The organism is Dictyobacter alpinus (genome assembly GCF_003967575.1).
Classification (GTDB): Bacteria; Chloroflexota; Ktedonobacteria; order Ktedonobacterales; family Ktedonobacteraceae; genus Dictyobacter; species Dictyobacter alpinus.
In genome coordinates this window covers 346029-403699 of sequence record NZ_BIFT01000002.1, presented here as the reverse complement: position 1 = coordinate 403699, position 57671 = coordinate 346029, and the positions used below count along the sequence as shown (strand labels likewise).

The 57671-nt window shown below is 49.5% G+C and carries 58 protein-coding genes and 2 pseudogenes (2 of these 60 cut by a window edge); 36 read left to right on the top strand and 24 right to left on the bottom strand.

Going from position 1 to position 57671, the window contains the following annotated elements; all coding sequences use genetic code 11:
* On the top strand, positions 1–166 hold the 3' end of the coding sequence (locus EL633_RS23865) for a uridine kinase family protein (protein ID WP_126629798.1). 260 nt of this gene lie to the left of the window's left edge; 166 of the gene's 426 nt are visible here — the last part of the coding sequence; its start codon lies off the left edge, out of view; it ends in the stop codon at positions 164–166.
* A gap of 20 nt (positions 167–186) precedes the next feature.
* Here EL633_RS23865 and EL633_RS23860 read toward each other — a convergent pair whose 3' ends face one another.
* The gene (locus tag EL633_RS23860; RefSeq protein WP_161982389.1) at positions 187–1254 is read right to left on the bottom strand and encodes a LacI family DNA-binding transcriptional regulator; all 1068 of its coding nucleotides are present in this window, start codon (positions 1252–1254) and stop codon (positions 187–189) included.
* Between the two features lie 385 nt (positions 1255–1639).
* Between EL633_RS23860 and EL633_RS23855 the strand changes: the two genes are divergently transcribed.
* From EL633_RS23855 to EL633_RS23795, 13 genes are all read left to right on the top strand, one after another.
* A complete protein-coding gene (locus tag EL633_RS23855; RefSeq protein WP_126629796.1) occupies positions 1640–2656 on the top strand; it encodes an ABC transporter permease in 1017 nt (338 codons plus the stop codon).
* On the top strand, positions 2656–3522 hold the full coding sequence (locus EL633_RS23850; protein WP_161982388.1) for a carbohydrate ABC transporter permease: 867 nt from the start codon (positions 2656–2658) through the stop codon (positions 3520–3522). Before EL633_RS23855 ends, EL633_RS23850 begins: the two co-directional genes overlap by 1 nt.
* 14 nt (positions 3523–3536) lie before the next feature.
* Positions 3537–5222 (top strand): extracellular solute-binding protein, encoded by a 1686-nt coding sequence (locus EL633_RS23845; protein WP_126629795.1) that lies wholly within the window; start codon positions 3537–3539, stop codon positions 5220–5222.
* Between the two features lie 127 nt (positions 5223–5349).
* Positions 5350–6426 (top strand): amidohydrolase family protein, encoded by a 1077-nt coding sequence (locus EL633_RS23840; RefSeq protein ID WP_126629794.1) that lies wholly within the window; start codon positions 5350–5352, stop codon positions 6424–6426.
* Positions 6419–6805 carry a Rieske (2Fe-2S) protein gene (locus EL633_RS23835; protein WP_161982387.1) on the top strand — a complete coding sequence of 129 codons (387 nt, stop codon included), beginning with the start codon at positions 6419–6421 and terminating at the stop codon, positions 6803–6805. Before EL633_RS23840 ends, EL633_RS23835 begins: the two co-directional genes overlap by 8 nt.
* Before the next feature lie 158 nt (positions 6806–6963).
* The gene (locus EL633_RS23830; RefSeq protein WP_161982386.1) at positions 6964–7776 is read left to right on the top strand and encodes an IclR family transcriptional regulator; all 813 of its coding nucleotides are present in this window, start codon (positions 6964–6966) and stop codon (positions 7774–7776) included.
* 263 nt (positions 7777–8039) lie between these two features.
* Entirely contained in the window at positions 8040–9443 is a 1404-nt protein-coding gene (locus EL633_RS23825) for an ABC transporter substrate-binding protein (RefSeq protein ID WP_126629791.1), read from the top strand.
* 84 nt (positions 9444–9527) lie between these two features.
* On the top strand, positions 9528–10502 hold the full coding sequence (locus EL633_RS23820; RefSeq protein ID WP_126629790.1) for a carbohydrate ABC transporter permease: 975 nt from the start codon (positions 9528–9530) through the stop codon (positions 10500–10502).
* 23 nt (positions 10503–10525) lie between these two features.
* Positions 10526–11359, top strand: coding sequence for a carbohydrate ABC transporter permease (locus EL633_RS23815; protein ID WP_126629789.1), 834 nt, complete (start codon positions 10526–10528; stop codon positions 11357–11359).
* Positions 11360–11379: 20 nt separating this feature from the next.
* The gene (locus EL633_RS23810) at positions 11380–12246 is read left to right on the top strand and encodes a sugar phosphate isomerase/epimerase family protein (RefSeq protein ID WP_161982385.1); all 867 of its coding nucleotides are present in this window, start codon (positions 11380–11382) and stop codon (positions 12244–12246) included.
* Positions 12247–12262: 16 nt separating this feature from the next.
* Entirely contained in the window at positions 12263–13099 is an 837-nt protein-coding gene (locus tag EL633_RS23805) for a sugar phosphate isomerase/epimerase family protein (protein WP_126629787.1), read from the top strand.
* 95 nt (positions 13100–13194) lie between these two features.
* Positions 13195–14250, top strand: coding sequence for a Gfo/Idh/MocA family protein (locus tag EL633_RS23800; RefSeq protein WP_161982384.1), 1056 nt, complete (start codon positions 13195–13197; stop codon positions 14248–14250).
* Between the two features lie 480 nt (positions 14251–14730).
* Entirely contained in the window at positions 14731–16146 is a 1416-nt protein-coding gene (locus EL633_RS23795; RefSeq protein ID WP_126629785.1) for a right-handed parallel beta-helix repeat-containing protein, read from the top strand.
* Between the two features lie 518 nt (positions 16147–16664).
* On the opposite strand, the gene EL633_RS23790 is transcribed toward EL633_RS23795, so the two are convergent.
* Positions 16665–17675, bottom strand: a complete 1011-nt coding sequence (locus EL633_RS23790; protein ID WP_126629784.1) for an LLM class flavin-dependent oxidoreductase — start codon at positions 17673–17675, stop codon at positions 16665–16667.
* A 210-nt stretch (positions 17676–17885) separates the two neighbouring features.
* On the opposite strand from EL633_RS23790, the gene EL633_RS23785 reads away from it, so the two are divergent.
* On the top strand, positions 17886–18752 hold the full coding sequence (locus EL633_RS23785; RefSeq protein WP_126629783.1) for a helix-turn-helix transcriptional regulator: 867 nt from the start codon (positions 17886–17888) through the stop codon (positions 18750–18752).
* Between the two features lie 297 nt (positions 18753–19049).
* Positions 19050–19859: a GNAT family N-acetyltransferase gene (locus EL633_RS23780; RefSeq protein ID WP_126629782.1), complete on the top strand. Its 810-nt coding sequence runs from the start codon at positions 19050–19052 to the stop codon at positions 19857–19859.
* Positions 19860–20246: 387 nt separating this feature from the next.
* Here the strand turns inward: EL633_RS23780 and EL633_RS23775 are convergent, their stop codons facing one another.
* Positions 20247–20465 carry a helix-turn-helix domain-containing protein gene (locus EL633_RS23775; RefSeq protein ID WP_126629781.1) on the bottom strand — a complete coding sequence of 73 codons (219 nt, stop codon included), beginning with the start codon at positions 20463–20465 and terminating at the stop codon, positions 20247–20249.
* A 205-nt stretch (positions 20466–20670) separates the two neighbouring features.
* On the opposite strand from EL633_RS23775, the gene EL633_RS23770 reads away from it, so the two are divergent.
* From EL633_RS23770 to EL633_RS38385, 5 genes and pseudogenes are all read left to right on the top strand, one after another.
* The gene (locus EL633_RS23770; protein WP_126629780.1) at positions 20671–20919 is read left to right on the top strand and encodes a hypothetical protein; all 249 of its coding nucleotides are present in this window, start codon (positions 20671–20673) and stop codon (positions 20917–20919) included.
* A 101-nt stretch (positions 20920–21020) separates the two neighbouring features.
* Positions 21021–22331 carry an NF041680 family putative transposase gene (locus EL633_RS23765; RefSeq protein WP_126627163.1) on the top strand — a complete coding sequence of 437 codons (1311 nt, stop codon included), beginning with the start codon at positions 21021–21023 and terminating at the stop codon, positions 22329–22331.
* Positions 22318–22956: a hypothetical protein gene (locus EL633_RS23760; protein WP_161982383.1), complete on the top strand. Its 639-nt coding sequence runs from the start codon at positions 22318–22320 to the stop codon at positions 22954–22956. Before EL633_RS23765 ends, EL633_RS23760 begins: the two co-directional genes overlap by 14 nt.
* Complete coding sequence (locus EL633_RS37895) at positions 22940–23065, top strand: hypothetical protein (RefSeq protein WP_281275926.1); 126 nt, start codon at positions 22940–22942, stop codon at positions 23063–23065. Before EL633_RS23760 ends, EL633_RS37895 begins: the two co-directional genes overlap by 17 nt.
* Before the next feature lie 288 nt (positions 23066–23353).
* Positions 23354–23575: pseudogene (locus tag EL633_RS38385) on the top strand (IS1634 family transposase); the annotation flags it as partial.
* Positions 23576–23595: 20 nt separating this feature from the next.
* On the opposite strand, the gene EL633_RS37890 reads toward EL633_RS38385, so the two are convergent.
* Entirely contained in the window at positions 23596–23724 is a 129-nt protein-coding gene (locus EL633_RS37890; RefSeq protein WP_281275925.1) for a hypothetical protein, read from the bottom strand.
* A gap of 588 nt (positions 23725–24312) precedes the next feature.
* Here EL633_RS37890 and EL633_RS23750 point away from each other — a divergent pair.
* A complete protein-coding gene (locus EL633_RS23750) occupies positions 24313–24681 on the top strand; it encodes a hypothetical protein (protein WP_126629778.1) in 369 nt (122 codons plus the stop codon).
* 463 nt (positions 24682–25144) lie between these two features.
* On the opposite strand, the gene EL633_RS23740 is transcribed toward EL633_RS23750, so the two are convergent.
* The 5 genes from EL633_RS23740 to EL633_RS23725 all read right to left on the bottom strand — a co-directional run bounded on the left by EL633_RS23740 (position 25145) and on the right by EL633_RS23725 (position 28736).
* The gene (locus EL633_RS23740) at positions 25145–25918 is read right to left on the bottom strand and encodes an HAD family hydrolase (protein WP_161982381.1); all 774 of its coding nucleotides are present in this window, start codon (positions 25916–25918) and stop codon (positions 25145–25147) included.
* Positions 25919–26151: 233 nt separating this feature from the next.
* Positions 26152–26313, bottom strand: a complete 162-nt coding sequence (locus EL633_RS36390) for an MFS transporter (RefSeq protein WP_136624412.1) — start codon at positions 26311–26313, stop codon at positions 26152–26154.
* A gap of 211 nt (positions 26314–26524) precedes the next feature.
* Entirely contained in the window at positions 26525–27193 is a 669-nt protein-coding gene (locus EL633_RS23735) for an alpha/beta fold hydrolase (RefSeq protein ID WP_126629776.1), read from the bottom strand.
* Positions 27194–27544: 351 nt separating this feature from the next.
* The gene (locus tag EL633_RS23730; RefSeq protein ID WP_218027566.1) at positions 27545–28162 is read right to left on the bottom strand and encodes a protein-tyrosine phosphatase family protein; all 618 of its coding nucleotides are present in this window, start codon (positions 28160–28162) and stop codon (positions 27545–27547) included.
* On the bottom strand, positions 28134–28736 hold the full coding sequence (locus EL633_RS23725; protein WP_126629775.1) for a nucleotidyltransferase domain-containing protein: 603 nt from the start codon (positions 28734–28736) through the stop codon (positions 28134–28136). Before EL633_RS23725 ends, EL633_RS23730 begins: the two co-directional genes overlap by 29 nt.
* 513 nt (positions 28737–29249) lie before the next feature.
* On the opposite strand from EL633_RS23725, the gene EL633_RS23720 reads away from it, so the two are divergent.
* Together EL633_RS23720 and EL633_RS23715 are read left to right on the top strand one after the other, a co-directional pair.
* On the top strand, positions 29250–30092 hold the full coding sequence (locus EL633_RS23720) for a helix-turn-helix transcriptional regulator (RefSeq protein WP_161982380.1): 843 nt from the start codon (positions 29250–29252) through the stop codon (positions 30090–30092).
* Between the two features lie 160 nt (positions 30093–30252).
* Positions 30253–31236 (top strand): TAXI family TRAP transporter solute-binding subunit, encoded by a 984-nt coding sequence (locus EL633_RS23715; protein WP_161982379.1) that lies wholly within the window; start codon positions 30253–30255, stop codon positions 31234–31236.
* Between the two features lie 291 nt (positions 31237–31527).
* Here the strand turns inward: EL633_RS23715 and EL633_RS23710 are convergent, their stop codons facing one another.
* Positions 31528–32715: an acyl-CoA dehydrogenase family protein gene (locus EL633_RS23710; protein ID WP_126629772.1), complete on the bottom strand. Its 1188-nt coding sequence runs from the start codon at positions 32713–32715 to the stop codon at positions 31528–31530.
* 659 nt (positions 32716–33374) lie between these two features.
* Here EL633_RS23710 and EL633_RS23705 point away from each other — a divergent pair.
* Entirely contained in the window at positions 33375–34250 is an 876-nt protein-coding gene (locus tag EL633_RS23705) for a 5'-3' exonuclease (RefSeq protein WP_126629771.1), read from the top strand.
* Between the two features lie 121 nt (positions 34251–34371).
* On the opposite strand, the gene EL633_RS23700 is transcribed toward EL633_RS23705, so the two are convergent.
* The 4 genes from EL633_RS23700 to EL633_RS23685 all read right to left on the bottom strand — a co-directional run bounded on the left by EL633_RS23700 (position 34372) and on the right by EL633_RS23685 (position 36695).
* A complete protein-coding gene (locus tag EL633_RS23700; RefSeq protein WP_126629770.1) occupies positions 34372–34668 on the bottom strand; it encodes a hypothetical protein in 297 nt (98 codons plus the stop codon).
* 190 nt (positions 34669–34858) lie between these two features.
* On the bottom strand, positions 34859–35509 hold the full coding sequence (locus EL633_RS23695; protein WP_126629769.1) for a DUF998 domain-containing protein: 651 nt from the start codon (positions 35507–35509) through the stop codon (positions 34859–34861).
* Positions 35506–35964 (bottom strand): nitroreductase/quinone reductase family protein, encoded by a 459-nt coding sequence (locus EL633_RS23690; protein WP_126629768.1) that lies wholly within the window; start codon positions 35962–35964, stop codon positions 35506–35508. The genes EL633_RS23695 and EL633_RS23690 overlap by 4 nt, the downstream gene beginning before the upstream one ends.
* 104 nt (positions 35965–36068) lie before the next feature.
* The gene (locus tag EL633_RS23685) at positions 36069–36695 is read right to left on the bottom strand and encodes a TetR/AcrR family transcriptional regulator (protein ID WP_126629767.1); all 627 of its coding nucleotides are present in this window, start codon (positions 36693–36695) and stop codon (positions 36069–36071) included.
* A 348-nt stretch (positions 36696–37043) separates the two neighbouring features.
* On the opposite strand from EL633_RS23685, the gene EL633_RS36720 reads away from it, so the two are divergent.
* The gene (locus tag EL633_RS36720; RefSeq protein ID WP_161982378.1) at positions 37044–37187 is read left to right on the top strand and encodes a hypothetical protein; all 144 of its coding nucleotides are present in this window, start codon (positions 37044–37046) and stop codon (positions 37185–37187) included.
* Positions 37188–37748: 561 nt separating this feature from the next.
* Here EL633_RS36720 and EL633_RS23680 read toward each other — a convergent pair.
* Both EL633_RS23680 and EL633_RS38380 read right to left on the bottom strand, forming a co-directional pair.
* Positions 37749–38048, bottom strand: coding sequence for a hypothetical protein (locus EL633_RS23680; protein ID WP_126629766.1), 300 nt, complete (start codon positions 38046–38048; stop codon positions 37749–37751).
* A gap of 78 nt (positions 38049–38126) precedes the next feature.
* Positions 38127–38269, bottom strand: a pseudogene (locus tag EL633_RS38380) (IS3 family transposase); the annotation flags it as partial.
* 130 nt (positions 38270–38399) lie between these two features.
* Here EL633_RS38380 and EL633_RS23675 point away from each other — a divergent pair.
* From EL633_RS23675 to EL633_RS38270, 4 genes are all read left to right on the top strand, one after another.
* Positions 38400–38699, top strand: a complete 300-nt coding sequence (locus tag EL633_RS23675) for a hypothetical protein (protein ID WP_126629765.1) — start codon at positions 38400–38402, stop codon at positions 38697–38699.
* Positions 38700–39349: 650 nt separating this feature from the next.
* Positions 39350–40225, top strand: a complete 876-nt coding sequence (locus EL633_RS23670) for a DUF4097 family beta strand repeat-containing protein (protein WP_126629764.1) — start codon at positions 39350–39352, stop codon at positions 40223–40225.
* Positions 40226–40230: 5 nt separating this feature from the next.
* Positions 40231–40962, top strand: coding sequence for a hypothetical protein (locus EL633_RS23665; RefSeq protein ID WP_126629763.1), 732 nt, complete (start codon positions 40231–40233; stop codon positions 40960–40962).
* A gap of 338 nt (positions 40963–41300) precedes the next feature.
* Positions 41301–41486, top strand: coding sequence for a twin-arginine translocation signal domain-containing protein (locus EL633_RS38270; RefSeq protein ID WP_126631866.1), 186 nt, complete (start codon positions 41301–41303; stop codon positions 41484–41486).
* On the opposite strand, the gene EL633_RS37635 is transcribed toward EL633_RS38270, so the two are convergent.
* Both EL633_RS37635 and EL633_RS23650 read right to left on the bottom strand, forming a co-directional pair.
* The gene (locus EL633_RS37635) at positions 41417–41725 is read right to left on the bottom strand and encodes a hypothetical protein (protein ID WP_503826490.1); all 309 of its coding nucleotides are present in this window, start codon (positions 41723–41725) and stop codon (positions 41417–41419) included. The two genes, EL633_RS38270 and EL633_RS37635, sit on opposite strands and share 70 nt — an antisense overlap.
* Positions 41662–42327, bottom strand: a complete 666-nt coding sequence (locus EL633_RS23650; protein ID WP_126629761.1) for a hypothetical protein — start codon at positions 42325–42327, stop codon at positions 41662–41664. The genes EL633_RS37635 and EL633_RS23650 overlap by 64 nt, the downstream gene beginning before the upstream one ends.
* A gap of 447 nt (positions 42328–42774) precedes the next feature.
* On the opposite strand from EL633_RS23650, the gene EL633_RS23645 reads away from it, so the two are divergent.
* Both EL633_RS23645 and EL633_RS23640 read left to right on the top strand, forming a co-directional pair.
* Entirely contained in the window at positions 42775–42987 is a 213-nt protein-coding gene (locus tag EL633_RS23645) for an Os1348 family NHLP clan protein (RefSeq protein WP_126629585.1), read from the top strand.
* Between the two features lie 54 nt (positions 42988–43041).
* Complete coding sequence (locus EL633_RS23640; RefSeq protein ID WP_126629760.1) at positions 43042–43764, top strand: helix-turn-helix transcriptional regulator; 723 nt, start codon at positions 43042–43044, stop codon at positions 43762–43764.
* Between the two features lie 133 nt (positions 43765–43897).
* On the opposite strand, the gene EL633_RS23635 is transcribed toward EL633_RS23640, so the two are convergent.
* From EL633_RS23635 to EL633_RS23615, 5 genes are all read right to left on the bottom strand, one after another.
* Positions 43898–44263: a DUF3224 domain-containing protein gene (locus EL633_RS23635; RefSeq protein WP_126629759.1), complete on the bottom strand. Its 366-nt coding sequence runs from the start codon at positions 44261–44263 to the stop codon at positions 43898–43900.
* A gap of 39 nt (positions 44264–44302) precedes the next feature.
* Positions 44303–45379 carry an enolase C-terminal domain-like protein gene (locus EL633_RS23630; RefSeq protein WP_126629758.1) on the bottom strand — a complete coding sequence of 359 codons (1077 nt, stop codon included), beginning with the start codon at positions 45377–45379 and terminating at the stop codon, positions 44303–44305.
* A gap of 224 nt (positions 45380–45603) precedes the next feature.
* Positions 45604–46773, bottom strand: a complete 1170-nt coding sequence (locus EL633_RS23625) for a mandelate racemase/muconate lactonizing enzyme family protein (RefSeq protein WP_161982375.1) — start codon at positions 46771–46773, stop codon at positions 45604–45606.
* Between the two features lie 17 nt (positions 46774–46790).
* On the bottom strand, positions 46791–47555 hold the full coding sequence (locus EL633_RS23620) for an SDR family NAD(P)-dependent oxidoreductase (RefSeq protein ID WP_126629756.1): 765 nt from the start codon (positions 47553–47555) through the stop codon (positions 46791–46793).
* A 109-nt stretch (positions 47556–47664) separates the two neighbouring features.
* A complete protein-coding gene (locus EL633_RS23615; RefSeq protein ID WP_126629755.1) occupies positions 47665–48462 on the bottom strand; it encodes a FadR/GntR family transcriptional regulator in 798 nt (265 codons plus the stop codon).
* 399 nt (positions 48463–48861) lie between these two features.
* Here EL633_RS23615 and EL633_RS23610 point away from each other — a divergent pair, with 399 nt between their 5' ends.
* The 4 genes from EL633_RS23610 (at position 48862) to EL633_RS23595 (ending at position 55558) form a co-directional block, all read left to right on the top strand.
* Entirely contained in the window at positions 48862–49773 is a 912-nt protein-coding gene (locus tag EL633_RS23610) for a carbohydrate ABC transporter permease (protein WP_126629754.1), read from the top strand.
* A 149-nt stretch (positions 49774–49922) separates the two neighbouring features.
* The gene (locus EL633_RS23605; protein ID WP_126629753.1) at positions 49923–51518 is read left to right on the top strand and encodes an ABC transporter substrate-binding protein; all 1596 of its coding nucleotides are present in this window, start codon (positions 49923–49925) and stop codon (positions 51516–51518) included.
* 13 nt (positions 51519–51531) lie between these two features.
* Positions 51532–53535, top strand: a complete 2004-nt coding sequence (locus EL633_RS23600) for an outer membrane protein assembly factor BamB family protein (RefSeq protein WP_161982374.1) — start codon at positions 51532–51534, stop codon at positions 53533–53535.
* A gap of 40 nt (positions 53536–53575) precedes the next feature.
* Entirely contained in the window at positions 53576–55558 is a 1983-nt protein-coding gene (locus EL633_RS23595) for an alpha-amylase family protein (protein ID WP_126629751.1), read from the top strand.
* Between the two features lie 552 nt (positions 55559–56110).
* Here the strand turns inward: EL633_RS23595 and EL633_RS23590 are convergent.
* Positions 56111–57671: the 3' portion of an AAA family ATPase gene (locus EL633_RS23590; protein ID WP_126629750.1), read on the bottom strand. 989 nt of this gene lie beyond the right edge of the window; 1561 of the gene's 2550 nt are visible here — the last part of the coding sequence; the start codon falls outside the window, past its right edge; the stop codon is at positions 56111–56113.

Genomic DNA, 57671 nt, shown 5'->3' with positions numbered 1-57671 from the left:
GGATGAGTATATTGAGCGTGAACACCCAGAACAAAAGGTCGACCTGGTCATCAATGGCACACGTCCTTACGATCTGTCAGCGGTTTTTTATTGCTTCTGGGAACGAGCCAGCATTCAACCAGCGGGAAACCGTGGAATGGGCAACTCCCACCTGGCTAGCCATTGACAGGTATAGTCAAAAACACTTTACTCCACACTCAAAGATGAGATCCCTGGTGTGCCAACCGATTGCCGAGAAATAAAGCGGGCGTAGAGTCGGACGTGAATGGGTGAGAGCTGAGGTGATGCGGCTCGTTCAATCAAGCGGCGAGCCGCCATCCTTCCTACTTCACCACGCTCAATGTGGACGGAAGTCAATGGTGGGACGGCAAAGGCAGCCATGGGATTATCGCCATAGCCGACAACTGATATATCCTCGGGTATACGTATGTTTGCTTCTTGTAGCGCACGCATCGCTCCAATCGCGCAATAGTCATTTGTGCAAAAGATGGCGGTAAATTGTGGACGCTGGGACTCAAGGTATTCTTTCATCCATTGATATGCTTCTTCTAGACTGATGTTCATATGGACAACCAGGCGTGGATCATACACAATACCAGCCGTTTCTAAGGCGGTACGATAGGCTTGATGTCTGCGATGCAGCGTACTGCGTTGAGGTGCCCCTGTGAGGTGTAAAATAGAACGATGTCCATGGGCAATCAAATGATTCATGGCTTCCAGGACTCCGGACCAATTGTCGTGCACAAACAGGTCGATAGGAAGTCCCTCATGCTCTGCATTTATTAAAACTATGCGGAAATTCAGCTTTGCCACGTCCTCAAGGAAAGTACGATTGTCCTGAGAAACAAAGATCAATCCATCTTCTCGATGACGCTTGACCTGCTCCATCGCCAGCATTTCCCCTTCTTTGCCAGGGGGGGTCACAGTATAACTGAGTTGAACCCCGTTGCGGCGACATTCCTCTTCGATTCCCGCAACAACATCTGAATGAAAGGAATCACTGGTCATATGAGTGCTGATAAAGAGATGGATACGCGTAAGCTGATTGTCTCCCCGATAACGAGGAAGTTCAAACTCACACCCCATACCTCTTGCGGCCGCCAGTACATGTTCACGCACGCTTTGACTGATTCCTTCGTTATTATTCAGAACACGTGAAACCGTACTCACAGAAACTTGCGCGGCATCAGCAATATCACGCATAGTGATACGCTGTCCGGAACGTGTACGTGGTAAGTTATAGGTTTCTCTCATAAAATCTCCCAATGTTCGCAACTCTTTGCAAGAGTATACCAATAAAAACGCGAAATTGCAAGAGGATTTCGCAACATATTCGCAATAAAAGCGTTGAATTTTACGTATGTGCATGGTAATATTTGCAAAAGCAGGGATAAATAGCCATATTTTCTATATATACCTGCATAAATATTGCAAATATTGCAGCAGAGAACCTTACTGAACTGCATCCTGACATGGTAATGCCATGACGGCATTCACCACGAATACAACGATTGTTATTAGAGATGCTTGCGTTCAAACGACATACTGCTACCTGTCTGGTTACCCAGACTAAATTGTAGAAAATGTCTATTAAGCAGCATCACAGGCAACGGTGACTTTTGACATGGAGGAAGTACGTATGGCCGAGAAAATTGCAGTGACGTTGGTACCGGGTAGGCAAAGGAACACTTCTATTTCAGCTCCTAAGGGGGCAGCAAGCAAACCTCCAGCCTCTCCACGCCGCGTAAAAAACGCCCCTTATTTCTGGAGAACTCTCTGGCGGGAGCGCTGGGTGTATCTATTGTTCCTTCCTGGCTTTCTCTACTTTTTGGCATTCAATTATATTCCTCTGCTGGGAAATGTCATTGCGTTCCAGGAATTTTCACCGTACCTTGGTATTTTTCGAAGTCCCTGGATTGGATTTGCCAATTTTCAACGTCTCTTCACCGATCCAATGATCGGTAGTGTTATCCAGAATACGCTTCTGATCAGTTTTTTACAGATTGTTTTTGCTTTTCCAATTGGCATTGTTTTATCGCTCATGCTCAATGCCCTGGTAAGTGAGCGCTTCAAGCGTTTTGTGCAAAGTGTTGTGTATCTCCCTCACTTTATTGGTTGGGTAATTATCATTAGCGTCTGGCAACAGATCTTCGGGGGAGATGGCTTTCTCAATCATTTCATCACTGGCCTGGGTGGACAACCAGTAAACCTGATGTCTAACTCACTATTGTTCAGGCCCATGCTTGTGCTGCAAGTGATATGGAAAGAGACTGGTTGGAGTACCGTTCTTTTTATGGCCGCCCTGACATCAATTGATCCAACCCTGTATGAGGCTTCGGCTGTGGATGGAGCCAGTCGCTGGCATCGTTTGTGGCATGTTACGTTACCAGGAATTCGAGGCGTTATTATCCTGCTCTTTATTTTGCGCATTGGGAGCATCCTGAGCACAGGTTTTGAGCAGATCTTTCTGCAGCGTGGCGCGGTCGGACTCAACATGTCTGAGGTTATCGACACATTTGTTTATGATCGTGGTCTGGTCAATGGTGATTGGAGTTTTGCAGCCACCGTTGGGCTGATCAAGCTTATTGTCGGGGCACTGTTGATCTTTACCGCCAATAGTGTTGCGAAAAAAATGGGAGAGGAAGGTCTCTATTAATGCCTACGTGGGAAAAACCAAACATTGCAGTGCAAGTCCTTCTGACGATGGTGATGATCGTCCTGGTCCTGATGATGCTCTTCCCGTTTGTCTACATCCTGGCTGTGAGCTTTTCGAGCGATCAAGATGTTGCGAGAAATAGCCTGATTATCTTTCCAGCGCACCCAACACTCGACGCTTTTCGCTGGGTTCTGAGCAGTGGCAATATAGTTCAGGGCCTGGGTATCAGCACATTTGTCACGATTGTGGGAACAGCTGTCAGCCTCTTTATCACTGTTACCACAGCCTATGCATTGAGCCGCCGTCAGACACCTGGTCATACATGTATGTTGTGGATCGTTCTGCTCACCTTGCTTATCAGCCCGAGTATTATCACCAAATATCTGGTAGTACGCCAGCTCGGCATGTTAGATAGCTTATGGGCGTTGACTATTCCAAGCGCTGTCAGTGCCTTTAATGTTGTGGTGATGCGTCAATTCTTCTTGGGTATTCCTCAGGAGCTGATTGATTGCGCAAAACTGGATGGGGCCAATGATCTGCGTATTCTAGCAAGTATTGTGCTACCACTCTCGAAAGCTGTGCTGGCCGCGATTGGCCTTTTTTATGCGGTTGAGCACTGGAATAGCTTTTTTGAGGCCACTATTTATCTCAATAACCCTGATCTCAATCCTGTCTCAGTCGTGTTACGACTCCTCGTCCTACAAGGCCAGCGCCCACCAGAAGCGGATCTCGGCCTGGTCATGCCTCCTGAGGTCACCATCCAAATGGCGGTCGTAGTACTGGCGACGCTGCCAATTCTACTGGTTTATCCATTCCTACAAAAGTATTTCACTAAGGGTGTCTTAACAGGTTCCATCAAAGGATAAAGGAGAAAAAAAACATGGATCATGCTGAAAACGCACAGACAACTCCATCTCCCTCATACAGTCGTCGTACATTTCTGCACACGGCTGCGTTAGCCACAGGAGGAATGCTCCTCGTGGGATGTGCAACCGATCCGTCCACAACAGCGCGCACGAAGATTACCTCACAACCAACAGTCCCACCAGCCCAGGCGACCGCAGCTGTTACCAACGCCATTGGCAAGACCTATTTCCCTTCGGGTGATCCCAATATCCCTGATGCATATACCGCACCATTACCAGAATATCAGTCAGTCTCCTATGTACCGGGTAGCGGGAAATCAATCAATGCGTTCACCTTAACCTATTTTACGCTCCCTCTGACCCATGATAAAAACAAATACTGGCTGGAACTGGAAAAACGGTTGAATGTAAAGTGGAACGTCACCTTTGCGACCAGCCCGGATGTCTATCGTGAGAAGGTAAGTACGCTGCTGGCCAGTGGAAACTTGCCAGAACTTTTCTGGTTGAATCCCGACCTCTCACCAGCCCTCCCTCAGGCCATTCAACAGGGAGCCTTTACGGACCTGACTTCCATGTTACGTGGCGATGCCCTCAAAGAATTTCCTAATCTAGCCCGTATCTCTCCAGCTATCTGGAACAACGCTCGTTTTAACGGCAAACTCTATGGTGTTCCTCGGCCACGTATCTTAACTGGAAATGTCCTGGCCTATCGCAGAGATTGGGCGCAAAAGCTCGGGCTGGATGATCCAAAGAATGGGAAAGATTTTCTGGCATTAATGCGGGCCTTCAGTAAAAACAAACCAGGAGGAAGCGAGTCATGGGCGATGGGGATCGCGCCTAATGGCGTTGCAAGCCATATCGGCTTCATGAACATGCATCGTGTGCCTAATCAATGGCGACGAGAGCCTGATGGACATCTGACATACTTCATCGAGACAGATGAATACAAGCAAGCAATTGACATGATGCGTCAGGCGTTTGCAGCAGGCTACTTCTATCCTGATGTGACCGCGCAAGCAGGGCTGAAACTCCAACAAAACTTTACAGGTGGAAAGACTGGCATGTATGTCGCTGGACTGAATGGCATCCCCCTCTTGCGACGCCTGACAAAAAAAATGAATCCTTCCATTGATGTGGGAACGCTCATTCCCTTTGGGGCTGATGGTGGAAAAGGTTCACATAATCTAGGAACCGGCTTCTTTGGCTATACTGGCATTCCTTCATCTGTGAGTGATCAAGGACGGGTGACAGAACTCCTACGTATCCTTGATTATCTCGCCGCACCAACTTTTAGTATGGAGTCAAACTACCTGCTCTATGGTATCGATGGTTGGGATAGTAGTGTGAAAAAGGGCATCCGTACGCTTACGGATAATGGTACCAAAGAGATTCAGGATCTGGTCACTATCGCTGGTGGGCCTTTTACCTACTATTATCCTACCGAACCAGAGCTTGGCATTCAGATGCAGGAAGATACAAAAAAATTATTGGCGATTGGTGTGTCCAATCCTGCAGTAAACGCATATTCACCAACATCGGTAAAACAAGGTGGAGTATTGGGAGAAATGCTCGATGATCGTATTCTGCGTATCTTGAGGGGAACAGATCCTCTGAGCTCAATCGACACGATGGTCCAGGATTGGCGGAAACAAGGAGGAGATCAGATCAGAAAAGAATTAGAGCCACAGGTAAAAAAATAACCACACTATAAAAAATCGCTCTACTCATCAAACTGATATGGGTGATGGGTAGAGTGCACAACAACTGTTATTTAGATCACTCTTCAGAAAGCATTTTCTATCAAAAGTGTAGAGGTAACCCATCCACATGAGCAAAAAGATAGATTTACTGATTGACGCCGACATCCATCCGGTGCTAAACACCAAACGTATCCAACATTTTCTGCCTGAACCCTGGCGAACCCGTCTGGCGGATGGCAATCGTGGCCCAGGTGGCCTGGGATATTGGAATCCTAATGGGGTGATGCGCAAGGATGCGGTGATTGCAGATGGAACACGAATTGAAAGTAGTGCCGAGCATCTCGCCCAGCATTTTCTCGATGCGTATCAGATTGACTATGGCGTTCTGAATCCAAGTAATTCTTTATCGATCGGGACATCTCCGGAGTTAGACTATGCGGCGGCCCTTCTTGCTGCGACCAATGACGTTATCGTGCATGATTGGTTACCCGTTGATACACGCCTGCGTGCATCGCTCCTCGTTTCTCCTGGGGATCCGCTGCTTGCGGCAAAAGAAATACATCGCCTGGGGGATCATCCCGGCCTGGTACAGATCTTGATGCCCAGTGCTTCGCGCATTGCGTATGGGAATCGTTTTTTCTATCCTATCTATGAAGCGGCCGTAGCACACCAGCTTCCCATTGCTATTCATCCAGGTGCTGAGGGATCCGGAATGTCTGCCCCTCCAACGGCGGTCGGCTATCCATCCAACTATTTTGAATGGCATACCGGGCTTGTTGGTGGCTATATTGCTCATCTGATCAGCTTGATTGCAGAAGGCGTCTTTGTACGCTTTCCGTCGCTCAAATTTGTGCTTATCGAGGGAGGAGTCTCATGGTTACCGGCCATTCTCTGGCGGCTAGACAAAAACTGGAAGGCATTACGGATGACGATGCCCTGGCTTGATCGACTTCCCAGTGACATTATTCGCGAACATGTCTTGCTCACCACTCAACCCCTTGAAGAACCAGAACATCCGGGACATCTCACAGCAATCTTTGAGATGTTTGCTGTCTCGCAGATGCTCATGTTCTCCAGCGATTTCCCCCACTGGGATAGTGATATGCCAGATTTTGCCGGACGTGTCTTTCCAGCTGCTGTTCGCCCCAGAATCATGGGGCAGACTGCAAGTGAGCTCTATGGGTTGGGAGCACTGCATGACTGAAAAGATATCCGATAGACCGCATGTCTATGCAGTCGCACACATCGATGAGATAGCGCCAGGTGAGCGCAAACTGGTTGAAGTTGAAGGAAAATCTATTGGCATTTTTAATGTTCATGGAATGTATCGGGCGGTACTCAATATCTGTCCCCATGCCTATGCACCAATCTGTCAGGGACGCGTCGGTGGCACGACATTGCCATCACCACCGGGTGAGTTCACATGGGGTCGTGAAGGAGAAATATTGTTCTGTCCCTGGCACGGCTGGGAATTTGACCTGTTAAGCGGCTCATCTCCTGTCGACAAGCGACACTTACGCCTGTATCCCCTCCATATAGAAGAAAAAACTCTCTATATTGACATGAAAGCAAAAAAGGACTGAAGCACGAGAAGACGTGTATCAGGAAGAGCGCTGGTGTGATGAATGCTTCGTACATTCATCACACCAGCGCTTTCTTTGTATATCCCCTTGACAAAGCCATTTCAATTCATTATACTTCTGAATATGAAATGGTATTTCACAATATGAAAGGCAGTCAGGTGGAAGAGACACAAGCACGAGGCCATATTAAATCGGTTGATAAAGCCATCGATATCTTACAGGTCCTGGCACCCGAGTCAGCCGGGATGCAACTCAATGAAATTGCCAGGAGTTTGCAGATCAATAGCAGCACAGCTCATCATCTCCTGGATACATTGAAACAGCGTGGTTTTGTGGATCAGCATGAGCAGACGGGCGCATACAAACTTGGCTATCAATTCATTGGTCTCGCAATGATGTTCTTATCACAAACAGACCTCTTTTCAGCGAGCTCAGATATTGTGCGTGAGTTGAGAGATCTCTCGGGCGAAACAACCTATTTAAATGTTTTAAACAACCGCCAGATTGTCCCACTGATAGAATTAACCGGCACCAGGCCTGTTCAAGCACGACGTAGCCCTTCTGGTGGCTCTGAACTCTATGCGACATCATCGGGAAAACTCCAGCTCGCCTATCTTCCAGCCAGGCAATTCGCAGACATATTGGCAAGTGAACCGCTGAAACAATTTACGCCAAATACGATTGCCGATAGAGATGCCTTACAGAAAGAAATGGAGATCATTCGCCAACAAGGATATGCCCTTGATCGGGAAGAACACATTCCAGGAGTTTTATGTATTGATGCACCCGTCTTCAACCATCAAAAAGAATGTATTGCTACTGTGAGTGTTTCTTATCCTGCTACATCCCTGACAGAAAGAAACGAAGAATTGCGTCACCTTGTCATTCAAGCGGCAAGACAAATATCTCAGAAGTTGGGATACCGTACTCATAGTATCGATACTCACACAAGAGCAAGTACCCATCCATAGGTAAGCAGAAAAAATACCGAGTTCATGAACACAATAATGGTTTACTACCTGTATTCTCATGCGAAGTGGCCACATGACGTCATGTCTTCTTCATCGACAGACGACAGGATGTCATTATGTGTTCATCTTATCCAAACATGGTTCAAGTACAATTGCGAAAAGGGGGAGCGTGTTCTCGAGTACTTTTCAGTATGTTTATGGGCGCAAATGATAATCATTGCTGATTTTGGTATTGTGTCATTTCTTGAAGGAGAGATAAACTAATGATACCCACCTCATCCGCCAGGCCTACAAAAAATCCACCGCGTGAACAGACGTTATCCTCTCTATCTCGTAGAGAAGTATTAAAAATCGGAGGTGCAGCCACATTGGCTTCGGTAGTGGCACCAACCCTTGTATCCTGTGGAACGTTTATCAAGAGCGATGCAGCAAAAACAACCACACTCACCATTACAAATCGCTGGTCCGATCCTGTTGCCAGGAAAACAATGACGACGCTCTTTACAAAGTTCGAGCAAGAAAACGCTGGTGTCAAAATCAAAAATGATGTTCGACCCAATAGTGGCGATACCTATCAACCTGCAGTACGAACCGCCTTTGCTTCCAGCTCCCCTCCTGATATTGCGACCAATATCGCAGGTCCTGAAGTATACAATCTTGCTAATGCTGGCGTCTTACGTGATCTCACCTCATTTTATAAAGATCAGATTGAGGTACGTGGCCTGGCCGGGACTACCACAGGCATGGAGTTACATAACAAGATCTGGGGAATTTCCGGCGGTGTCAATGTCGGAAATATTCTCTGGTTTAATCCTGATTATCTCAAAAAGTACGGCCTGGACGGCACACAGGTGCATAGCTGGGATGATTGGATGCAGCAACTTCAAACACTCAAAGCCAAAGGCGGTACGCCTATCTACTATGGGGCCAAGGATCTCTGGCCTGGTGGTCACTATTTGAATGATCTTGTTCAACGCACACTTGGCAACAATGCTACGTCAACACTGTATAATCGTACAGTCCTGGCCAAACAACCTGCAAACCCCAAATGGACCGATGCTGCCGTCACCGAGGCATTTCAAAAATTCATTGATCTTAAGCCTTATTTTCAGCCTGGTTATCTTGGCGAGGCATCGGCAACAGCTGATGCTCAGTTCTTAAGTGGACAGTCAGGTTGGCATGAGATGGGAGGCTGGCTCATGAATACTATTCTCAGTCAAACACCAGATTTTCAGCCAGGATTGATTCTATTTCCCTCACTACCAGGCTATCCAGGCAAACAAAGCGATGTTACGATTGCCAATACCAGTTTACTGGTAGGGAAAAATGCTCCATGGGATCTTGTACAAAAGTTTCTCCTTTTCTTTACGCGGCCAGATACGGTCCTCTTTATGGTTGAGAACATGAATCAACCCATGCCCTACAAGTATGAGACTGACAAGGTGAAGGTTGATGCAAAGATTAAAACCATCTTTGATACTATGAACTCCATGCTTACCCATGCTGGTAATAATGGCGCGGTCCTCTACAATGATGAGGCGGTCAAGGTTGATCTGTATACAAAATATATCTGGCAAGGCAGCACTGCTCTGCTCACAGGTTCGTTATCCCCAACAAAACTGTTACAGCAATTAGAAAACGACACAATGGCAACTGGTGGTGCTTAATATGTTCTTCTTCAATAGCACAGCAGCGTATCCAGGCAGGAGAACAGAGGTTCTCTTGCCTGTCACATCACAGGAGGGAGAAACATGGTGAAATCATCTTTATCGCTCGATTCATGTGCCGAATTGTCAAAAGGCACAGGAAAAGAACAGAAGAGACCTCAGAGAAAGCGTCGTGCCAGTCGAAGTGCAGAGATATTGACAGCATATGGATTATTGCTACCAGCAGCCTTTTTCTACCTTGGTTTCCAGTTTCTTCCTATTCTTGGGGCTTTTTTGATAAGCCTGTTCCAATGGAATGGTATCAATGCCAGTGACGCCTCTTTTATAGGTACGCAGAATTTCAGGCAGATCATTCAAGATCCTATCTTCTGGTCATCACTGCGAAACAATCTCTTCGTCGGCATTGCCGTCGTTGTTTTTCAGTGCGGAGGAGCTTTCTTACTGGCTGCAATCATCCATGCAGGGATTTCAGGGGCACAGATATTCAGGATTGTCTTTTTCGCCCCGGTTGTAATCTCTTCAGTCGCGCTTGGTATGTTAGCGATATTCCTATTTAGTCCTTCTATTGGCTTGATCAATGCTTTTCTACGTGGCATCAATCTGCCAGGCCTTGCCCAGCCATGGCTAGGAAGCTCTGTATTTGCCTTACCAGCTGTCGTTGTGACATTTATCTGGCAAAACATCGGCTTTAGCATGTTGCTGTTTTTATCGGCATTAAAACAGGTACCTGGAGAGATTTGTGAGGCAGCGCTCGTTGATGGGGCTTCGCAACGCACGATTTTATGGAACATTGTGTTGCCAATAATCCGTCCAGTCGCTGCAGTGATTGTACTTCTTGGTGTCATTTCAGCATTTCGACTTTTCGACACTGTCTACATCCTCACCTCAGGAGGTCCTTATCATGCTTCAGATGTCCTTGTGACCTACCTGTATGAAAGCGCTTTCGCTGGTAACCAGGTTGGTTATGGCAATGCCATCGGAGTCATTCTCTTTGTGATCATCTTTGTCTTTGCCATCTTACAGCTTCATTTTACCCATGCGGAAGAGTCCAGCTTTTAACGCACGAAAGGAGGGAGGGATTGATGAAGTTTTCGCTGTATACACCCTTTGCTCGTTATCTCTCATATATCATCCTCATCGTTGTAGCGGCTTTTATGCTCGCTCCATTAATTTGGATGACGTATAGTGTTTTCAAGCCGACAGGAGATATTTTTCGCCAGCCGTTTGCGTTGCCAGTTTCCTTTGATCTATCAAATATTGTTGATGCATGGCAGTTCGCACAATTTGGCTCATCGTACATCAACAGTGTGATTGTCACAACAATTTCAGTACTGGGGATCCTCGTTTTTGAAGGAGCTGCCGCCTATGCCTTCGCTCGCCTGAATTTTCCCGGCAAGCGGATCCTCTTTATCGTGTTTCTCGTGGGGCAAATGGTTCCAGCTCAAATGGTTGTGCTTCCTTCTTTTATCCAAATGTCCTTCTTAAATCTCAACGATACGTTACTGTCGCTCATCTTTCAGTACTGGAGTTGGGCACCCTTTGCCGTCCTGTTTTTACGAGCAAGCTTTCTGGCTGTGCCCAAAGATATTGAAGATGCGGCACGCATCGATGGCGCTGGACGAATGACTATTCTCTGGCAGGTAGTATTACCAATGACCAGATCAGCATTCGCTACTATCGCAGTAGTCTATTCACTCTGGATCTGGAATGATTTCCTCTTCCCTCTGGTGTACTTGCGTTCCGCCGATAACTATACGGTTCCTCTTGGACTGGCTATGTTCCAGGGCACCTACACTACCTATTGGGGAGAACTACTTGGTGCTATCTGTATTGCCATCTGGCCTCCACTTATTGTGTATCTTTTGCTAAGTCGTCCCATTCAGTCAAGTATGGCCACGGGCAGTATGAAATTTTAATATCTAGAAAGGCTTCTATTTTGAAACTGGCGATATCAGGTCAACTTCTTTCTCATACGCACGATCTATCATCTATTATTGACATTTTTCGTTCTTTAGAGGTCGATGCTATTGATCTCTGGCCCGAAAATATTCCCGGTGGCGCGACTTCGGAGGAACGCGCACGCTATGAGGGGAAAGATATAGAACAAGTACGGGACTTACTACAAGCTCGGCAAATACGTGTTGCCTGCGTGACGATTGGTGGCATGGCGATCAAAAAGGCGAGCGAAGAAGGACTAGCTTATGCCACGAAAGCACTTATCGCTACCGTTGATGCTGCTGCTGTGCTTGGATCCAGTCTTGTCAATTGTTACCTCGAAGGGTTCTCACCAGACTTTTTTGTTGAGTTTATGCGACCCGTGGTTGATTATGCCGCTAGCAAAAATATTATGGTTGCACTAGAGAATGAGGCACATGATGCCTCAGGTACTGCTGAAGGCTTGAAAGCCATACTGAAACACATCAATTCTCCATATTTTGGGACCTCTTATGATCCTTGCAACTACTATCAGGCGAATGAAGAACCTTTCCCAAGGGCCTATGAAATCTTGAAAGAGCATATTCGCTATGTGCATCTCAAAGGTGGGTGCCGCTATGATCCCCAATATCGTCCAGGTGATCATTGTGGTGGAACACTACGCGACACAATAAATGCCCATATCGGCTATACCACCATTACAGATGGCGTGGCCAACGCTGATGGTATTTTGCGTCGTCTGGTAAAGGATGGGTATACAGGTTATATCACCGTGGAACCACATGTCCCGGTCGAGCAGGCCCTGGCATACTATCGCGCGGATATGGCTTATCTCCATTCACGTTTACAAGAGCTAAAACAGCTGTAGAGAGAAAGAGGAAACGATGTCACTTGTACCTGGTATATTAGGAGACTCTTACCGTCGTCAGTTACGTAAGGTTACGCCTCACCCAGCGATTGACACGCTGTTAGATAAAGTGGTACCAATCTCACAAGAGTTTCATATTCAGCCACTAGCGCTTGATTTTAGCGTGGGCCAGCTGGCAAGCAAGGAGCCCGCATATCTAGATGCGTTGAAGGCTCGCTTTGAGCAGCTCCATATTTTGCCAACGGTCATCGTAGGAACATTGGTTCTGCACGCAGATCGTGAGTTGTCCGAGCCACCTCTTTTAGAGGCCATATATAACCTCAAAGTAGCTCAACGCCTTGGTTCTCCTTTAGCTCTTTACTATTTTACTTATGGCGGACGCGTAACACGCGAAGGTCGTATACGTCTGGCGGTCGAGCAGGTGAGCAGATTGGCTAAAGCTGCTCAAGAATATGGGCTGATTGTCACCACTGAAAATTATGATTTCTTTACAAGCGATGATTTTCTTGAAATCTTTACGAAAATCAGACACAAAAATGTCGGCTTGCATAGTGATACTGGCAACTGGCTACTCCTTGGTGAGGATCCTCTTGAGGCGACACAAAAAATGGCAGCCTATACGTATCATGCCCATGTGCGAGATTATATTCTGCGTGATGGTGTGTATGTGAGTGTTCCCATTGGTCAGGGATTAGTTCCCTTCAAGCCCGTGCTTGAGGAACTACGAATCATTTCAACGAAACGAGAACGGCTGGTGCTAGCGGTAGAGATGGATTTGGATGAAGGAGATGAGGATAGTGCTGTACACAGTTGCGTTGAGTATATGGTAGATTGGCTTGCTCAACAGCATTGATACATCCAATCTGTCAGGTCAATGCTTTCTCTGAAACGATGGAAAAGCAGGCTTCCATGAACAAAGGGATCGTGGAAGCGAGAAAGGATCTCTATATGGTTGCGACAAATCATGTCATACGCTGGGGAGTCATAGGCTGTGGGCAGATTGCCTATGACAAAGTCATGCCTGCATTAGCACAGGCAGCAAACGCACAACTGGTCGCGCTCTCTGATCCCGATCACAGTCGCCTTGAGCAAGCCTCCAAAACGTATCCTGATGCCAGGTGCTATACACACATGGAAGATTTGCTCAGGGATGCAGATGTTCAGGCTGTCTATATCGCCACACCCAACTTTCTCCACGCCTCCCAGACCATTGCCGCGGCTGCGGCCGGGAAACATATTCTGACGGAGAAGCCAATGGCCCTGACTGCTGAAGAGGGACAGCAGATGGTAGATGCTGCCGAACGGGCAGGAGTCAAACTCATGGTGGCCTATATGACCTTGTTTAATCCTTCGTATCAGATGGCAAAGTTGCTGATCGGGACAGGAGCCCTGGGGACAATTACCGCGGTCCGTGGGCGTCATTCCTATGTGATCCAACCAGAAAGTGTCTCTCCTGCGGCTGCCTGGCGTCTTGATCCACAGCATGGCGGCGGACCACTCATGGATGTCGCGGTCTATTCCATTTTCACGTTGCGTGATCTGGCTAGCTTATCGATACAACACCTTTCTGCAACTGGGACGGTACGCCAACTTCATGGCAAGACAGAATATGATACGGTGCTCTGGACATTCCTCTCAAAAGAAGGTATTCCTGGAGTCATCGAGGCGTCATTTACGTTTAGCTCGTCATATATTGAATTAGAAGGAACGCAGGGACGTCTAACACTCACCGACCATATTAGTCAGAAAACCCAGGGGCATCTTCTGGTAGATCTCTGGCTCCCTGGCCAGCAAGAGATCGCGGAACATATGGTCCATAATGTGGTGCCAGCAGGACTACCACACTATTATAACTATTTACGGGAAGTAGAACACTTTAGCACGTGCATCCTTACCAATACAGACCCCATTGCAACGGGAAACACTGCTCTTCATGAGATGAAAGTCGTAGACGCAGTGCGTACGTCCCTCCGCACGGGACAGGCAGTCCAGATTTCAGCATAAACCAATCTATCTTGTCCTGAGAACCATTTCCTGTGAGAGGTGCAAGCGCTACTGGCGTACCCATGAGCAGCACGCACCCCTCTCCATTCAATCCGAGGCTACAGACGCTACAAAGAAGCACACAACAACGCTCTAAACTTTTTGGTACTTTCCTTGACAGGCACATCCTCTTCTCTTATACTTTTAAATATGAAATGGTGTTTCACAATATGAAAAGCGCACGCGGGAAATAGGAATATTCAACCAAACACCGTCTTTATCATTTGAATATTCAAGGAATCCTTCCCAGGACTTCACGTCATCATAAATTATACATGACGGCATGTCCTTATGGGATACTGCCAATAGGATCGGCAGTTGTTGTGATCCCGGGGAAACATCATAGAGACCAGCCTGTGTGGAACAGAAACGTTGTTTCAAACACCATATTGTCACTCGTTTTGTCATTGTCGACATCCCATCATGGATGAAGGAGAAAACATGAAAAACCGTAAGGACGTCTACACACGTCGAGCTGTGCTAGCAACGCTGGCGAGCGGGAGTCTGGGCTTAACGGCCTATGCACTTCTATCCCATACCGAGAGCACACTGGCCCTTTCAGCAAATAGTCCTCATAAGCAATACTATATCAAGGCCGGCGCCTCTCCAAAAAACGACGGACTCTCTCCCAATCGCCCTTTTCCAACTATTCAGCAAGCCGCTGATCTCACCAATCCTGGTGACACCGTCTATATCATGAATGGGACCTATGGTGAAACTTCAAGCGAGGGTGCAGCCGTCATCACCCGTTCTGGTGCTCCCAACGCGTATATTACCTACAGGGCATTCCCAGGTCATCATCCCAAAATCCATGTCTCACCAGCCGCATGGAATAGTCTACTGGTAGAAAGTGCCTCCTATATCACGATCGCTGGCCTTACCATCGAAGGCAATAGCGCCAGCTATACCTATGACGAGGCCCTTGCCAACCAGAATACAAAAAATCCAAAGTATAATGCCAATGGTATCGGTGTACGCCCTACGAATGCGACGGCCCCCATTCCTCACCACATTCGCATTATTGGAAATGTTGTGCATCATTGTCCTGGTGGCGGTATCTATACCGATAGAGCCGACTACATAACAATGAAACGCAATATTGCCTATTCCAATGCCTGGTATAGTGTCTATGCCAATAGTGGCATTTCAGCATTCCACTTCCAGAACACCGATCAGAAAACTGGCTACAAAAACTTTGTGCTGCAAAACATCTCCTTCGATAATCAGTCCTATATTCCCTGGACAGTAACGCACAAAATCTCTGATGGCAATGGTATCATTATCGATGATACCAAAAATAAGCAGATTCAAGGCGTCCCTTATGTTGGGCGCACCTTCGTTGCCAATAATCTCGCATTTGAAAATGGCGGTTCGGGCATCCATGCTTTTAGTAGTGAAAATGTCGATATCATTAATAACACTGTCTGGAATAATGCTCGCAGCCCGGAACTTACGTGGGCATCTTTGTTCGCCAGCTCGAGTAACAATGTGAATATCTTCAACAATATCGCCGTCATTCGACCTGGCAAACCAACCAACGACACATCCAACAACACCAATGTTATCTACGATTACAATATTTATTATCATGGGAACGTTCCAGCCCAGATGGGTGCACACGATCTCATTGCGGATCCGCTCTTTATTCATCCCAGTTCTCGTCTAAACGAAGCAGACTTCTCTTTACGACCTCAATCACCGGCCCGCGATAGTGGTACATCCCATCTAGCCCCTAATGTCGATATCACAGGCTCACGACGACCAGTAGGAAAAGGCTTTGATCGTGGAGCATATGAGGGATTATGCTCAGTACACGGTTGGGACAGCATTCAGCAGTGGAGAGAACAAGCCTTATAACAGCCTATTGATCCTGGCCACATCTCAGGAATAGATGACCATTTCACTGAAGATGGATTCATCTTCAGTGAAATAGACAGAAAACAGGTACGCAAAGCATTTTAAGTGATGACGCTCTAGTGCTTTGCGTATTTCCAATTTTTTCATCTCAAGAACACGTCGCTCGTTCCTCTCGATAGAGACCTGGCCATTCTCGCTCAAAGAAAGGTGAGTACAACAATTCTGGCAAACTAAGGGCTTGATGTTCGCACAGCGATGCATCACAACGCAGATTGAACACAGCATCCTAGTGAATTGGCTGAAATCAGGTCCTTACACATTCAGCCAAATTACCATGAATATATAGGAAGCAGGGACTCTGCTAATGTAGTCTGGAGACACTTATGGCACCGCATGATTACAAAATTTTGCAGACAGTTGGCTTGTGTCATGGGCAAAATTCTCCCAACCGTTAGATATGATACATGTATTTTTGTTCGCTCTCTTCTTCATTGCTTTTCTCTGCCTGCTGATGGTGGTCATGCTTGGAGAGAGCCGATGAGATGGAGTAACTGCTCTCGTTCATTGGCCTCGTCACGAATGGGAACCAGATGCAGCATCAGTTCATCCAGTCCGCTCATCAAAAGTTCTTCCAGACGATGGCGCACGGTTGACTCTGCCCCACTCACCACCAACGTTTGTGCCAATGCATCTACTTCCCTTTCCTCTCCATCTATCGCCTTAGGAAAGCCTGCTTTCGCGAACATGCGAGCGTAAGGACCGAAGCGTGTCGCTAGTTGCACCCCTTGACGTGCTTTTGCCTGAACTTTTGCCTCATCAGTGCTCAGCGCAACTCGTACATGTGCAATGACTGGAGGCGTAGGGCGGTTCTTCGTCTTAGCTCCGGCACGCAGCGCGGGGAGTGCCGATTCCAACAAATAGGGAATTGGGCACATCCAGGAAATCGCGCCATCAGCGATCTCGCCTGCCAGTTTGAAGGCTTTGGGGCCAACTGCCGAGGTAAGCAGAGGGACCGAAGCTGTCCGTGGAGTTGTTGGCCCATAGGCATTCCGAGAGCTATGTTCCACATTGAAAAATGCTCCGTGATAGGAAATGGCTCCATCCCCTAAAACGCCGCGCAGAATCTCTAGGTATTCTTTGAGATACGGCAGAGGCGCAGTTTGCGATAAACCATACCAGTCCTCGATAAGCATCGGGTTGCCAGGACCAATCCCTAGCCGCAAACGCCCAGGGGCAACATCATGCACGGTAAGTGCCTGCTGCGCCATCACCAGGGGGTGGCGCGGATAGGTAGGAATAATCGCCGTTCCAAGTCTGATCCGCTCAGTGTGCGTGGCGACTACCGCGAAGAGCGTCAAAAGGTCGGCGTTTCCCGCACCCTGCGCCCAGACTTGTTGAACACCTGCCTGCTCCGCCCTCCGTATCTTGGTGAGGGCATCTCTGCTATCGGTCGCATCGACAAATATCCCAATGCGATCATGGAGAGGGCGTGGAGTATCAGCGATGGGAGGATGATCTGCTTGTTGCATCTTGGATTCTCTTCTTTCCTGTGAGCAAACTTTTTCTCGCTCTCATTTGACTGCATATCTCTGTGGCATCTGGACTCTCCCGTCTGCCAGGGCTATTATTGCGCAATATTGCCGTCGAAACCAGGAGTGTGTTGTATCATAGGTGTAGGAAGTAACAGTTTTCGGTATCATGTGTTGTAACTGGTGAGAGCAATGAGGGACATAGGCAGTATGACAGAGCATGTGAAACGCCGAGCGGGGCTGGCAGATTTTTTGCGAACCCGTCGCGCTCGTCTGCACCCAGAGCAGTTTGGACTCTCGACGAAACCTTCGCGGCACACCCCTGGGCTTAGACGAGAAGAACTTGCACAACTAGTAGGAGTGGGCATTTCCTGGTACACCTGGCTTGAACAAGGTCGCAATATTCAGGTCTCCAGTCAAGTTCTCGAACGCCTTGCGGACATCTTGCAATTGAATGAGGAAGAACGTTGCCATCTGTTTACCCTGGCACGAGGTCCAATGCTGTTGTTGGAGACACAGGAACAGGAGATCCAGAACTCGGCATACCAGGCAATTCTTGATGCCATGGGCATCTGCCCGGCATACCTGCTCGATCGACGTTTGAATGTGATCGCGTGGAATGAAAGTGCTTGCCGGGTCATTGGCAACTTTCCTCGCCGTTCAGAGCGAGAACGCAACGTGGCCTGGTTTACTTTTGTGCTCTCCTCTTCACGAAAACGCTTCGTCCATTGGGAACGTGCGGCACGCAGTTGCATCGCGCGCTTCCGTGTGATGAGTGACCAGTGCCCCGATGATCGATGGTTAGCAGAGCTGATTGCCGATTTGCAACAGGCCAGTCCAGAGTTTCGCGCCTGGTGGCCCCAGCACAACATACGCTTGACATGTAACGGCTCTGGCGAAATCCATCACCCGCTCGTCGGCTCACTTGCGTTACAACAAACCATCCTCGCGGTTCCCGAGCGACCTGATTGGCAGATGGTGGTCCATACACCCCTCATGAAAGCCGATACAGCGGCCAAACTAGAAGCGGTAATGAGAGGGGAAGCCCATCTCTACTGGCAAGATGAGACAACATAGTTACGCCCTCTTTGGTGTGTGCTTGCCCCTCGTGTACACGTTTCAGACTCGTCGTGGCAAGACTCTCATGAGGAAGGAGCGCAAGGCTGCGAGGCGCAAGGGAGGTGTTGTCTGCTTCCCTTCTGCTTTGATGTAGCGGAGGGGGCCGCAGTTAGTTGCAGCGTTGAGCCAGCAGACGAGGATTGAAATTGCACGAGGTGGACGGGGTAGAAAAGTCTCACTGTCGAACGCGAATAGGACTTGTGCCTCTCTGACAAGCAGTAAGCAAAAAGTAAGAGAAAGGGATTTCCCACATTTATGGGCAAAATGTTACAAAGCATCAATCCATCAAGCATTCCAGCTGCCATAGACGCTAGTATGATCACTTATAAGAGTTTTTTATGTACCTCCTCACACGGACAACTTCACCAAGAGCCGAATCTGCTCTGGACGGAGTCCGGCCTTGTCAATGCTGTTCTTTACACAAATCTGCAACAGGATACACTTCCCTCTACGATTGAGCGCATCCGTAATCACTTTGCGCAATGCAATCATGGTTTTCAGTGGCACTTGGGACCTTCATCGCGCCCAAAGAACTTTGGTGATATCCTGCTCACACACGGACTGAGGCATGATGAAGATGAGCCGGGCATGGCCGTAGATCTGCAAATACTGAATGAAGATATTCCACTCAACTCAAATATCACGATTCTTCCGGTTACTGATCATGCGTTGTTGGAACAATGGATTCGTGTCTGGTTGTTCCCAGTACCAGAAGAGATTGTACGCACATGTATTGCTAGCTATACACGTGTACCGCTTGGTTTGGCTAGTCCTCTGCAGTTCTACCTGGGTCTACTGGATGGGAAGCCAGTGGCGACTGTTTGTGTTTTTTATGATGGGAATGTGGCAGCCATTCATTATGTTGTCACACTTCCAGAAGTGCGGCAGCAGGGGATTGGTGGCGCAATGACCATCATGGCAGCACGTGCGGCACGGTCGAAGGGCTATCGAGTCGCGGTACTTACCGCCTCGCCATTCGGCATCAATATCTATCGCCGCCTGGGTTTCCGTGAGTATTGCACGTTCAGCACGTATGAATGGAGCCCGGAGGAAAAGCAGCTTTAGGCAAAGAGACATCTCTGAACTTCCAATGCTTATTGGCGCCGATGTTCGGGCGAGGGTTGAAACGTTTGCGGTCGGATCAGTAACCGTCGTTGTTATTGTGTTGCGCCTGCCAGTTAGGATTGGCGAGGATTGAAACACTGATAGCTGCTGTTTATCCAGCATGGTGGGTGTATGTGACTGGCCGGATCGCCGGAGTGGGTATGATGTGTGAGCCAGAAAGGTGCGTCTGGGTAGTCGGTGGGCGTGGTTTCGGAAATAATTAAACACCCACAACTCTTAACCAAAGCACTTTTGATTGTCTCAGAAAGCCAGCGAGGACGGGAAGGTGATACCCGATCCGAGGTCACACGCGCACGCTGCAGATGAATGTGTGATGCTAGGAAACTGTCACATGTTGATATCTTGCCTGTGATCCGACACAATCAAGTCCCCAGGCGCAACGCCCAATGCGCAGGCAATCTTTTCGAGTTCAGTCAGATCCACGCGGAGCACATTGTTGTTCCAATAACGATTTAAAAGTTGTTCTGTTACACCACTTTTGAGAGCTAGCGCATTTTGCCTCATGTTTTGCTGCTGTGCGATTTCCTTGATGCGTAATCGTGCCATGGAGTGCCCCCTTGCCTGTCTTTCTCAGATGTTCTTATCATACCATCTGATTATTGAACATGTCTATTCATGTATTATCATATTGACAAGTTCGTTAATTTAAGTGTATTCTAGGTATGATGTTTTAGGGGTATGAAATGTATATATCGCCTACACTACATATAAGCGGACTGTTATTTCCTAATGTCTCAAGGAGTGGTGGAAGATGGACAAAGCAGCGAGGATTTTGTTTGACATTGATGGACCTCTAGCAATGAAGAATGAAGAGGTGCTCGTGCGATTATACGCGCAGTACTTGCATCTCGATATCTCGGAACAAGAGCTAGAGTATGTGACTTCTATACAAGCTTTTAAGCGATTGACAGGAGTACAAGCTTTCAAAGCAGCCGCAGGAACAGTAAAGTACGAGTACCTTTTAGAGTTACTCGTATTTTTACCCGAACATTTAATTTGACGTTTAAACTAATTTAGACAAAAGGCCCCCAACCTTGCGGAGGGCGGCCTGATCAAGTAAAGTTTCGATACTAAATCAAACAAAAACGGAGCTTTACTTGTATGAACCTTAACACATTGAGACGCTTTCGTCACGAGATCTATGATTGTTGTGAGCGAGCCAAAGATGCGCTCTTTACGACCATGGATGCCCTGATCACCCAAACCCAGGCTCGTTCGTTGCCCGAATTGTCGCAAGATCCTCGCTTCCAACGGCATTGGTCGAGTGTCTACGAAGCCTTTGAAGATGGGCGCATTGATCGCAAGCGGTTGCAAGAGGTTTTTGTGCGCTATCTGCCCGCGCCCCCGCAGGGCCGTCGACTCTGGATTGGGATTGATGCCAGCAGTATCGCTCGACCAGCGGCTCGTACCTCGGCGGATCGGACGGCCCAACCGGTGCACAATCTGCCCAAGAGCAAGCAAGCGATCACCTACGGTTGGCAGTTCTCGACGGTGGTAGCCTTGCCTGAGCAACCCAGCAGCTGGACCTACCTGCTGGACCAGCAACGCATCGCTTCCTCGACCACTGCCATTGAACTGGCATTCACGCAACTTTCGGAATTGGCGCCGCAATTGCCAGTTCACAGTATCGCGGCGCTGGATCGTGGATATGATTCGACTTGGCTGTGGTGCCGCTGTAGCACTTTGCCAGTCGGTGTGCTGGGCCGTCTGAAGTGCAATCGTCGCTTCTATCGACCGGCGCCCCCACCAACGGGAAAGCGAGGAGCGCCGTGCAAAGATGGGGCGATCTTGCAACCCAAAGATGAAGCGACCCATGGCGAGCCAGATGGAAAGGCGGAATGCACCGATCTGAAAGGTCGTCCTGTTGAGATCAGCTGGTGGAAGCATCTGCATGTCAAGGAGGCACGGTGGCTGGAACTGAGTGTGATGCGTGTGCTGCGACCACATGCTACCAACCAGGAGCGCGATCCGCGCATCAGCTGGTTTGTCTGGATTGGCGATCCCAATGCAGATCTCGCCGACATCGCGTTGGGCTATGCACGGCGCTTTGGTCAGGAACACGGCTATCGCTTTGACAAACAGGCATTGTTGTGGGAGAAACCGCGTTTGCGTACTCCCGAGCAATTTGAACGCTGGAGCCAGGTGGTCGCGATGGCGCATAACCATGTGGTGGTGGGTCGAGATTTGGTGCAAGCGCATCTGCACCCATGGGAAAACAAGCAGCGCCCACCCACGCCACAACAAGTGCGACGCGGGTTTTCCAAATTGTTGGTATGTTTGGGTACCCCTGCCAGATCGCCACAAGCACGCGGAAAAGCGAAAGGCCGGATCAAAGGAGCCACGATACGCAAGGCGAAGCGGTATGCACCAGTTCGCAAGACGCCGAAAGTGCCTCAACTTGTTCCATCCTGATGCAGATGTGCGCACCAACATCGATCATCTTTCTTTGAACGGAACTTCTCTTGAAGTTCTGGTAGGACGGATTAGTTTAAACGTCAATTTAATGCAGGCAGAAATTACTGAAGATGCATTGAAGGGGGTGATGCAACTGGTACAGTATCAAAAAAACGTTGGGTACTGTACCGCACGAAGAGGCAATACCCAAAGCTGGACTTTAGAGGTGCAGAGAGTAACGCAAGTGTGGTTGCACAACCAGGGATTCCCTCATCCTGAGAACGTACTGTTTTGTGAGGATTCACGGGAAAAGCTACAAGCTATCGCCGGTTTACTGATAGAGCAGCCAGAGCCGATCATTTTGATAGATGATCTGTATGATCGCCTTATTGCCCACTTTGGCACGTTAGATGCGCATGAGCAGGCTGTATTATCCCGATATTTTGTATTGGGAGCTTATGGCGTGCAAGACGTCCCGAAAGCTCCGTTTCGTGTCATCCCGTTTGCGGACTGGACAGAAGTTGATAGATTTCTAGAGATGCTGCCAGGCAGCAGCTACCCTAGCAAGGAGGGTCTTACCCATCATGGTCGACAAGAAAGGCAAAGACGAGAAGAAGGACGAGGGAATGTCCGAGTATATTGATAAAGTCATCCTGAATCCCAATTTGGAGAAAGAGCTGAAAGAAACCGGCAGCAAATATACGATTCCCAATACGCCGCAGCCGGGCAAGGATGACAACAAGAAAAAATAGAAATACTCCCTATGCGCTGATCTCATAGACTTCTGTCTCGAACGAGGTAGTCATAGACTGTGCCTGTCTCAGTGCCCCCGGCAAAGGTGGTTGTGCTGACAAGTTTGCCGATGGTCACGTGGGGAAAATAGCTCTCTTGCCATGAACCACCCGCTTAAAAGCGGGGGCGTGCAACCAGACGAAAGGCTGTTTGCACGCCGGACATGACCAGACTCAGGCTTGAAATACAGCCTACGTTAGGAGCGAAATGAGGTACGGCTGAAGTGCGAGGCTAGCTCCAACCTCTAGCGAGCACGCTTAGCCGAAACCGCGCAAACCATCCCTGATCAGGCCCAAAAGCCGATGGCTCGTCCAACTATGCGGTGGGTATTCCAGTGTTTTGAGGGCATTGAGTTGCTCCATATTCACTCCTCTTCCTCTTCTCACACGCTAGTTCTACGCCTTCAAACAACTCACCGCCTCATCTTATCCCTCTTGGGACCTTGCTATGAAAAAATCGATCTTTCCTCTGGGGTGATTACCTCGTTTCGTTATGGAAACTGCTGTTTTGACTGTGTTTCTGTTCCTGGAGTAGGCGTGTCAAGATCGAGGTCGGCAAAGTAGTCCAGCAACAAGCGGCGCGTGAAGCTGTAGCCCCCACTAACGCGCCGTAGAAGCATACGGGCGGTCGCATCCTCCAGAAACGAGACGGTGTTGCAAGAAAAAAGGTGCAAAGCCCAGAGCCAGAACCGAAGCGTATAGTGTTGGGGGAACTGCAAGTAGCCCTATACGCCACGTGTCAATGAGAAAATGAAATGATCACTTTTTTTCGTGGTGGCCTGGGGAGAAAGAGGGATGGTGAGAAAGGGAGGGAACGTGGGTAGGGAGAGGATGGAGGCTGATGGAGACAAGAGAAGGAGCGCTCAAAAAGCGAAGAAAAAAGCAACCCAAAGAAAAATGGAATTGACTGTGCCTGGCTCCCTATGTAATTGTTTGATCGATAGATAAGATGGAGATGTGAACAAAAAGTGAGATGGGTGAGAAGAGCTGAATGTTGCTCTTTCTTTTTTTTGATGCAATAGATGTATAATTGGTGTATGGATGGAAGAGCGTTGCTGTATGGTGTGATGGAGGTGCATTCCTGCGAGCTAGTTGAGGCGGAATGGGAAACATTGAAGGCCGGGACATGTGGAAAGGGGAACGGGTATGGATATCAACGGGCGTGAGTCAAACTATAGCATGACATGGACATGAAGGAGACTATCACCGTGAAACTATCGATTCTCTCTCAATGGTTGCTTGGCCTTGCAGGAATTGTGGTGATTCTGTGGGGTCTCTCTCAATGCTATCCTATTATCTCAACAGGGACACTGGTGACCAGTGGACCGTCAGTTGCCTATTACTTCACACGATTAACATATCTTCCATGGCCCAGCCTTGTGTTGTTTGCCCTACTCTATGAGGGATTGGGGTATATCAGTATTGGCGTTTTATTTTTAGGATTGAGTACGTTGCGTGCGGGTAGCGCGTATTGGAGTCTCCAAATAGCGCTATGGCTTGGGAGTATCGCTCTTTGGCGTTTCTTTCTGGGACGGGTGTCTATGACAATCTGTGGCCTTTCCACACCTCACCCATGATGCTATTGCCGTGGCTTGGTGGCGCACTACTGTGTTCTTTCGTTCTTACCGGCCTGCGCGGTCATATCAAGCGTTTCTTTCAGCAGGTGTGAAACTATGTGGCAACCTCGAGAGATAGACGTGATATATGGAGAGAAGAGCATTGTTTTCATGAGGTAGGTGATGGAGGTGTGTAAAGTACCCAGTAAAAGAGACACTCTTATAAGAAAATGAAAGGTGCCACATGTAACTGATGTACTTGAGCATACTGTAACGGTGAACAATTTCCCCAGACCTCATGAGGACGTAGCGTATGGTAAAAATTGACCCGCGATTCTGCTGCTCGCAAGAAATGACCCAGCGTTCGATAGGAACGGCGTTCAGCTACTGCTCACTTGAAGGTTCCAACGAAACGCTCGGCAAACCCATTGTCTGTCGGAGGTCCTGCACGACTCATCGATTGGAGAAACCCTTTCTTTGGAATTTAAATTCTGGTGTGTAGGTTTTTCGTTTCCCTGTCATGTTTGCGTACCTCTCTTCTTTCACTATCTCTTTTACCAGATACGTTACACACCTTATCCAAGAACTCGACTACATTGCTGAGTTTGGAAATGCGATGCCCTCCTTTAGAAAAGAAACATTCCAGTGGGTCGTATAATACCGAGATGGCTCCTACGGACAAAGCCAGTAATCCATCCGCATCTGGACTGTCTCCCACATGGATACATTGCGCGGGTTCTAGCTGACAAGCCTGCGAGAACAGGCGAAAAATCGCAGGATCTGGTTTTCGGACTCCAACGACGTGCGAATCAAGAACCATTTCGAAATAGGAAAGGATATTGAGATCCTGCAAAATTTGGCGAAGGTTTCCATCCCAGTTGGATATAACCGCAAGACGAATACCGCGTTGACGCAAGCATTCCAATGTGAGAATGGCTTCAGGATCAAGAACCCACGTCTCTGGGAGCTGGTTCCAAAGTTCATGGATATCTTGAGCTAATTGTCTGAGATTTCCTTGAACGCCAGCAGCCTGAAGCCCAACTAGATGGTAAGTTAGCCACCATTCCAAGTGCTTGCTTGGCCCTTTATAGCGCTCTTGAAAAAAGCGTTCACAGGCAACAGAAGCCAACTTTGCTGCGTCAGGTGCTACTGTAATGCCAATTTGTTTGCACAAGTATGCGAAACGCCTCGTCTTATGTACCCAGAGGTGTATGAGGGTGTCTCCTGCATCAAAAGTGATAGCTTTAATTATGGGCAAAAATGTATACTCCTTAGATCTATTCGGAAATTCGTTGAAAGCCGCTTGAATTTAGGGCCAAACCTCGTTTCCAATCTTGTGCATCCTGGCTCCCCAGTCCCTCCTCAGCGCAGGAGCGCCATCGGCGAAAACGGATATATCCTGATCGATCCAGGTAGTGCGTAAACGCTATCGCCAAGGGCTCTACCTGTCAGAAGCAAACTGGCGAAGACGAAGGCATAGCCATCCACAATTCATTGCAGCCCGGTCACATTCGCGCCAAGATGCTCCTTGATATCGACCAATGCCACATTCACGATGGTGATATCGAGGATCGTCATAAGGTAGCCAAGGCAGAGAGCCAGCAGTGATATCATCGTCTGTGTTCTTGTCTGTTGAGATGGTGTCGTGATCATTTACTTCTCCTCTCTTTCAGTCGTCTTGCTGTTAGCATCATAGCACTATTACGGAGCTTTTTCTTGAGCTTGACCTTGCGCAAAAAATCTATCCAAGTCACAAGGGCACGATCGATCTCCTTTTTTTCCAGAACTTCATCGCGTGTCGCTGCCGAAAGGCACGCGATGAAGTTCTGATCTGAGGACGAGTGACACGTGAGTAGGAGAAGAGTCAAAGCGCTCCGGAATCAGCATTGGAGTTGGTGATCTCTTGAAGAAAGCTCCTCAAAAGCTGCTGGACCTGCTGTGGATGGGTGAGCCAGAGGCAATGCTCTGCTTCCTGAATTACATGCAAGCGTGCACGAGGCAGAAGGTCTGCAACTTGCTTCGCCGGCCAGTTTGGACGCAGATCGTTTTCTCCCTGAAGAATGATTGCTGGTATGTCTAACGTACGGATGCACTCAACCAATCGAGGAGCGCGCAAATAGGCTCTTCTTGTCTGCTGTCCCTCTCGATAGACCTCCTCATTCAGAGGAGAGGAGAAAACAGGCAAACGTTCGGTACGTTCCTGGCTTGCTTGCCTGAACTCTGGCCACCACTCGTCAGTAATACCGGTCCCGGCCATATAGACGAGTGCCAGGACATGTTGAGGATAGTTCGTTGCATAGTCGAGAGCCAGATCTGCACCCCAAGAGTGACCACCAATGATCCAGCGGTCATAACCAAAATCTTCGCGGAGCCTCTCAAGATCAGCCAGGCACGTCGCATGGTCATAGGGAGGTACGGCTGTCGATCGACCGCAGCCGCGTTGTTCCCATCGATGTACTTGGACAAGATCATCGATCATCGCAGCAATCGGGGCCAGGTAATCCTCGAAGCCAGGGCCTCCATTGCAGAGCATTATCGGAAGTCCCCTTCCCTGAGTACAGGTTCAGAGCTTGACGGACTCAAATGCGACAATACGTTCCTTCATATGTCTTTTCTTTCTTTATCATTGAAATAGTCGTAATCTCTTTCTCTCATCTTACAGACGGTTCTATTGTAGCACGGAACTTTTTTCTGGACTCAGCCTCGCGCAAAAAACCTTGCCGCACTGAGAAATGAGAATAGTATTGTATCATGATGAAATAGGGATAGAGAGCGAAACAGAGCATATATGCTAGTAAGGGGAAGCCATGTGTCAATGAGAAAATGAAATGATCACTTTTTTTCGTGGTGGCCTGGGGAGAAAGAAGACGTCATGCGGCTGATGTCATTCGATCTGAGGGAAAGCATCTCGACATCGATCCAGAAGCGTATCTAACCGCTTGTCTCTTGATTCGTGTGCATTTCTTCCTTGTCTTTTGACGGCAGCAATCGCTTCCTCATTCGACATTCCTCGACAGCTCACCAGCCAAGCAGCAAGGACATGGCCTGTTCGGCCTACTCCACCTGAGCAATGAACCACCGTTTTCTCCTGATGTAGAGTTCCCTCAATGAAAAATGGCAGAATCTGATTGATGAGTTGAACCTCTTCTGCGAGATGAAAATCATCAATGGGAACCCAAAGCACATTGTGCTCCCCAAACATTTGGCGATAGGCTCCAAGAAGGTCGGAGTATCCGTCCAACTGTCGGGAAGGTAATAAACAGAGAACGCGTGTCATGCCTTGTGCTTGCATAAAGGCAATCCAGCAGAGAACTAATGGGGAAGAAACACGAGGGAAAGGGAAACCAGGGCGACGTGCTCCAAAAACGAAAGGTTCCTGCTCAGAAGCGGCGCTGAAGCCGCGCTCTGGACGGCTCAACCACTCCGCAAGTTTCGTCAAGACCGCACCCATATGAAAGTTCTCTCCTGTTTGCTCAATTGGATATCCCCATCTGTCGAACATCTGATTCCTCTCCTCCAACCACATCCCAGTTGTTTGTTCTAAAGCTTTCGTACTCAACTGGCAGAGCAATGCCAAATCGCTCAAACAGTGCAGAAACATCACGATAATCATTTTCATCAAGGTCGTAGCCAGAATGAAACTTTACCATCCACTCGGCAGAAATACACTTTACCAAATATCCCTGTATTGACCCGGTGCCAGTCAATGACTCTAACGGATACTCCACGCCAAAAACAAGCTTTCCATGAGCGTCAAACGTGTAGGAGTGGAAATCGACCTCATGTTCCTGGTCATTGCCCATGACAAAGTTACAGTCGCGAGTATCATCACGGGGAACATCTCTGTACCCATGTGCTTCAAGCAGCGCACGGAGTTTTGGCACATCTTTGTGCTGTAAAGCGATGTCTAAATCTCCGTGTGAGCGAGTTTGCTCACCCAGCAGGGCATCGACGCCCCAACCACCATCAATAACGACTTCAATGCCATGTTGCTCGAAAAGCTGCATGAGTTGAACGACAACATCTCCACTCATTTCTGCGTTGCTTTTTTGCTCAAACCTTTCAGCTAGTTTCATATATTACCAGTGTCCCTCAACTTCCAAGCGGAACAAGCGTCCCGAATCTTTTACTTCAGCAGATTGATACGATGTACAACAGCGTGTGCTTTGGTAATTGTACCTCAAGTACCATATCTTTTGTGCTGGTTATGTGCTCGTGTGAAAATGAGAAGTATCTGTCAGTGTCATTCAACGTCAAATCTGGAGATGTCGCTGTTACAGCACGCTTCGCTCAGTCGTATCATCTTTATGCGTCGATCTGGCTGTCTACATGAGGTAAATAGACTCTCTTTAACAAATGGCTTGATGCTCCTCGTGGCAATGCGGCTGCGATCACTGCTGTATGCGAGCGATTGCGCATCTGTTTGACGAAGGAAGGGCTGAGTTAAACAGATATGTCGTAAAAAGATCAACACTTTGCATAGAATATATAAGGAAAGGCAGATCCATCGTGTGTGATAAAATTATGCCATGAGTGCAGTACTGGAACCAGAAGTCAAAGTATAAACAACCTTGATAAGGATGAAGGCAATGGATGAGCAAGAGCGGCGAGCGGCCTTAGCCCAGTTTTTGCGTACTCGCCGTGAGCGCATCTCTCCTCAGCAAGTTGGGTTACCGGTGGGCAAACGCCGCAGAACACCGGGACTGCGCCGCGAAGAGCTGGCAACGATTGCGGGTGTCGGGGAAACGTGGTATACCTGGCTAGAGCAGGGACGAGACATTACGGTCTCTGCACCCATATTGGAGAGCCTGGCAAACGTTTTAGCGCTGGATGCCGATGAGCGCGCGCACCTCTTTATTCTGGCGCGCAAGCAGATTCCCGCTACTTCCATCCCCGCGGAGCAAGCGGTGGATCCGGCATTGCAATTCATTCTTGATGCGTTGGGCGTCACACCTGCGTATATACTCAACCCTCGCTCGGATTTCGTGGTCTGGAATCAAGCTGCCTGCGACGTCTATACTGATTTCAGCGCGCTCTTGCCCCAGGAACGTAACTTCATCTGGTTTCTGTTCACGGACCAACGCTACCGCGCTCAGCTCATTGATTGGGAGGAAGAGGCGCAGCGCGCGCTGGCCCTCTTTCGAGCCAGCACCCAGCGCTACATTGGAGAAGCATGGCTGACAAAAATCATTACGGACCTTGAGCGTGTGAGTCCCGAGTTTTGCGAGTGGTGGCCGCACTACGATGTGCAGGCGGTGCATAACGAACCCAAACAGATTCGTCATCCTCTTGTCGGATTGCTGCTGATGCAGCCAACCATCTTCTATCTCGCGGACCATCCCAGTCTCCGTATGGTGGTGGATACGCCTATGGCTGGAACCAACACCCTGACAAAATTGATGACCCTTGCAGCCTCACGATCAGAGCGGTGACGTTTTATCCCGGTAGTTTCTATACCAGTATATTTTAACTCTGGTTCCAGTACTGCATTCATAGCATAATATTACCATACATGATAAATGTGTCTTTGCTCTTCTCTACAAGAAGCATTGATAAACTACCTATGTACAGACAAGAAAAGGAGTGATGAATATGGATGCTCAACCTATCGTTCCTGCTATCTCACCGTTGACGATCAGACCTAGAATATTCCTGGAGGCAGCCTCCGAAATGATGGACTCCGATGATTGGCCCTATCGTGAGGTGCGTGTGGAGATGCGTAGTCGCGGAGGAGAAACGGGTGTTTTTCGTCTCTTCGGTGCGAACCATCCAGATAGCCTTCAGGAGATGGCCGCAGGGACGCTTGATATTGCTATCCTGAATCCTTCAGCATTACTCACGATGGCGTACAAAGGAACGGGCGCATTTCACCAGCCTATTCCTGTTTCTACTATTGCTATGATACCGCATCATGACCAACTCGGTTTCGCCGTCACAGAAGCATCTGGCTTGCAGTCGTTAGATCAGATTCGTGAGCAGCGTTATCCATTGCGTGTCTCTGTACGCGGTTCTCTAGATGCGTGTACCACATTGCTCGTAGATGTGGTGTTGAAGGCCCATGGGTTCAGTTTGGAGGATATCGTCTCATGGGGTGGACATGTGTCGTATGATCAGCCTATGCCTGATGATCCCTCGCGTATAGGTCGAGTACAGAACAAGGAGTTGGATGCAATTTTTGACGAGGGGATTATGGTCTGGGGACATCTGGTGCATGATGCTGGTATGCATTTCCTCCCTATTGATGAACAGCATCTTACGGCGTTAGAAGCTCAAGGATTCAGACGTGCAACGATTAGCAAGCGTCTCTATCCACCATTGTCTATGGATGTCCCTGCGGTAGATTTTAGTGGCTGGCCTATCTTTGCCCGCCGCGAAGCCTCCGATTTGCTCATACGGCAATTTTGTGAGGCGTTGGAAGCGCGCAAGCAACAGATTCCGTGGAATTTGGGCATGGGAAGTCACGAGCAACCACCAATGCCACTTGACCATATGTGCCGTGATACACCAGTAACTCCCATTGATGTTCCGTTTCATCCAGCCGCAGAGCGTTTCTGGCGTGAGAAGGGATACCTCTAAACGTTCTCACTCAACTGAGGATGGCATGTGGAGAGTCGGAATAAGGGGATACTGACAGCCCAGGGTAGGTGTGAGAATATCCATCATCTGGCTGTCGGGCCCACCCTTGCAGCCGGTGATAATGCCCCGCTGCTATTGGCTTCTCCGATGGACATCCCAAGATGAAGTTGCGCAACGGAGATAAAGCCTTTGCCAGCCACGAGGAAGGGATGCTTTACAAACAGACATGAAACAGGCAGTGCTTGATGCACGGGGGAGGAGAGTAGCCCCCCGTGCTTTTTGTATATCGTCCTAGCGCGATGAGAACGCCTGCACACCGGTGATCTCGCGACCCACAATGAGCGACTGAATCGTATCGGTACCCTCGTAGGTGAAGACTGCCTCGATATCGGCGTGGTGGCGCGCGATATGGTATTCTAGTAGGATGCCGTTGCCGCCCAGCATCTCGCGCGCGTCTGCCACGACCTCGCGTGCCAGGCGCGCGTTGTTCATTTTGGCCAGCGAAGCCATCGCCGCCGTCATCTTGCCCTCTTCCTGTAATTGTCCCAGGCGCAGCGAGAGCAACTGCATACTGGTCACATTGGCCAGCATCTTCGCCAGTTTATCCTGGATGATCTGGAAGTTGACCAGTGTTTTGCCGAACTGCACCCGTTCTTGCGCGTACTTTAGCGCGATCTCGTAGGCTGCTACAGCGTGCCCCACCGCCTCCCAGGCCACGCCGGAGCGCGTGGCGGTCAGTACGCTTGATGTATCCTTGAAGCTGTGCGAATGGGCCAGGCGATTTTCTGCGGGGATGCGTACGTTTGTCAGGGTGATATCTGCTTGCCATACGGCGCGCTTTGCCACCTTGCCTTTCATCACCGTCGGTTCGAAGCCGGGGGTCCCCTTCTCGACCAGGAAGCCTCCGACCTTACCATCGTCATCGCGTGCCCAGATGATCACGACATCCGCGAAGGACGCGTTGCCAATCCAGCGCTTGGAACCGTTGAGCATATAGCTATCACCATCTCGCTGCGCGCGTGTCTCCAGTGCCACCGCGTCTGATCCGTGGTTTGGCTCGGTCAGACCAAAGGCTCCGATCTTCTCCATGCGCGCCATCGCCGGCAGCCAGCGCTGCTTCTGTTCCTCAGAACCCAGCATCGCGATCGATGACATCGCCAGACCCGAATGGACGCCGTAGAAGGTGCAGATACTGGCATCGCCGCGCGCCAGTTCGAGGCCGATCAGGCCCGCTGCCACTGTGCTCATCCCTGGACAACCGTAGCCCTTGATACTGCCACCCGCCAGCTTCAGCTGTGCCAGTTTTGGAATCAGTTCAAAAGGAAATGCTGCCCGTTCCCAGTAATCATTGATAATTGGAATCACCTCGGTATCGCAAAAGTGGCGTACTTTTTGACGAATCGTGCGTTCCTCCTCAGTGAGGAGTTCATCCATCAGATAGAAATCCGTATTAGTTGTTGAAGCAATATCTGTCGACATATCGTGTTATTCCTTTCCTCTCGTGGTGATGACGCATGTTTGCTTGAAGTTGGATACCAGGGTGGGATGTATCGATATCGCATAGTATATCGTAGCGTGACAGACTCATGCAGTGCAAGAGGGGGTCAGGCGCTTATGGGGAGGAGTCGGATGAGGATGGGTTTGGTAAAGGGCGAACCGGTACATTGATGCTGTTCTCTAAAAAACCACGTTGTTCAGCACCTGCTATACTGGATTTCCCGCATGTTTCGTGCTAAGCTGGGACATATACCTGATGAGCTTTCTCGTCATGAACCACCCGCTGAAAAGCGGGGGCTTGCAACCGGACGAAAGGATGTTTGCACGCCGGACATGACCAGACTCAGGCTTGAAAGACAGCCTACGTTAGGAGCGAAATGAGGTACGTTGGAGTGCGAGGCCAGCTCCAACCTCTACGGCGGACGATTAAACAGAGGGAGATGGTGAACTCAGTGTTGTCCGCGTCAAACCGCTCTATAACATTGTCGAGGCCATATTCACCCTGGAAACAGGAGGCTCTCAAAGGAGCAAGCAATCATGTGAGAAGGCATTGGAGGATATTTCTTCACGTGCCCTCTGGCGATGTCTCTTGGAGCGTGATTGGATCATGCTGAAATGATAGAAGGAGCATTGGATATTTTATGAAGATCTATCTGGTGGATGGGACCTATGAGCTATTTCGCAACCACTTTGGCGCGCCGCCGCGCAAGGCACCGGATGGGCGCGAGGTTGGCGCCACGTTGGGCCTTTTACGTAGTCTGCTGATGCTGTTGACGACGCCTGGTGTCACGCACGTGGCCTGCGCGTTCGATCACGTCATTGAGTCCTTCCGGAACGACCTGTACCCCGGCTACAAGACCGGTGCGGGGGTTGACCCCAACCTGCTGGCTCAGTTCTCGCTGGCCGAAGAGGCGGTTTCCTCGCTTGGGCTGGTGGTCTGGCCGATGGTGGAGTTCGAGGCCGACGATGCCCTGTCCAGCGCGACCGCTCGTTTCAAGAACGAAGATGGAGTCGAACAGATTGTAATCTGCTCGCCGGATAAGGATCTGGCTCAGCTGGTCTCTGGAAGCCGCATCGTTAGCTGGGACCGTCGCCGCAATATTCTCATGGATGAGGTGGGCGTGGTAGAGAAATTTGGCGTCCGCCCACCGTCGATCCCCGACTGGTTGGGGCTGGTGGGCGATGCGGCCGACGGCTTCCCCGGCATCCCGGGCTGGGGTGAGAAATCCGCGGCGGCCGTGCTTGCAAAATACGAGCATTTGGAGGCGATCCCTGCGAACCCGCAAGCCTGGGGGGTGAGCGCCAGGAGCGTGGCGCGTCTGGCGGAGAGTCTGGCCCAGCACAGGGAAGAGGCGCTGCTTTACCGCAAACTGGCGACCCTGCGCGAAGATGTGCCATTGAAGGAAACGCTCGCCGATCTGGAATGGCAGGGTGCTTATCCAGGGCTGAAAGATGTCTGCCATCGGCTGGGCGATGAAAAGTTCCCCGGGCGTGTTCCGAGGTGGCGTGAGAGATGAACGTGGCAGTGCAAATGTTGTTTGTCGAATAAATTGGAACTGGCTCGATCCTGGTGAAAACACATTCGGAGCGCCTTTGTCAGTTCTGCTCATCATTCACCAAAATTGTGCCAGACCCGGCTTACGCCTGTTTCTCCTCAGGTCGTTGTGGTGGATAGGACAGATAGGACAAGCACCAGCCGATCATGAGTAGCACGTAGACCACGCCCACCTGCATGTGAATGGTCCAGACCACATGCAGAGTGGAAACAACCCAGATCATATAGACAGCGTAAGGAGCGGCAGTGGCAATCGCGGCAAAGATGCGCATTTCAAGGACACGCGTGGGAGACGGTTTCAGATACCAGTAAGCCAGGTCGATGAGTGCGCCGCCCAGCAGAAAGACCGGCTGGAGCAAAGAGATCAGGATGGGAGCCATCTCGAATCCTTACACGCTTCGGGATGGCTCAGAGGCAACGTAAAGAGGGATGAAGCCATTTTCAAAAATTGAATGAAGCCAGATGAAAAGTGGCTTTACAAGAATGTCGTCTACATACCAATCTCTCGTGGCGTCACCGTCACCTTTCTCCGACTGACGGATTGCCGAGGCCACTCTCACCTGCAATGTGTCACCTTTTTGTTCCACCTGCGGGCAACCCCCTGGTGGAAATGGAAAAAAGATGCCTGGCTAGCCCGATGAGCCAGACGCTATCGACACCGAGCAAAACGCGCTCCGTTATCCCCTTGTATGCGAGGGGACTGGCCAGAAAGACGATCAGGGTGACAAACATGATCAGCGTCAGGAGCAACGACGGACGCGCAAACGCCTGCCATTGCGCGTGACGACGAAAGTACAGCGTATAGAAAAGAGCGCTGAACACGAGGCTCAGCAGGGCGATGAGTGCCACGAAGCTGTGAATAAAGCCACCTGGACTTACCGGTATGCCGCTCTTATCGGTATGATAAACACTCAGCACCAAGACGCCCAGGCTCCAGCAGACCAGGAGGACCAGACCGGCGGGCCGTTTGCCTGCATGGCAAACGGCGAGTGCCAGCACCAGGGCAACTGATCCCAGACCCAGCACCACAAAACCTAGCGTCATGAGAACACCATACGCGCCAAGAGCATATTCGCTCACTGTGTGGCTCAGTGGATCATCGTCTGGACGTAGTCCATGTAGCACAACCACAAGAGCGAGAAAGCAGGCAAGACCCACAATGCTCAACAGCGCGAACCATCTCACGAGAGAGTTTCTCTGCAGACCCATCATCATCTTCATGAGAGAGGCTCCAGACGGAAGACAACGAACTCCTGTTTTTTTGAGCGCATCTCTTCGGCAGATGCAGATGCGGGAAAAGGGAACTGCTGTAGTGCCCAGTCCGGTAACTGTGCCATATATGCCTGTGTTGCCCTGATCGCTTCGTCATCGAGCGTCAGCGTCGCACGCACCTGCTCCCGTTGACCCTTTGCGACCAGCACGCAGGTGCCAGCAGCAAGAAGATTATACACCCAATCGCGCCCACGACTGGGAGCAATCAGATAGCGTTGTTGCTGATACTGGTACACGGCGAGAGGCACCCTGTGCGACTCTCCCGTTCTCCGTCCTCGTATCTCTACGACGCGATACACCCCCACCTCGTCTGTATATGGCTGCACGTCCATACCCAGAATTCGCTCCACCATCATACGATTGCCTGCTCGAACTGTTTCTCTCGCCAATGGTTGATTGTACATTCTCTCTCTCCTTGTTATCAATTGATAACATACAGCTAAAAAAAAGCCGCTTCTCTAGGTCAATACGTCCCACTTTTCTGGAAAAGGCCTGCTCCTCCTCTCCTTCATCCTTGAGACTCGCTCTGTTGCAGCAGCCCATAGAGGAGAAGATCGACCATACGATCGGCATGCTGCAGGCGCGAACGGCTCTGCCTCGACGGTGCAGCGGAGTCGTCGAGGAGGCGAAAAAGCACAAACGTCGCCTCGTGTGCCTCAAGACCTCCTTGCGCCGGGCTGCGCAGTAATCCCTGCTCTATGCCTTCGTGAAAGAGCGCGGCAATCGGCTCGAGCACCAGGTGTTGAAATGCGCTGGCCGTAGCCTGCCGATGCTCCGCATCCAGCTGGTGCTCGATATCATGAAACATCTGACTGGCATCTATCCATGTTGCAGGCAGCATGCGCGCGATCAGATACAAGCGCGCAAGCACGTCTTCGTTGCGTTCAAGCAGGTGCAGCAAGCGCCCATGCAGGAGATTGAGCACCTCTAAGAGCACGGCGACATAGAGCTCTTGCTTCGTTGCAAAGTGCCGGTAGAGGGCAGGCTGCGTAATGCCACAGGCAGCAGCGATATCACGCGTCGAGACCGCGCTGTAGCCCTGCTGCATAAAGAGACGCTGTGCAACCTGCAAAATGAGCTGGCGTGTCTCGTGTGCTCTGTTCGTTGAGGACGAATCTTGCGATGAACGCGGCATGCGATCTTCTTTCGTTTACTGTTATCATTTGATAACATTCTACAGCCTCCCGATCCTCCTGTCAAGGTAGATCATAGATATGCAGCATGGTTTCAGTCCGTTTCTTGCAATCGCACGATGCATAGCAAGACGATTATCAGGTAAATAGGTGCGTGTCAAGAAAAGGGAATGACGTCTCGCCAGTGGATGTGGTAGCGGTTGGTTGCCATGAAGCCTGCAAAATCGTGGCATTTTATCTGGCAATCACGCCAACAATTGGTTCTTACATGCTCTTGGTAAAGGATGATCTTGTTTTCGAGGTATCTGTAGATTGTTCTACATGAATAAGTATACGTGCGGAAGGATCATATGAAGAAGATAGAAGCGCTCGCACCGCTTGCCCTCCCTGAGGAACTGGAAATTACAGAGATCGAGATGAGTGATGAGAGTTTCATCTGGAAACAACGCATGCTCTTCACCCACCGAAATTCAAGCCAAAACAGGCCGCAGTGAGTTAGGCAAAGCGAGAAGAGCGTCTGGCCCGCTACCAACAGGTTGCGTCCCCCTGGCTTCTCCCAGGAAGCGATTGCCAGCCAGGAGGGAGTTGCCTATTCCACGGTTTCCCGCTGCTTGAATGCTGGCTCGTTCCCAGAACAACACCCACGTTCGCGAAAGATGGAACTTGACGCATACCTGGCTTATCTTCGCCAACGATAGGAAGCTGGTTGTCACAATATTGCTCAGTTGTATCGAGAACTGGTGGATCGTGGCGACAAACACTCGTAGTGGTCAGTCTACGAGCAGTTGGTCCAATTCCTTCCCTCTGGGAGAAAGAATCAAGAGATGTCCAACCAGTTTCCTTGCCCGGCAGGCGGTTTTCCTTTTTCTTCACCGGGCCTCAGAACTGGAAGCGGGCGAACAAGAAACTAGGAGTGAATGAGGAGACATCTGTCTCCCTCGAGTGTAGACAGCGCCTGCTCTGGAGGCCAGTCCTTGCTCCACAGTTTTACACCTGATTATGTGGAACAAATGTATAAAACGTATGGTTTGCTGTGGATATCTGCGAGTCTGTTGCTAATAAGCGCCAGGAGTCGAGGTGGAAGGCTGCGAATGCTGGCGAACATGTAGCGTCTCGGGTGTGAACTGGTCCCCACCTCGCCTCTGGATGCCAGCCCAGGTGGGTATAATGGTATAGTCCGAGCCCGTGGCTGGGGGTGTCCTGGTTCCCTGGACCGAGTTGGAGGCGTGGTGATGTTCGAGGAGGGTCTCGCTGGTAGTCCTGGTTGCTGCTGGCTTTTGTGGGTGGCTTGGCGTCGTCACTGGTGTTTGCTGCTGTCCTTCGTTTTCCCTGGCGAGTACAGTCCCCTGCACCACCCCATCGGCTGCTGCTGCCGGCTTGGGTGTGGTATACGTGTGGGTGTGCCGGCGATTTTCCTCCTCGATGGCACTCTAATGGTCACTGCTTGAAAAAGCCTCCTGGCTATGCTGCTCCAGTTTCTTGCGCCATTGATGAATGGATGAATGGATGAGCCTGCCATGCCGAGTTTCCTGGCAATCTGGGTAATGGGTTTGCTTGACGTCTGTGCGAGTCGCACTGCTTCTTTTTTGAACTCTCGCGTGTAGACTTTTTGAACCTTTGATCCCCTTCCTGATTGTGATCAGTCTATCTCAGCTTCGGGGATTCTCTCAAATCGGTATCATGCACTGAGACATCAACAGCGCAAGTTGCAGGTTCCTCTGCGCCAGCAGGTCGTTGCATACCTGATTCAGTTTTATGATGGTCGCAGCGTTCCGTTTGACCGGCGTTTAACGCTGCGTGTGCTTTCAACCAATACGCGCATCGAGAACCAGGGGGCGGCTGATTTCTATCTCTGTGAACCCCGTGACAGGCAAGTGCAAAAGCTAGCAGAATACCGGGATGAAATGCGTGCCTTTACCGAGTTTCTGAAGAAGATGTATATCTTACAACGCGCTGAAGGTGCTTCTGAATTGGAAAAAGAGGAAACTGCTTCTTCTCATGCCTGAGAACGTGACGGGGTGTTTCATCGCTTGACTTCTCGATCGCTCGCCCAAGGTAACTGGGAAGGTTTCCTTCACAAGATTGAGACCTTCCCGGCTTTTACTGTTTCTTTGTGTGTTATTTGATATGAAACCAGACAATAGTTCTGCTCAACTTCATCGCTTGAACACTCTATCAGGTAACTTGCAACGCGAGAAAAAGGAATCATATGCCCAGAAGGACCCAGCGCATACGTGCCAAATGATCGGAAACCTCTTGGTCCTTCCCGCAACTTTTGCTTGAGCTCATGGAGATGTTCTCTGATCAGGAGATTCTTTTGTATCGTCCTTATATACTGTCTACAACCGCTTTTCCGTTTTTGATTGGCTACGTGAGAATAGCTTGTTACGACTGTGGATATATCGTTAGTATTGTAAGGCTGCAGAGGTGTCAGTAGGCGAAAAGGGCTGGTTTGAAGTGGAACGCATGTTTTGAAATTATGAGACTTGTGTTGGGAAAAGCAGCCTGTTTTATAATCAGGCTGCTTTTTCTTGTAATTTGTTTGTTTGCATGTTACATTTAACACATCCATTGATGTCTATCAATGTGATGCTTTATCAACCTCCACTTTAAACATCAGCAGAAAATGTATTTTTGCTGAAGGAAGATTTCGTTCATGTTTGCACCCGGTCAGAGGCCACGACGACAACGTGTCCGTGGTTGTTCTTGTCTTATTACGACGCTCCTCCTACTTGTTATCGCAAGTGGATTGGCCTGGTTTGCGCTTCCTCCTATACGCGACCTGTTCCATACTGGGGCCCCTCTCACTATCTCTGTCCCGACTTCATCTACACTATTGATTCGCAATGACGCACGCAATAATAGCGAACTCCTCCCGCGTGAGGCGGCACACATCCATATTCATGCAGGTGAATCTGATCGTGAAGTACGTATACAGGCCACAAATATCCCAACTATCGGTGAAGCACTGATCACCTATCACCAGAGCCCAGATCATACGCTTACCTTTATCGATGTTGATCGCACGTATAAGGGAAGTATCGAGATCACTGTTCCGGTCCGCACAAATATTCAACTGGACTCCTATGAGAATGGAGCGGATCTCGCCGGGCTTGCAGGAAGGTTGGTGCTCAATACCTATAAAGGGAGCATACACATCTCTCATACAACCTTAACGGGACCTTCTTTCTTCTCCAGTTATCAAGGTGCCATTGTGGCTGATCATGTTATTCTCAAGTATGCAAGCTCATTTAAGAGCTATAAAGGAGACATCACGTTTCAAGGTATGCTTGCACCTCAAGGCGATCATTTTTTTTATACGTACAACGGTGCAATTACACTCCTGCTTCCCGTTACCTCTTCCTTTAGCGTAGATGCCTATACCTATAAAAATCAACTCATCACTGATTTTCCAGGCTTGCGTCCCAATAATAGATCACTCCCGAGCACAACAGGTTACGCCCCACAGGCTCACTTGCACCTCTTCACCTATCAAAATACGATTAAAATTCAGCGTAGCGCAGAGGGATAATGTCAATGTATTACACTGAGCAGCGGAAGCGCAGGCGAAGGTCTGGTCCATTATTTGCTACACTCATAATCCTGTTTGTCTGTGCCGGGATTGGTTTCTTTCTTTATCGTGGACTCGCGCCTACGGTAGTAACGATGAAGTCACATCCGATTGTCGCAGTAGAATCCTGTAGCGCTATTCATGTGACAGGAACAGCACATAGCAATGATGTCATTATTCAAACAGTCGCCGGTGGGAGTTATCCCAAATACCAGAGCGAGACCGATGGCAACGCTCTCTACATTAAAGGACGTCTCTGCCTGAGCATAGACATACAGGTTCCTGTGCATACGGATCTGCACCTTATCGCCTCTAGCAGTATCGACGTCTCTAACGTCACTGGTGAAATGCAGCTAAAAGGGGGCACCATCCATCTTTTCCAGAGTACCGTGCAGGGGAAATCTACCTTGAATAGCGGCAGCGATCCCCTTTTTTTCAAGAGTTCTCTTGATCGACAGGCAACGATGACCGTTCAGGCAATCAGCGCTCTCGTTGATATTGAATTACCACAGAACTCCTCGTTTCATTTAGATTTGACTGGTTCACCTTTCTCATTCAATACGACGTTCCCTGATATTCAACTCAAGGTAGTAAATAGCTCACACGTGGCCGATGTCCACACCCATATTGGCTCGAACCCTGAGGCCAGATTGAGCATTCAAGCCATTGACGCTCCTGTCTTACTTACTGGTGCTTGATCTATGATACCTGCTTCTTGCACTGAAGGCTCATAATTTCCATGTGTATAAGAGCCCATTAAAAAATGGGCTTCCTTTCCTCAGCATTATGCTCATTGGCAATGCGAATAAAATAGTGACTTCTCTGTCTTTAGAGAATTTTTTTACCAGAAAAATCTATTTCTCTATAGCTTCCTTGAATACAGCTTTTCGAAAAAAAAGTATCTCTCTGCGTTTAAGATCGCTAAAATATAGACAGTACCTTTTAACTATTTTTAGCTTTTACTGTGCCTGTCCCCAACTCCTATCTGATATCTTTTAATTATGCCGCCGTAAAGAGGAAATATATCTATTTATAGATAGACAATAAATGGAGGACCACCTACGCGAGTATCCAGGTCAAACGGCGTGATTTTCTCAAGGCAGCGAGTGTCGGTGTGGGGGCCGTCGCTGTTGCTTCCAGTTTTCCGCAGAGTCAGACCGCCACTGCTGCATCTGCGTTTCCTACTTTAGCTGCTCCTATTCCCCCGGCCAAATGTGATTGAGCCTGGCATGTGCTCAACCGTATCTCCTGTTGCAAGAGATGAATGGTTTTGCGTTGGAGCTCCTGATAGCGTGTGGCAGACTGGTTTCGTAGCCTTTCCTGTAAGAGGGCACGCAGAATAGGATGGCAGATATACACGCCAACCTTCCCCTCATCAATAGATTTTTCATCGCGCATCACAAAGGGACCTTGTTGTTCGGCATAAATGAGCCGTTCTGCAGAATTTGTTGTCTCAAGCAATCTATCGCAGAGGGGCGCAGTGAGTTGCTCAAAGATAGAAACAGCTTCATTGAGCGGCTCTCAAGTACCAGCACGCCCCGCTGAAAAGGGTGTTCCAGGAGATGATTGAGCAGGCGATGAAGCGCCTCATGCGGTTGTAGTTTATGATAATTACACATTGCCAGTACAAAGTGCTGTGAGATCTCCCCATTGAGCTTTGTAACCATCAGATCAAGGATGCTTTTCCAGTACAACTCTCCGTCTGGATGTTCGTTTATTTCGACATCTTCTAATGCAAGGACAGCCGCAAAAGATGGCACGAGTTGAGGAAAGTTCTTTTGTACGCTAGTCAGTAGTCCTTTGAGAAAGATCGCCGGAGTATTGGTCTCCTCAAAAAAAAACCAGCTGCAGATAATCTGGTGCTGAAGAATAGTATCAACGAGGAGCGTCGTTTTCCCATAACCTGCGGGAGCACAAAGAAGAATAAACTTGGTAGAGGTGGCCTTTTTGGTGTCTGGACCCTTGATATGCTCCGCTAATAAATGAATTAAAGACTCACGATGTAGGATAGGCATAGGAAGGATTGGAGCTTGAATATTGTACTGCCATAGATTGGTATTCATTGTCTATCCTCGCGCAATAAGTACAATAAAAAATACTCTAAGAAGAGGAGCATCATTATGACTTTTCCTCCTTATTAATTAAACGATATTTTGGAACTATTACTAGTCTTTTCACGTGTAAAGGGCATCTCTACCAGGAAAATAGGAGTTATGGTTTCTCGTTATCCTGCAGTAGTGACTCTTCCCTTGACACTTTTTACTGGATTTCTGACAGATTTTTGACAGAAGAGCAGTATGCTTTGAAGAGAGACAAGTGGTGCCTTTGGTAGAAAGATAAGATTGACAGAATACTAGATCAGGGTAAAGGGGAAAACTTATGCTATCCAGATTCATGCAACTTCTCTCTTCTTACGCAAATCTCCTCCCAATGTTGTTCGCTGGCAGTATTGATAGTATGTGGATAGACGATGACTACGATCCCTGGGATTAAATTGCAAAAGGTGTGATATGTCATGGAAGGTCATCAACAAACTCTTAATTCGAGCCATCATCGATGCACGCTTTGCCAGGAAACTGCTGGCAGATCCGCTCGCGGCAGTCCATGAAGTCGAGCTTGAAATAACACCGGAAGAACAAAATGTTCTCCGTAACGCCAGAGTAGAGGACCTCTCTGACTTGAGCCAGTTATTGATTAATCAGTTAGAGTATGACGAAGAGTGAAATGAGCCGAGGGTGCTATCCGTTGTGTATGGACTATCAAATAAGGAGGGATGGATGCTGCGTTCCAGTAATCCAGTTCAGCGTAACCTTACTCATATCTGGTTTGGCTTGCTCACGATAATGAGTTGTGGAATCGTTCTTTTTCTCTTTCTTTTGTATGATACGAGACTGTTTGCCCATATATTTTTCATCATGCAACCACTTGGGTGGATCCTGGTGTGTGTCTGGAGCAGCATCATTATGCTTTCACTGGCACAGCAAATGGGGTATACACGTATAATGCGTAACAGCCTATCGTTGTGGATACGTGCAGATCCTCTGCCAGTGATTGAGATGGCATCAGCTGACCAGAGCAAAAATATAGACCACCAGTTAGCGACCCAGGTGATAGTGGCCCTTGAACTGCCATTTCAACATATGGGGGTACGTACTGAAAACCACCAGGAGGCAATCGAACGGGCTATGCATGCTCTATGTTGTCACTCTGACCTGAAGAAGCAAGCCTTTTCTGACTATGTGCTGCAGCTACTGCTGGTCGCGCAGCAAAACTGGCTAGACCTGACCACCTTCTCGCCCCGCGAACGAGAAATCCTGGAGCTTCTCCTGCAAGACATCTCCTATCGAGAGATGAGTAATCGTCTGCATGTCAGTATGAACACGATCAAGACCCATATCTACCATATTTTTCAGAAGCTAAACAGTTCTAATCGTCAAGAGGCCATTCAATTGATTCGTGAACGTGGCTGGTTCTCATCCATGAACAGCATCCAAACGTAGAGGGTGGGCATTAAATCGTTTGTAAACAGTGTGTATTGAGCCGACACCGCAAACATGCATATTTGCGGTGTCGCGAGATGCTCTATTCGATGTCGTAGTCGAGGGTGAACGTCGCCTCGTGCTCATCGTGGTGCTACCCACAGTGCCCCCGCAATCCTTGCAATTCGCCTGTGCCGGAACCCGGGACAACGTATCCAAAGGAATCTGTCACGCTGCCAGCCTCTACCGCCCCACCATGTTGAATGACGAAACTCCCTGAGCGGCTTCCGATGCGCCCGACGACTCTCTCTGTGGCAACGTACCCAGCCGAGCCGTTGTCTGCCAGGCACATGAGGAGGACGGCTGTACTCTCAGCTTTGATGTCACCCTGGAAACTTCTCTTCACGTCTGTTTTCAAGAGCTTAGCATTTTCCTTTGGTTCATCCCTTATGGAAAGGATGGATACGGGTGATGAACACCTTGGAAGGCGTTCATCTTGCGACCCATTTTTCTTCTTCATGATTTGTGTGTCAATGTCAGCGCTTTAGCGCGGGGAGTTTCAGAGCCGAAGGGCGTCATCTTCCCAGGTGCGTGTTCCCCAGAGGGATTCGGTGCCAATGCCGGGCGCCGTTGGCGCGTGTACCAGACCATGCTCATCTACAGCTGGTTCGCGTACGACCGGGTTGGTTAGTACAAGCGATTCATAATACGTGGTATTGGAGATCGCCATACAGAGATGCTGATGGACAAGTCCGCCACCATGGACCTCCGCTCGCATCTGGAACGCGTCTGCCAGGTGGGCAATACGCATGGCTCCTGTCACGCCGCCCTTGAGTCCAGCGCTGGTCCGTACAAAGGTAGCGCAGCCGGAGGTGATAAAATCGGCGGTATTCATATGGGCACCATCGGACGTTTCCGCTACGAGCAGGGGAACGCGCACCGCCGCCGAGAGTTGTTTATAGGCGGTGATGCTGAACTCGCGCATCGGCTCCTCATACCAGAGATAGCTAGCCTCAGTCAGGGCATGACCAAGGTAGATCGCATCTGGCAGGTCGAAGCCGGCGGACCCATCGTACATGAGGGGAATGGTGGCTCCGACATGTTTGCGTAAGGCAAGGCAGAGCTCTGCGTCTTTGCGGGCATCACCCCAGGCGTGTAGTTTGATCGCCGGATAGCCCAGCGCGAGGCACTGATCGGCCACATCGAGGTATTCCTCAATCGATGCAAAGGTGACGGTACTGGCATAGGCCGGGATGGTGTGACGATAGCCACCGAGAAGTTGATAGAGTGGCAGACCCGCTACCTTGCCAGTCAGATCCCAGAGTGCTATATCAACCATGCCCAGCAGGTAGATGGGGAGTTCCTCGATACGATCAATCTCCCAGATACGATGCCATAACCATTCTTTCTGTAGCGGGTTCTGACCGATAAGTTCATCACGCAAGCGGCGCTCAACGATATCATCGAGGATCTTTCCACGGTTAGTCGTAGCGATACCTTCGATACCCTCATCGGTAATCAGGCGTAGTATTCCGCTGATTCCTGCCGGTTCCGATCCTGGCAGGCCGGTTCTCCAGCGAAAAGGAGGCGCGGCAGGCCGTTTGATAAGATGGACTTTCACATCAACGATGCGCATAAATACTCCTGAACTTTCAGATTTTCGGCTGCGGCCAATTGTGAATCGGGCGAGCCAGAAAGAATCACATTCATGCCCAGATTTGGAAACAGAAAATGACCGCTATTGTTACGAATTACCGTAACATACCTGTTACCCCCTGTCAATAGTATGACATATTTTTTACGAATGATTGGAATAAGTATGATAAATCTAACGCGAGGTTTGAACGTATGGGCGGCAGATCAGGCGACGCTATAGCGTTTGAGTGCCTCGCGATTAAGTTCGATGCCCAGTCCCGGAGTGGATGGCAGGATGATTTGTCCATTGTGGAGCTTTAGTCTATCGCTGACGACCTCGCGACGTAGTCGTGAACTGGAAAGTTCGGCAGGCAGGAACTCGATATAGGGGCAGTGTGGGGTCACAGCGGCCAGGTGAGCGGCAGCCGCGATAGTAATCCCCGTTTTCCATGCATGTGGCACGATCAGGCGCCCCCGTTCACGTGCCAGCTCGCAGACGCGTAGCGCCTCCGTGAGTCCTCCCACACGACCCACATCTGGCTGTGCCACGCTGATCATGCCCTGATCCAGCAGTCCCAGGAACTCAAAGCGAGTCGCTAGCCATTCACCCGCTGCAATAGGAATCGGCTGCTCCTGAGTCAGACGCGCATAGCCCGTCAGGTCATCGGAAGGCAGAGGTGTTTCCAGAAAGAAGAGGTTGAACGTTTGCCAGTCACGGATCGTGCGCAGGCAGGTATCGGCGTCCGGAAAGGCATACTGCAGATCGACCATCAGCGTGAAATCCAGTCCGACCGCGTCGCGCACGGCCGCGATGACCTCCGTCACGCGCTCGAAGGATTCGTATAGTCCGTGGTGGCGATAGGGGCCGGAGAAAGTGGCTTCCAGCTTGGCGGCCTGGAAACCCTGTTGCTGGGCCAGAAGCGCCCACTCCACCATAGAATCGCGGTAAGCCGTAAAGCTGGACACCTCTGGCTGTAGTGAGGCATAGGGGGTGATGGTAGGGCGTGGCTCACCGCCCAACAGTTGATAGCATGGCTGTCCCAGAGCCTTCCCGCGCAGATCATGCAGGGCGATATCCAGGGCGCCCAGAGCGTGGATGAGCGCGCCACGCCGCCCATTCATCGCCGATCCGATGTACAGCCTCTCCCACAATCCCTCCACATCGAGCGGATCCTGACCACGCAGCATCTCGCTCAATCCCTGGCCCATAGTATGGGTGCCACGTGCCTCGATGCAGGCGCGGGCAATCCAGGGATTGACATCGCTCTCACCAATGCCGGTCACGCCTTCATCGGTATGGATCTCGACGATAATATCGTCCTGGGCCGAACTGCTGGCCTCGATATTTACATCCGGTACCAGCAATACGTGGCAGTCAATATGTGTAATTTTCAACGAGTTTTCCTTTGATGCTAAAAGGTAATAGTCAGTCCGCCATCGATTACGAGCACCTGTCCTGTCATATAGCTGCATTCTTCAGAAGCCAGGAACAGGGCCGCCGACGCTATCTCCTCTGGTTGTCCTGGGCGGGCCAGTGGGATCTTGCGCTGACGCACATACCATTCCTCAAATGCCTCTGTCTTGAGCGTATCGACACCATCGATGATCGCCATCGGAGTGGCAATGGCGCCTGGTGCCAGCGCATTGACCAGGATACCATATTCAGCTAGGTCGACCGCCAGGGCACGGGTGAAGGCATTGATGCCACCCTTCGTCGCAGCGTAGGCGCTCACCGCTGGCTCCGCCGCGATAGATTGTGTGGAAGAGATATTGACGATCCGTCCATACTGCTGTTCGACCATGTGTGGAGCTACAAGTTTACACAGCACAAACTGTGCCTCGATATTGACCCGGTGGGTGTGTTGCCACTGTTCGAGTGTGGTATCCAGAAAAGGCAGAGTGTATTGGAAGCCAGCGTTGTTGATCAGGATATCAATGCGCCCATGCTGCTGACGAACTTGCTCGACGCAGTCAGTGAGCGCGACATGATCCTGAAGATCGAGTTCATAAGGGGTAAACGCGCAATAGGTCTGCGCCATCTGCCGGAGTGCCTCACCAGCGAGCGCCATGCCGATCACGTGTGCTCCCTCTGCCATAAAGCGGCGCGCGATGGCGGCACCAATGCCTTGACTGGCGCCCGTGACGATGGCGATGCGTCCTTGTAATCGTGGTGACATCGCGCTGCTCCCTTTCTTGTGAGCTAAACTGCCAGACACTCGTTCCCGTTATGCTTTTTTCTCATGTAATATTTACCGAATCCTGGTTTTGTGTGGGTGCGAAAGTCGCTTACTGTGCCTCTGTTTCAGAATTGTTTGTTGGAGAGTGGGGAGAGGCATCCGGTGCCAGGTTGGAGGCATGTAACCGTCGCCGTACCTCTTGTTCATAGCACTCCTCTACTGTTTGTATATGGGTGCGCATCGCTTGAGTAGCGGCATCCCGATTACTCCTGGTGATTGCTTCGAAGATTTCGTGGTGTTGTTCCACAGCCAATCTTAAAGAGCCGGGTGTAATACCCGCGAGGATAATGTGAATCGCCCAACTCTGGAGTTGGGTTACTTTACTGATGGATGCGATCAAGAAGGGGTTCCGAGTAGCCTGAGCGATTGTCTGGTGAAAGGCGTTATCGGTTCTGTCGAACTCCACTAAATCCATCTGTTCCGCACTCTCTTTGTGCCGTGCTAAAAGTTCTTCTATGGCACGAACCTCGCGATAGGTAATCTGCTCTGCCGCCAGTCCTGCCGCATGTATTTCGAGGAGCTTGCGGAATTCAAAGAGGTGATGCATTTGTGAAGGTTCAATTGATAGAGGAATATCAATAGATGCAATTGTAGCGGCATGCGCTGGTAAGGCATCAGCGACATAGAGGCCACTGCCTTTACGCGCAAAAACCTGTCCGGTTGTGACCAGTACCTTGATTGCTTCGCGCACAACCGTTCGGCTGACTCCGAGTTGGAGGCACAATTGTTGTTCGGTTGGGAGACGGTCACCAGCTTTGAGCTTGTGGACGTCGATAAACTCAGTGATTTTTGCGGCTACCGTCTGGTAGGCCGGTTGATAGTAAGCTGGCTTCGCCGTCGGTTTCATGCTTTCCTTCACGCTGGATTCCTTCTTAAAGAGGTTTTTCTAGCTCTCTATTTATATCTTAAATACGCATACCTGTCAATAGGAGAAAACGAAAAGCTGTATGACACATTTGGGGGGACATGATGTTGCTTCCCTCAGCCGGGAGGAGAGGAGGAGTGATTATTAGCCATAATTCATGGGATGCGTGGCATTATACAGACAAAATCTGTGGGTAGAGGGAATGAATGATATGCAATCGCTAAATTAGTAGTATTTATATTGACAAGGTTTGTAGAATATGTTATTAGATAACCTGAAAGATGTAATACAAATTCGTCTTTATGAGCATCGTGGCCAATTCTTTGATGGTATTGCCGGGCAGAGCATGCCACATTCACTCCAGTGTCGGAGGTTATTTCTATGTATTATGTGCGCGAGCACCCTCCTGGTGAAGCCGATCGACAAACAACGTTGTCTGTATCAGGCAAGAAGTACAACAGGCGTTTATCTATTGGGACTGCTATTCAGTATGTTCTTCTTATCCTTCTCGTTCTTTTGACTTTTTTTGTCATACTTGTTATGGTCTCTATGTCTTTGCGTCCGACGGTTTTGATCTATGCTGATTTCTGGCATCTCATTCCGTGGCCACTCACCTTAGACAACTATCAGGCATCGATACTGAACCTATTTATGCCGCTGCTGCGGACGCTGTTTGAGACCTTCCTCTCGATCTTTGGTATTCTGGCCCTCGCCTGTCCTGCTGCGTATGCCTTTGCCAGAATGCGCTTCATCGGCAAACAATTATTCTTCTCGCTGGTCATCGCGGTGTTGATGATTCCGGGCGTGATCTTATTGACGCCCAGTTTCATTCTTGCCAACGTGTTGAATCTACGTGGTTCGCTCTGGGGATTGATTTTCTTCAATATTGGTGGTGGACTCCCGTTCGCAATCTTTCTGATCACCACATTTTTGCGTAGCCAACCCGAGGAGATGTTTGGTGCGGCGCGTATCGATGGTGCTTCCGATCTCCAAATTCTTTTGCGCATTTCTATTCCACTGGCAATACCCATTCTCGTTACTGTGGGCATTCTAAATTTCTTGAACTTTTATAGCGATTTGATCTGGCCAAGCCTGATGTTGCCGCAGAGTACAAATACGTTAATGATGGCTCTGCAACAATTTACCCCGACTTCTAGTATGTTTGCCAATCGACCCGATGTTGGTGTGCAAACTGCTGGTTATGTCGTGGCCACGATCCCACAACTCATCCTTTTTGTCGTCGCTATGAAATATTACATTCAGGGAGTCATGTCCAGTTCTCTAAAGGCGTAAATAGCACAGACACGTCAAACTATCTTGTCAGATTTTTTGCTTGTGAACGTTATGATGATTTTGCATTCGCTTTTGCGTCGACCTTGATTACACGTGTGTGCACGTCGTGAGCAGGTATCCGGAGGTGCGAAGGTGAAAGGAGTCTCAGGGTGAAATCTCAAAACAGCTTCGGAGAGAAGCATAGTCGGCGCGAATTCCTTGAATTATTGGGTGCAGGAACTGCGGTATCGATGCTGGCAAGTTGTGAGGGGGCAAATAAGCCGACGACGCAGCTCAAAACGAGCAATGAGCTCAGTGGGCAGCTCGTCGTTTCTATTGTAGGCAATAACATTGATAAGAATACTCAGCAAGCCTTGACGAATGCCTATCGGCAGCATCGGCCCAATGTCCAGGTCATCTGGGAGATTCCAAATGCGACGGGGGCTGATTATCCGACATGGCTGGGAACTCAGCTCGCCTCTGGCTCTATCCGTCCGGATATCGTGTCGGGCAACTACGTACCGACGTTTAGAAACTACGTCAATTTCGATGCCTATCGTAAGATGACCAATCCTTTGACGCATAGCTCATGGGATCAGACATTAAACTGGGATTTCTTTATCCAGCGCAATGGACAAGGGGCGCGTATTATGTTGCCGACGCGCAGTGTCCATATTATGTGGTTCTACAATAAAGATCTGTTTGCCAGAGCAAATGTCATGCCACCGACAAACTGGAGCGAATTCGTTGCAGTCTGTGCTAAATTGAAGGGAGCGGGCATTACACCTCTCTCTATCAACTTTTCCTATCAACTTCCCCAATGGGTGACCGAAATCTATTTTGACCAGTATCATATTGATTGGATTGACAAGGTACGTGCACAACCGGGTGATTGGAACTACGATCCTGCGCTTGATGGGACGTTCAAACTTGATCCGCACGATCCAAATATCCACCTGAAATATACCTATAACCAGCAGCGCTTTTTGCGCGGCGTGCGTGATGGAGTCCTGCGTTTTGATACGCCGGCCGTCGCTGAGATAATTAAAAATCTGTCCCAGATCTTTCCAAAGTATGCGACCTCAGATCTCTTTGTGACAACTGATACCTATACGCCTTTTCTGCAGCAGAAGACTGCGATGACGATAGATGGAACGTGGAATTTACCGAGCCTGCAGAATGATTTACAATCGCTAAGCCCCGATCGGCTCAAAGAGTTGAAGATCCCGGCTGGTTCGGTGAAACCTTTTGCCTGGGGCAGTTTTGAGAATCCGCCTATGCAGGGTTCACTGATTAACTCTCCCGTGCGTAGTGTCGAGTCTGCCAGTGGTGAATACCTGAGTATCGTGAAAAAGAACCAGCAGCAAGTCAATCTGACCGTTGATTTCCTGATGTTCTGGACCAGCAAGCCTGGTTACCAGCCATTCAACGATACCTATGCAAAGAACTCTTCATACTCACCAGGTGGTCCACTGCAGGTACGCGATGTTCAGGACCCGGTGAAGTACCAGCAACTCTTCTCAAAAGTGAAACAGACTGGCAACGCTGAGGCCAGCTACAACGGGGAATGGTTGTCCTGGCAGGGTGGTAATATTCAGCGCGATGTGCAGAATCTCTACAAACAGGCGTTGCAGGGTCGTATATCACCGCAGAATTTCGGCACGGCACTACAAAAGTACGTGACCGATAATTTCGATGATATTCTTAAGCAATATCAACTCACGAATACCGACCTTGACAATCCGGCTCGGCAGCCTGGATCATAGGAGAATTCTCGTAATGAAACGTGTATCTCTGTTTCGTTCCTTGCCCCACACTTTTGCAGGGAGACTGGTGATTGGCTTTGGCTTCCTGTTTGCTCTGGTCAACGTCGGTGCTCTAGTGTTTATACTCAGGCAGTCCAGTGAACAACCGCTGTTGACTGCCCATTCCGGTCAGAGCCAAGGAGTCGTTATGACGACTCCTTTGAACGCACACCGGATACTCGTTGCAACCCTGACAAATGAGGTGCTGCTCGAAGAGAATGGGGTTATCCTCCGGCGCGCGCACTTCAATGATCCCGTGGGGGGGACTGCTGCCGGCACAAGCTCTTCTGGTCAAGAATACTACGTCGGTACAACAGACGGGACAATCTCCGTGCTTGATTCTACATTTCAGCGCATGCGGTCGTTGCATGTCAATGGGCGTATTGTGGGTATGAGCGCTGCCCCGGATGGGGGAATTTTTGTTGCGTATGGTGTTGGCGCGTATAGCAGCGACTATGCTATCACACGCTTTCCCTCCGGGGTAGCGGTGCCGACATTTACGACCAAGATCAACTTTACTATCTCTGCTCTGTCCTCTACCGGTAGCGTGATTGCATACGGCACGCAAAACTCGCAGGTAGGGATGCTCGATGTTCGCAGCGGCAAAGCCCTCTGGTCGGCTACGCTGCTCCAACCTGTGAGCCGCATCTTATTGCTGCCTGAAGGTCGCATGTTAGTTGGTGATAGCGGTGGCAATATTATTTTGTTAAATGGCCAGGGCCAGGTGATCTGGAATCTGAGCGCCTCTCAATATACGATACGCAGCCTGGCTTTTAATCAGAACGACGACCGATTTCTGGTAGGTGACGCCACTGGTCAGCTTTTTGTGCTGGATCCGTCGGGCAATATCTTGACCACGCAAAACGTTGTGAATAGTGATATCCAGGAAATCCTCCCCAATGGGCAGGCATATACGCTGGTGCCACGTGATGGGCAGTGGCAAACGCTGCACCCTGGCGCTTTTGGCAGTATCATGCTGGAGAATGCAGCGTTCCCATTCTGGATTGGCTTTAACATTGTGTGTCTGGGGGGATTGCTTGTGAGCATCATTCTGGCGACGCGCCGTTTGCGTCTCTCGAGCAAACGGATTCTTACCAGTATGAAGCGGACGCGCCTGGCCTATTTCTTTACGATACCGGCCCTTGTTATAATCCTACTGTTTAATTACCTTCCAGCCCTGATGGCATTGTACTATTCGTTTACCAACTTTAGTCTACAAAATATCACACAGTATGTCGGTCTTCAAAACTATAGCAATATTCTGTTGCACGATACCTACTTTCGTATTGGCCTGCTGAACATGGTTCTGTTGATTGTCGCCAGCGTTCTCAAAACTATTACGTTTCCTCTCCTGGCCGCTGAACTGGTCTTCTGGGTGCGCAATAGCGTGCATCGCTACATATTCCGCACGCTCTTTGTCCTGCCAGCAGTTGTTCCCGCCCTGGTGCTGACATTCATGTGGCGTATGGTCTATGATCCAAATTCAGGTCTCCTCAACCAGATCGCCAGCTTGCTTGGTGCCCCTCAGTGGCAGCATGCCTGGTTAGGAGAAGAGAGCACGGCGCTGGCTGCAATTATTGGTGTTGGCTTTCCATTTATCTCCGCTTTTGCCTTTCTGGTCTATATGGGAGGTCTTTTAAATATCAATCCGGAGCTCTATGATGCAGCCCAGGTGGATGGAGCGAACTGGTTTACGCGTTTTCGCACCATTGATCTGTATTTCCTGCTTCCGCAGTTTCGTGTATTACTCTTTTTTGTGGTGGCGGGGACTGTCCAGGGATTCGTCGATATCTTTGTGCTTACCAAAGGTGGTCCAGGAACGGTCACGTATGTGCCAGCCCTGCAGATGTACTTTAATCTTTCTGATGGTCACTTCGGCTATGCCTCAGCGATTGGCGTCATCCTGTTTATCATTATTGTTGTGCCAACCGTCTTTGTCCTACGCTTCCGCCGCCAGACAGTGGAAGAAGTGGCGTAAGGCATGGTTGTCGATAGTGAGCAGAGAGGAAAGCAATAATATGGTGTCACAACGAATAACTCCCTCCCGCCCCTTACGGCGCGCGGACAGCTTTCTCGGTATCCATTTTGACTTTCACGCTGCCGAAGATTCAATTGCTGTCGGTGAGCGGGTAACGCGTGCCATGGTTGAGAACATCATTGAAGTAGTACAGCCCGACTATATCCAGTGCGATTGCAAAGGACACTATGGTTATTCCAGCTATCCGACCAGGGTTGGCTATCCCGCGCCTGGCATTATTGGGGATCCTTTGAGGATCTGGCGCGAGGTGACGGCAGAGCGCGGTGTTGCCCTGTACATGCATTACTCTGGTGTCTGGGATACTACAGCCGTACAACACCACCCGCAGTGGGCACGAATTGATGAGCATGGTAACAGCGATCCTGACATGACCTCGACTTTTGGCCCGTATGTGGATCAATTGTTGATCCCTCAACTGAAAGAGTTGTGCGATACCTATAAAGTTGATGGCGTCTGGATTGATGGTGATTGCTGGGCAACGCGGCGTGACCATGCTGATGTGGTGATTGCGACCTTCCAGCAAGAAACGGGCATTGAGGATGTTCCCCGTGTTCCTACTGATCCTCACTATTTTGAGTTCTCTCAGTTCTGCCGAGAGGGGTTTCGCCGCTATTTGCGTCATTACATTGATGAATTGCACGCCCATCACCCCGATTTTCAGATTGCAAGCAACTGGGCCTTCAGTTCGAAAATGCCCGAACCCGTTAGCGCGGATGTCGACTTTCTCTCTGGCGACTACGCATTGCAGGATAGTGTCAACAGTGCGCGATTGGAAGGTCGTTGCCTCAGACATCAGGGAAAGCCGTGGGACCTTATGGCCTGGAGCTTTGGTGGGAGACATAGTCACCTGATAGGGGAACCTGTGGAAGACTTTTCAACTAAATCGATCGTGCAATTGCAGCGTGAAGCGGCTATTGTACTATCGCTTGGCGGTGGTTTTCAGGCATACTTTCAGCAAGATCGCAATGGTGCTATTTTTCCCTGGCAGATGAAATTGATGCAGCAGGTAGCAGCGTTCTGTCGGGAGCGACAGGCGGTGTGTCATCATGCAGAATCTGTGCCCCAGGTTGCTTTGCTCTACGCTGGTTCTGCCTTTTATCGACAGACGCAAGAACTTTTCGATGCGCACGCGGGTGAACTGCGTCCAATGAAAGGCATATTGCAAGCGCTCTTAGAGCGGCAGCACTCTGTTGATATTCTGATGGAACACCAGTTGGATGCACAACTAGCAGCATATCCCTTGCTCATTCTGCCTGAATGGGATTTTCTTACGCCCGACGTGAGGAATGTTCTGCTGGCGTACACGCATAATGGTGGGAATTTGTTGTTAATTGGACCGCAGTGTGCCGCCCTCTTCGAGCAGGAACTGAATGTGCAATTGGAAGGTGATATCAATGAGGAAGCGTTTTATCTCGAACATGATGGCTGGTTAGCCAGAGTCTGTGCCACTGCTCAACAAGTGCGTTTGGGTATGGCTGCCAGGGCATTTGGGCGTCGCTATACGAGTAATGATGATCAGGGTTCGTCATCAATCGCCGCCTCTATTACCGAGTATGGACGTGGAAAGATTGCCGCCACCTACTTCAATTTTGGTGTGCGCTATAGTGATGCAATGACGACAGTTGTGCGTGATTTTCTGGATGTATTGGTGTGCGAGTTGTTCCCCACCCCCCTGGTGAAGGTGACTGGATCGCACTGTATTGATGTTGCCGTGAATCGTCTGCAGGGTAAGCTGGCCATCAACCTCGTCAATACAGCCGGCCCCCATGCAGATTATCGGGTACATGTCTTTGATGGGATTCCGCCAATTGGCCCATTGAGTATTACCATAGAGAGTCAGGATCGCCCACAAAAAATTACCTCGTATCCTATGGATGTAGCTATCCCTTTTGATTGGGAGCAAGGAGTTGTTACCCTTTCCCTCCCTCGTCTAGAGATATACGATATCCTGATTGTGGAATAGGCTGGGATTCAACTGTATCGAGAAAAGTATGATGGCAGGCGCAGGTTCCTTGTCTGCGCCTGTCGCTGTCAATCCAGGAGATGTATGCTTTTTGAAGATATGCAATGAAAACAGAGGGCTTACAGAAAATATGGCGCTTCATCCCCGTCCAGCCATATTAAGTCAACTGGAGGAACATTGATCTGAGCAGCGGGGCGTCAGTTAGCGTCCTGATCTCATATCTGGGAACCTTTATAAGGAGGTATATCGTCATTGCAATGAGGCGCTCAATGTATCAATCATTTGCTGCATCTTTATCTTCAGACAATTCTCTGGATATGTCATCATGAAGATGCTTCTCTGTGAGCACGGTTTGCGATAGTGCTCGGACAATTATGGTATCACCGAAGTTGCTGGGAGGAAAATAGTTGGATTGAGCAATTGATTCAACTTGTAAGCCCGTTGGATCTGATTGATCTCCCTTACTTCGCGATAGTGCAAGGACGTATCAATCTCGACGAGATTGCGTGTTTCCTGTTACGGTCCTGATTGGGATAGGTTATGTCCTTTTGTTCAATGTTCTGTGCGAGCATGATTCCGTTTGGCCAGTGACTCGGGTGACATCATATGGAGGAGCTGTGTTCCATAATGCCGAAAGAAAGCGGCATCAATTGGTTTTGCAGCCGCAAGGATCATGTGCGCCATATCTGCAATCTCATTCCATTGCTGGTGTTGTTGTGCAAATTCTGCCTGGTTTAAGAGTATATAGGCCAGAGCATATGGTTCCTCTTGTTGACGCAAATAGCTTGCCAGTTCCCAGGTGAACTGTTGCGTCGTCTGATATTCCCCCAACACTCGCCCTAACTCGATGCGCGCCTGTTGCTCCAGTAGCCAGGGTGCTGGCTCATCTGCTTGCTGCTCCAATAAAAGCGGCGATTGTAGGGCTGTAGCAAGTAACGCGTAGGCTTGATCCCTTTTTCCCTGTAAGCGTAAAAAGCCCGCGCGGCGCACCTGGGATGAAAGCGTTGATAATGATTCTGCGTTGTTTCGGTTCTGATACTCATACTGCTCGACATAATGCTGAGCACATTCTATCTCTCTATGGAGGTGTGCTATATGCGCCAGACCAAGAAGTGGCTCCCATATTGGTAAATGATGTCGTCTGGTCATTGCAAGCACTTCCTCCCATGTTTGCCTGGCTTTGTGAAACTCTCCCCGTTGGCATTGAAGCCAGCCAAGATTGTAGAGGAAATGTGCTTGCTGGGTATAATTATGGCTTCGTTGACTCACCTGTAAGCCCTGGGAAAAAAGCAGATCGCCATCTTCTCGTCGCTGGAGTCGACAAGAGATCGGAATCAACCCATCCACAAGACGAATAACCTCCTCAAAACGATCTTGCTCTAACGCGAGTGTGAATGCATGGAATAAGAGGTTCCGTTCCTGTAAGATTGCGCGAATGGTTCCTTGATGGTGTTCTAAATAGGTCAGCGCGTAGTCCATAATGTTTCTTTTGGACGTTCTTTGTTCTTCCACGGAAAGAAAGGGCAGATACTGTGAGCCATAAACGCGTAAAAGAGGATGCATATGGTAATCAACACGCTTCTGTCCTTTTGCTGATGCTTCTGTGGGAAGGAGAGATGCTCGTTCTGTCGATGTGACGGAGGGAAAAGTGATTGATGCAGGCCGTACTTCGAGTAACGAATAGCGCACGAACTGTCCGAGCAGGAGCGCTGTTTGGGCGAGTACGGTTTCGGGTTGCTCAACAAGGTCCTTGCTCACGAGAGACAAACCGGGAGGTGTCGTCTTTGAAACGGGTTTGAGCGCTTTGACCGGTTGTAGCGATGATGCAGTTGCGTGCTCAAGACTAAATGGCGTTGTGTCCATGCTGGCCAGGATCGCGAATGATTTACGCATATCCTCACTCAGATCCTGAAAAGCCGAATCCAGCCGATCGCGTAAGTCATGGTCTGATGTTAGCATACTCCGAAGCAGCGAGTCGAGGGGACTTGCCACCAGCAGTGAAAGGGGCGTTCCAGCCTTGATAAGGGTGACGAGTCCTTCAATAAGCAATGGATGGTATGCTACTCTCTCGCAGAGTTGTTTGACCAGTTGTTCTTCGTCGTCGCGCAGTGGA

Bases quoted from the DNA above. Each gene is read 5' to 3' on its own strand.
- EL633_RS23695 (WP_126629769.1), bottom strand. From the start codon at position 35,509: ATGAAGATGATGATGGGTCTGCAGAGAAACTCTCTCGTGAGATGGTTC.
- EL633_RS36390 (WP_136624412.1), bottom strand. From the start codon at position 26,313: ATGATCACGACACCATCTCAACAGACAAGAACACAGACGATGATATCA.
- EL633_RS23685 (WP_126629767.1), bottom strand. From the start codon at position 36,695: ATGCCGCGTTCATCGCAAGATTCGTCCTCAACGAACAGAGCACACGAG.
- EL633_RS23835 (WP_161982387.1), top strand. From the start codon at position 6,419: ATGACTGAAAAGATATCCGATAGACCGCATGTCTATGCAGTCGCACAC.
- EL633_RS23780 (WP_126629782.1), top strand. From the start codon at position 19,050: ATGGGCAAAATGTTACAAAGCATCAATCCATCAAGCATTCCAGCTGCC.
- EL633_RS23600 (WP_161982374.1), top strand. From the start codon at position 51,532: ATGAAACGTGTATCTCTGTTTCGTTCCTTGCCCCACACTTTTGCAGGG.
- EL633_RS23860 (WP_161982389.1), bottom strand. From the start codon at position 1,254: ATGAGAGAAACCTATAACTTACCACGTACACGTTCCGGACAGCGTATC.
- EL633_RS23705 (WP_126629771.1), top strand. From the start codon at position 33,375: ATGAAGATCTATCTGGTGGATGGGACCTATGAGCTATTTCGCAACCAC.
- EL633_RS23700 (WP_126629770.1), bottom strand. From the start codon at position 34,668: ATGGCTCCCATCCTGATCTCTTTGCTCCAGCCGGTCTTTCTGCTGGGC.
- EL633_RS23720 (WP_161982380.1), top strand. From the start codon at position 29,250: ATGGATGAGCAAGAGCGGCGAGCGGCCTTAGCCCAGTTTTTGCGTACT.
- EL633_RS36720 (WP_161982378.1), top strand. From the start codon at position 37,044: ATGAAGAAGATAGAAGCGCTCGCACCGCTTGCCCTCCCTGAGGAACTG.
- EL633_RS23635 (WP_126629759.1), bottom strand. From the start codon at position 44,263: ATGAAGAAGAAAAATGGGTCGCAAGATGAACGCCTTCCAAGGTGTTCA.
- EL633_RS23770 (WP_126629780.1), top strand. From the start codon at position 20,671: ATGGACAAAGCAGCGAGGATTTTGTTTGACATTGATGGACCTCTAGCA.
- EL633_RS23710 (WP_126629772.1), bottom strand. From the start codon at position 32,715: ATGTCGACAGATATTGCTTCAACAACTAATACGGATTTCTATCTGATG.
- EL633_RS23850 (WP_161982388.1), top strand. From the start codon at position 2,656: ATGCCTACGTGGGAAAAACCAAACATTGCAGTGCAAGTCCTTCTGACG.
- EL633_RS37890 (WP_281275925.1), bottom strand. From the start codon at position 23,724: ATGCTTCTACGGCGCGTTAGTGGGGGCTACAGCTTCACGCGCCGCTTG.
- EL633_RS23620 (WP_126629756.1), bottom strand. From the start codon at position 47,555: ATGTCACCACGATTACAAGGACGCATCGCCATCGTCACGGGCGCCAGT.
- EL633_RS23715 (WP_161982379.1), top strand. From the start codon at position 30,253: ATGGATGCTCAACCTATCGTTCCTGCTATCTCACCGTTGACGATCAGA.
- EL633_RS37895 (WP_281275926.1), top strand. From the start codon at position 22,940: ATGTCCGAGTATATTGATAAAGTCATCCTGAATCCCAATTTGGAGAAA.
- EL633_RS23825 (WP_126629791.1), top strand. From the start codon at position 8,040: ATGATACCCACCTCATCCGCCAGGCCTACAAAAAATCCACCGCGTGAA.
- EL633_RS23725 (WP_126629775.1), bottom strand. From the start codon at position 28,736: ATGAAACTAGCTGAAAGGTTTGAGCAAAAAAGCAACGCAGAAATGAGT.
- EL633_RS23795 (WP_126629785.1), top strand. From the start codon at position 14,731: ATGAAAAACCGTAAGGACGTCTACACACGTCGAGCTGTGCTAGCAACG.
- EL633_RS23840 (WP_126629794.1), top strand. From the start codon at position 5,350: ATGAGCAAAAAGATAGATTTACTGATTGACGCCGACATCCATCCGGTG.
- EL633_RS23775 (WP_126629781.1), bottom strand. From the start codon at position 20,465: ATGGCACGATTACGCATCAAGGAAATCGCACAGCAGCAAAACATGAGG.
- EL633_RS23805 (WP_126629787.1), top strand. From the start codon at position 12,263: ATGTCACTTGTACCTGGTATATTAGGAGACTCTTACCGTCGTCAGTTA.
- EL633_RS23640 (WP_126629760.1), top strand. From the start codon at position 43,042: ATGCTGCGTTCCAGTAATCCAGTTCAGCGTAACCTTACTCATATCTGG.
- EL633_RS23820 (WP_126629790.1), top strand. From the start codon at position 9,528: ATGGTGAAATCATCTTTATCGCTCGATTCATGTGCCGAATTGTCAAAA.
- EL633_RS23730 (WP_218027566.1), bottom strand. From the start codon at position 28,162: ATGTTCGACAGATGGGGATATCCAATTGAGCAAACAGGAGAGAACTTT.
- EL633_RS23785 (WP_126629783.1), top strand. From the start codon at position 17,886: ATGACAGAGCATGTGAAACGCCGAGCGGGGCTGGCAGATTTTTTGCGA.
- EL633_RS23790 (WP_126629784.1), bottom strand. From the start codon at position 17,675: ATGCAACAAGCAGATCATCCTCCCATCGCTGATACTCCACGCCCTCTC.
- EL633_RS23665 (WP_126629763.1), top strand. From the start codon at position 40,231: ATGTATTACACTGAGCAGCGGAAGCGCAGGCGAAGGTCTGGTCCATTA.
- EL633_RS23650 (WP_126629761.1), bottom strand. From the start codon at position 42,327: ATGAATACCAATCTATGGCAGTACAATATTCAAGCTCCAATCCTTCCT.
- EL633_RS23630 (WP_126629758.1), bottom strand. From the start codon at position 45,379: ATGCGCATCGTTGATGTGAAAGTCCATCTTATCAAACGGCCTGCCGCG.
- EL633_RS23595 (WP_126629751.1), top strand. From the start codon at position 53,576: ATGGTGTCACAACGAATAACTCCCTCCCGCCCCTTACGGCGCGCGGAC.
- EL633_RS23855 (WP_126629796.1), top strand. From the start codon at position 1,640: ATGGCCGAGAAAATTGCAGTGACGTTGGTACCGGGTAGGCAAAGGAAC.
- EL633_RS23610 (WP_126629754.1), top strand. From the start codon at position 48,862: ATGTATTATGTGCGCGAGCACCCTCCTGGTGAAGCCGATCGACAAACA.
- EL633_RS23645 (WP_126629585.1), top strand. From the start codon at position 42,775: ATGTCATGGAAGGTCATCAACAAACTCTTAATTCGAGCCATCATCGAT.
- EL633_RS23615 (WP_126629755.1), bottom strand. From the start codon at position 48,462: ATGAAACCGACGGCGAAGCCAGCTTACTATCAACCGGCCTACCAGACG.
- EL633_RS23815 (WP_126629789.1), top strand. From the start codon at position 10,526: ATGAAGTTTTCGCTGTATACACCCTTTGCTCGTTATCTCTCATATATC.
- EL633_RS23690 (WP_126629768.1), bottom strand. From the start codon at position 35,964: ATGTACAATCAACCATTGGCGAGAGAAACAGTTCGAGCAGGCAATCGT.
- EL633_RS23735 (WP_126629776.1), bottom strand. From the start codon at position 27,193: ATGCTCTGCAATGGAGGCCCTGGCTTCGAGGATTACCTGGCCCCGATT.
- EL633_RS23765 (WP_126627163.1), top strand. From the start codon at position 21,021: ATGAACCTTAACACATTGAGACGCTTTCGTCACGAGATCTATGATTGT.
- EL633_RS23845 (WP_126629795.1), top strand. From the start codon at position 3,537: ATGGATCATGCTGAAAACGCACAGACAACTCCATCTCCCTCATACAGT.
- EL633_RS23670 (WP_126629764.1), top strand. From the start codon at position 39,350: ATGTTTGCACCCGGTCAGAGGCCACGACGACAACGTGTCCGTGGTTGT.
- EL633_RS23800 (WP_161982384.1), top strand. From the start codon at position 13,195: ATGGTTGCGACAAATCATGTCATACGCTGGGGAGTCATAGGCTGTGGG.